The organism is Blautia hansenii DSM 20583 (genome assembly GCF_002222595.2).
In the GTDB taxonomy this organism is placed as follows: domain Bacteria; phylum Bacillota; class Clostridia; order Lachnospirales; family Lachnospiraceae; genus Blautia; species Blautia hansenii.
On record NZ_CP022413.2, the window covers coordinates 2548187 to 2605857 of the forward strand.

General features: G+C 38.1%; 46 protein-coding genes, 1 tRNA gene, 2 pseudogenes and 1 riboswitch (1 of these 50 cut by a window edge). Of the genes and pseudogenes, 14 read left to right on the forward strand and 35 right to left on the reverse strand.

The window, feature by feature from the left end; translation table 11 throughout:
• Nucleotides 1-37 precede the first annotated feature (37 nt).
• On the forward strand, nt 38-538 hold the full coding sequence (locus CGC63_RS12950) for a GNAT family N-acetyltransferase (RefSeq protein WP_040351206.1): 501 nt from the start codon (nt 38-40) through the stop codon (nt 536-538).
• A 210-nt stretch (nt 539-748) separates the two neighbouring features.
• Here CGC63_RS12950 and addA read toward each other — a convergent pair whose 3' ends face one another.
• The 4 genes from addA to CGC63_RS12970 are packed head-to-tail and all read right to left on the reverse strand — an operon-like array spanning nt 749 to nt 9546.
• Nucleotides 749-4420, reverse strand: coding sequence for a helicase-exonuclease AddAB subunit AddA (addA, locus tag CGC63_RS12955; protein WP_003022908.1), 3672 nt, complete (start codon nt 4418-4420; stop codon nt 749-751).
• Between the two features lies 1 nt (nt 4421).
• Nucleotides 4422-7856 (reverse strand): helicase-exonuclease AddAB subunit AddB, encoded by a 3435-nt coding sequence (addB, locus tag CGC63_RS12960; RefSeq protein ID WP_003022911.1) that lies wholly within the window; start codon nt 7854-7856, stop codon nt 4422-4424.
• Nucleotides 7857-7873: 17 nt separating this feature from the next.
• Complete coding sequence (locus tag CGC63_RS12965) at nt 7874-8680, reverse strand: Cof-type HAD-IIB family hydrolase (protein WP_003022915.1); 807 nt, start codon at nt 8678-8680, stop codon at nt 7874-7876.
• Entirely contained in the window at nt 8677-9546 is an 870-nt protein-coding gene (locus CGC63_RS12970; protein ID WP_040351207.1) for a DMT family transporter, read from the reverse strand. Before CGC63_RS12970 ends, CGC63_RS12965 begins: the two co-directional genes overlap by 4 nt.
• Before the next feature lie 137 nt (nt 9547-9683).
• Here CGC63_RS12970 and CGC63_RS12975 point away from each other — a divergent pair, with 137 nt between their 5' ends.
• Nucleotides 9684-10118: a hypothetical protein gene (locus tag CGC63_RS12975; protein WP_040351208.1), complete on the forward strand. Its 435-nt coding sequence runs from the start codon at nt 9684-9686 to the stop codon at nt 10116-10118.
• Nucleotides 10119-10237: 119 nt separating this feature from the next.
• Here the strand turns inward: CGC63_RS12975 and CGC63_RS12980 are convergent, their stop codons facing one another.
• Genes CGC63_RS12980 through CGC63_RS12990 form a run of 3 tightly spaced genes read right to left on the reverse strand, consistent with a single transcriptional unit; the run spans nt 10238 to nt 13843 of the window.
• Entirely contained in the window at nt 10238-12151 is a 1914-nt protein-coding gene (locus tag CGC63_RS12980; RefSeq protein WP_003022922.1) for an NAD(+) synthase, read from the reverse strand.
• A gap of 26 nt (nt 12152-12177) precedes the next feature.
• Nucleotides 12178-13059, reverse strand: a complete 882-nt coding sequence (gene hslO / locus CGC63_RS12985) for an Hsp33 family molecular chaperone HslO (RefSeq protein ID WP_003022924.1) — start codon at nt 13057-13059, stop codon at nt 12178-12180.
• Nucleotides 13060-13063: 4 nt separating this feature from the next.
• The gene (locus CGC63_RS12990) at nt 13064-13843 is read right to left on the reverse strand and encodes a class I SAM-dependent DNA methyltransferase (protein WP_003022926.1); all 780 of its coding nucleotides are present in this window, start codon (nt 13841-13843) and stop codon (nt 13064-13066) included.
• Nucleotides 13844-14042: 199 nt separating this feature from the next.
• Between CGC63_RS12990 and CGC63_RS12995 the strand changes: the two genes are divergently transcribed.
• Both CGC63_RS12995 and CGC63_RS13000 read left to right on the forward strand, forming a co-directional pair.
• Nucleotides 14043-14933, forward strand: coding sequence for an Rpn family recombination-promoting nuclease/putative transposase (locus tag CGC63_RS12995; protein ID WP_003022928.1), 891 nt, complete (start codon nt 14043-14045; stop codon nt 14931-14933).
• Between the two features lie 200 nt (nt 14934-15133).
• A complete protein-coding gene (locus CGC63_RS13000) occupies nt 15134-15412 on the forward strand; it encodes a type II toxin-antitoxin system HicB family antitoxin (protein ID WP_003022932.1) in 279 nt (92 codons plus the stop codon).
• Nucleotides 15413-15476: 64 nt separating this feature from the next.
• Here CGC63_RS13000 and CGC63_RS13005 read toward each other — a convergent pair whose 3' ends face one another.
• The 8 genes and pseudogenes from CGC63_RS13005 to clpB all read right to left on the reverse strand — a co-directional run bounded on the left by CGC63_RS13005 (nt 15477) and on the right by clpB (nt 24006).
• Complete coding sequence (locus CGC63_RS13005) at nt 15477-17438, reverse strand: FtsX-like permease family protein (protein ID WP_242970494.1); 1962 nt, start codon at nt 17436-17438, stop codon at nt 15477-15479.
• 43 nt (nt 17439-17481) lie between these two features.
• Nucleotides 17482-18249, reverse strand: coding sequence for an ABC transporter ATP-binding protein (locus tag CGC63_RS13010; RefSeq protein WP_003022935.1), 768 nt, complete (start codon nt 18247-18249; stop codon nt 17482-17484).
• A gap of 95 nt (nt 18250-18344) precedes the next feature.
• On the reverse strand, nt 18345-19358 hold the full coding sequence (locus CGC63_RS13015; protein WP_003022937.1) for a sensor histidine kinase: 1014 nt from the start codon (nt 19356-19358) through the stop codon (nt 18345-18347).
• Nucleotides 19355-20023 (reverse strand): response regulator transcription factor, encoded by a 669-nt coding sequence (locus tag CGC63_RS13020; protein ID WP_003022938.1) that lies wholly within the window; start codon nt 20021-20023, stop codon nt 19355-19357. Before CGC63_RS13020 ends, CGC63_RS13015 begins: the two co-directional genes overlap by 4 nt.
• A gap of 8 nt (nt 20024-20031) precedes the next feature.
• A pseudogene (locus CGC63_RS13025) lies at nt 20032-20580 on the reverse strand (magnesium transporter); the annotation flags it as partial.
• A 36-nt stretch (nt 20581-20616) separates the two neighbouring features.
• Nucleotides 20617-20835 (reverse strand): annotated as a pseudogene (locus CGC63_RS16115) (magnesium transporter MgtE N-terminal domain-containing protein); the annotation flags it as partial.
• A gap of 182 nt (nt 20836-21017) precedes the next feature.
• Nucleotides 21018-21183, reverse strand: a riboswitch (M-box (ykoK) riboswitch).
• A gap of 45 nt (nt 21184-21228) precedes the next feature.
• A complete protein-coding gene (locus tag CGC63_RS13030; protein WP_003022945.1) occupies nt 21229-21402 on the reverse strand; it encodes a DUF4250 domain-containing protein in 174 nt (57 codons plus the stop codon).
• 12 nt (nt 21403-21414) lie between these two features.
• Entirely contained in the window at nt 21415-24006 is a 2592-nt protein-coding gene (gene clpB, locus CGC63_RS13035) for an ATP-dependent chaperone ClpB (protein ID WP_040351209.1), read from the reverse strand.
• A gap of 195 nt (nt 24007-24201) precedes the next feature.
• On the opposite strand from clpB, the gene CGC63_RS13040 reads away from it, so the two are divergent.
• Nucleotides 24202-25386 (forward strand): MFS transporter, encoded by a 1185-nt coding sequence (locus CGC63_RS13040; RefSeq protein WP_040351210.1) that lies wholly within the window; start codon nt 24202-24204, stop codon nt 25384-25386.
• Nucleotides 25387-25486: 100 nt separating this feature from the next.
• Here the strand turns inward: CGC63_RS13040 and CGC63_RS13045 are convergent, their stop codons facing one another.
• From CGC63_RS13045 to CGC63_RS15720, 8 genes are all read right to left on the reverse strand, one after another.
• Nucleotides 25487-26335: a NifB/NifX family molybdenum-iron cluster-binding protein gene (locus CGC63_RS13045; protein WP_003022952.1), complete on the reverse strand. Its 849-nt coding sequence runs from the start codon at nt 26333-26335 to the stop codon at nt 25487-25489.
• Between the two features lie 51 nt (nt 26336-26386).
• Complete coding sequence (locus CGC63_RS13050) at nt 26387-27478, reverse strand: MFS transporter (protein ID WP_003022954.1); 1092 nt, start codon at nt 27476-27478, stop codon at nt 26387-26389.
• Between the two features lie 344 nt (nt 27479-27822).
• Nucleotides 27823-28809: a PDDEXK nuclease domain-containing protein gene (locus CGC63_RS13055; protein WP_022239493.1), complete on the reverse strand. Its 987-nt coding sequence runs from the start codon at nt 28807-28809 to the stop codon at nt 27823-27825.
• 301 nt (nt 28810-29110) lie between these two features.
• Nucleotides 29111-29767 (reverse strand): HNH endonuclease family protein, encoded by a 657-nt coding sequence (locus CGC63_RS15555; protein ID WP_003022959.1) that lies wholly within the window; start codon nt 29765-29767, stop codon nt 29111-29113.
• 5 nt (nt 29768-29772) lie between these two features.
• On the reverse strand, nt 29773-31020 hold the full coding sequence (locus CGC63_RS13065; RefSeq protein WP_003022962.1) for an AAA family ATPase: 1248 nt from the start codon (nt 31018-31020) through the stop codon (nt 29773-29775).
• 292 nt (nt 31021-31312) lie between these two features.
• The gene (locus CGC63_RS13070; RefSeq protein ID WP_003022964.1) at nt 31313-32845 is read right to left on the reverse strand and encodes an SIR2 family protein; all 1533 of its coding nucleotides are present in this window, start codon (nt 32843-32845) and stop codon (nt 31313-31315) included.
• A gap of 134 nt (nt 32846-32979) precedes the next feature.
• Nucleotides 32980-34326, reverse strand: a complete 1347-nt coding sequence (locus CGC63_RS13075) for a hypothetical protein (RefSeq protein ID WP_003022966.1) — start codon at nt 34324-34326, stop codon at nt 32980-32982.
• Nucleotides 34327-34340: 14 nt separating this feature from the next.
• Entirely contained in the window at nt 34341-34742 is a 402-nt protein-coding gene (locus tag CGC63_RS15720) for a hypothetical protein (RefSeq protein WP_003022969.1), read from the reverse strand.
• A gap of 417 nt (nt 34743-35159) precedes the next feature.
• Between CGC63_RS15720 and CGC63_RS16085 the strand changes: the two genes are divergently transcribed.
• From CGC63_RS16085 to CGC63_RS13100, 3 genes are all read left to right on the forward strand, one after another.
• Nucleotides 35160-35711 carry a DUF6431 domain-containing protein gene (locus tag CGC63_RS16085; RefSeq protein ID WP_154965470.1) on the forward strand — a complete coding sequence of 184 codons (552 nt, stop codon included), beginning with the start codon at nt 35160-35162 and terminating at the stop codon, nt 35709-35711.
• A 304-nt stretch (nt 35712-36015) separates the two neighbouring features.
• Nucleotides 36016-36909 (forward strand): DDE-type integrase/transposase/recombinase, encoded by an 894-nt coding sequence (locus tag CGC63_RS13095; RefSeq protein WP_242648468.1) that lies wholly within the window; start codon nt 36016-36018, stop codon nt 36907-36909.
• Nucleotides 36902-37708 carry an ExeA family protein gene (locus CGC63_RS13100; protein ID WP_003022977.1) on the forward strand — a complete coding sequence of 269 codons (807 nt, stop codon included), beginning with the start codon at nt 36902-36904 and terminating at the stop codon, nt 37706-37708. Before CGC63_RS13095 ends, CGC63_RS13100 begins: the two co-directional genes overlap by 8 nt.
• A gap of 426 nt (nt 37709-38134) precedes the next feature.
• Here CGC63_RS13100 and CGC63_RS13105 read toward each other — a convergent pair whose 3' ends face one another.
• The 6 genes from CGC63_RS13105 to CGC63_RS13130 all read right to left on the reverse strand — a co-directional run bounded on the left by CGC63_RS13105 (nt 38135) and on the right by CGC63_RS13130 (nt 42681).
• Complete coding sequence (locus CGC63_RS13105; protein WP_003022982.1) at nt 38135-39565, reverse strand: MobA/MobL family protein; 1431 nt, start codon at nt 39563-39565, stop codon at nt 38135-38137.
• Nucleotides 39566-39750: 185 nt separating this feature from the next.
• Nucleotides 39751-40011: a hypothetical protein gene (locus CGC63_RS13110; RefSeq protein WP_003022985.1), complete on the reverse strand. Its 261-nt coding sequence runs from the start codon at nt 40009-40011 to the stop codon at nt 39751-39753.
• Nucleotides 40012-40171: 160 nt separating this feature from the next.
• A complete protein-coding gene (locus CGC63_RS13115; protein ID WP_040351242.1) occupies nt 40172-41476 on the reverse strand; it encodes a DNA primase family protein in 1305 nt (434 codons plus the stop codon).
• Nucleotides 41477-41504: 28 nt separating this feature from the next.
• Nucleotides 41505-42119 (reverse strand): CHC2 zinc finger domain-containing protein, encoded by a 615-nt coding sequence (locus CGC63_RS13120; RefSeq protein WP_040351213.1) that lies wholly within the window; start codon nt 42117-42119, stop codon nt 41505-41507.
• 99 nt (nt 42120-42218) lie between these two features.
• The gene (locus CGC63_RS13125) at nt 42219-42479 is read right to left on the reverse strand and encodes a hypothetical protein (protein WP_040351214.1); all 261 of its coding nucleotides are present in this window, start codon (nt 42477-42479) and stop codon (nt 42219-42221) included.
• Nucleotides 42472-42681: a helix-turn-helix transcriptional regulator gene (locus tag CGC63_RS13130; protein WP_052530461.1), complete on the reverse strand. Its 210-nt coding sequence runs from the start codon at nt 42679-42681 to the stop codon at nt 42472-42474. The genes CGC63_RS13125 and CGC63_RS13130 overlap by 8 nt, the downstream gene beginning before the upstream one ends.
• A 144-nt stretch (nt 42682-42825) precedes the next feature.
• Here CGC63_RS13130 and CGC63_RS13135 point away from each other — a divergent pair, with 144 nt between their 5' ends.
• Together CGC63_RS13135 and CGC63_RS13140 are read left to right on the forward strand one after the other, a co-directional pair.
• Entirely contained in the window at nt 42826-43437 is a 612-nt protein-coding gene (locus tag CGC63_RS13135; RefSeq protein WP_003022996.1) for a helix-turn-helix domain-containing protein, read from the forward strand.
• 22 nt (nt 43438-43459) lie between these two features.
• Nucleotides 43460-44557: a tyrosine-type recombinase/integrase gene (locus tag CGC63_RS13140; protein ID WP_003022998.1), complete on the forward strand. Its 1098-nt coding sequence runs from the start codon at nt 43460-43462 to the stop codon at nt 44555-44557.
• A gap of 182 nt (nt 44558-44739) precedes the next feature.
• On the opposite strand, the gene rpsI is transcribed toward CGC63_RS13140, so the two are convergent.
• From rpsI to CGC63_RS13155, 3 genes are all read right to left on the reverse strand, one after another.
• A complete protein-coding gene (gene rpsI, locus CGC63_RS13145; protein WP_003023000.1) occupies nt 44740-45132 on the reverse strand; it encodes a 30S ribosomal protein S9 in 393 nt (130 codons plus the stop codon).
• 16 nt (nt 45133-45148) lie between these two features.
• Nucleotides 45149-45577 (reverse strand): 50S ribosomal protein L13, encoded by a 429-nt coding sequence (gene rplM / locus CGC63_RS13150; RefSeq protein ID WP_003023002.1) that lies wholly within the window; start codon nt 45575-45577, stop codon nt 45149-45151.
• Between the two features lie 125 nt (nt 45578-45702).
• Complete coding sequence (locus CGC63_RS13155; RefSeq protein WP_040351215.1) at nt 45703-46677, reverse strand: GTP pyrophosphokinase; 975 nt, start codon at nt 46675-46677, stop codon at nt 45703-45705.
• A 208-nt stretch (nt 46678-46885) separates the two neighbouring features.
• Between CGC63_RS13155 and trxA the strand changes: the two genes are divergently transcribed.
• Complete coding sequence (trxA, locus tag CGC63_RS13160; protein WP_003023006.1) at nt 46886-47200, forward strand: thioredoxin; 315 nt, start codon at nt 46886-46888, stop codon at nt 47198-47200.
• 22 nt (nt 47201-47222) lie between these two features.
• Complete coding sequence (gene trxB, locus CGC63_RS13165) at nt 47223-48143, forward strand: thioredoxin-disulfide reductase (protein ID WP_040351216.1); 921 nt, start codon at nt 47223-47225, stop codon at nt 48141-48143.
• A 90-nt stretch (nt 48144-48233) separates the two neighbouring features.
• Here trxB and CGC63_RS13170 read toward each other — a convergent pair whose 3' ends face one another.
• From CGC63_RS13170 to CGC63_RS13180, 3 genes are all read right to left on the reverse strand, one after another.
• Entirely contained in the window at nt 48234-53594 is a 5361-nt protein-coding gene (locus CGC63_RS13170) for a discoidin domain-containing protein (protein ID WP_040351217.1), read from the reverse strand.
• A 400-nt stretch (nt 53595-53994) separates the two neighbouring features.
• Nucleotides 53995-54067: transfer RNA gene (locus CGC63_RS13175), tRNA-Phe, on the reverse strand.
• Nucleotides 54068-54246: 179 nt separating this feature from the next.
• On the reverse strand, nt 54247-55806 hold the full coding sequence (locus CGC63_RS13180) for a M14 family zinc carboxypeptidase (RefSeq protein ID WP_003023013.1): 1560 nt from the start codon (nt 55804-55806) through the stop codon (nt 54247-54249).
• A 162-nt stretch (nt 55807-55968) separates the two neighbouring features.
• On the opposite strand from CGC63_RS13180, the gene CGC63_RS13185 reads away from it, so the two are divergent.
• Nucleotides 55969-57306 (forward strand): MurT ligase domain-containing protein, encoded by a 1338-nt coding sequence (locus CGC63_RS13185; RefSeq protein ID WP_003023014.1) that lies wholly within the window; start codon nt 55969-55971, stop codon nt 57304-57306.
• Nucleotides 57306-57671: the 5' portion of a type 1 glutamine amidotransferase gene (locus CGC63_RS13190; RefSeq protein WP_172620996.1), read on the forward strand. The gene runs 357 nt beyond the window's last position; the window shows 366 of its 723 coding nt (coding positions 1-366); the start codon lies at nt 57306-57308; its stop codon lies off the right edge, out of view. Before CGC63_RS13185 ends, CGC63_RS13190 begins: the two co-directional genes overlap by 1 nt.

The window sequence follows — 57671 nt, forward strand, 5'->3', positions numbered from 1 at the left end:
AATAACATTTCTGTATAACACATTATGGAGAAAGATTATGAACGAAACCCATTTATCTCAAAGCTATCGCGTTAGAAAATTAAATTTAGAAGACATTGATAAGATTTTTCATTTATGTTCTTCTAATTCTATTTTTTATCAATACCATCCTGTAAAACTTACAAAAGAAAGTATATTAGGGGATTTTTATGCCTTACCTCCAAATAAAGAATATAAGGATAAATTTTTTGTTGGATATTATGATGACGACATATTAGTAGCTGTCATGGATTTGATATTAAATTATCCAAAAGAAAATATAGCTTTTATTGGTTTCTTTATGTTAGATTATGCCTATCAAGGTCAAGGCATTGCTTCTGAAATTATTCGAGACTGTCTCCAATATCTCAAAGTTTCCGGTTATTATAAAGTCCGTCTTGCCATTGATAAGGGAAACCTCCAAAGCCAAACATTTTGGAAAAGAAATCATTTTTCCGAAACAGGGGAAGAATTTTTAAGTGACATGTATACTTATCTTCCAATGGAACAAATTTTATGATAAGTAGATGAAGAAAGCACTTGAAATGGTTATTCCTCAACTCTAAAGTTTACGAATTTTTTCAAGAACCATACGTATTTCTTCTGAAACAACATATCCTTGAAAAGCCTGTAAGTATATGCTATACTGACGACAGGCAAAATGATAAAAGGTCCATTGGACTACACACAAAACCCCCATGAGCGGCATCTCATGGGGGTTTTTATTCTATTAAAGCGTCTTAAGCTCAGCCGAATGTACCAACACTGCTTTTCCAATTCCCGTTGAATAAATATAAATTTCTTTTACCTCTCTATCGGTAATCATTTCCAGTGCCTTTTTATAATACCGCATCTGCACCTTATATTTTTCTATCAGCTCTTTTTCCTGTCCTTTTTGAACTTTATCTGTCTTATAATCTACCAAAACCAGCCCATCTTCTTCCTCAAAATAAGCGTCTATAATCCCTTGTACCAGAATTTCTTCTTCCGTTTCATACTCTTTTTTCATCTGATTTGCAGGCATGGCAATCACAAATGGCTGTTCCCGATATAACTGCCCTCTTTGCGCTGCTGCTTTCATTCTAACCGCAAGAGGATTTTTTGCGAAACGATAAAAATCAGATATCCATATAGATTTCTTTTCTTCTGTGGTCAGCATATTTTCCAACTGTTCTTCTATCTGCTCTTTGGTATCTATTTTTTCATAATCCAGATTTTCCCATACTCTGTGGTACAGTGTTCCCTTTGCAGCACCTTTTAATTCTTCCTTTGTCTCCTGCATAAATAACGGCACGATTTCCTCTGTTTCCTCTTTTTCCAGAAGTATTTCACTTTCTTCTGTATCTGCACTTTGCATTCGCTTTATCTCCGATACCGTTAGCTTTGCCGGAATAGCACCTTCTGCCTGATAAGGATATTCATAGGAAAAGCTGTCTCTGAAAAGCTTGCGCCATTTTTCATCATAGACCTCACTGCTGTCCCATAAAAGCAATTCTCCCTTTTTCAGCATTTCTTCTGTGCGAAGCTGTGCTTCATCTAATACCAGCTCCAGTGGCTGCACTTGTCTCACGGTAAAATCAGGTTCTCTGTCATACATTTCATTGAGCGAATATACTGAAAAATCATACATTTCATAAAGAGGCTTCATTGCCCTGTGTCTTGCTAATGCCGCAAGCACCCAGTCCAGATAACTTTTTCCTTTTACTCTTAGTCCGTAAGGCAGCCTTTCTTCCTCTTGTTTTTTCAGCATTTCAAAGCTCTTTAGCGTATCCTCCAGTTTCGATGTCACACCGGTGAGAATAAGTTTTTCTTTGGCTCTTGTCAATGCCACATAGAGAATACGCAGCTCTTCTCCCAGACTCTCAAGCAAAATTTCTCTTTGCACTGCTTTTTGCAGAATTGTCCTTGTGCGAATACGAAGCTGGGTATCTACATAAGGCGAACCAATACCCAAGTCAGGATGAAGGACAATGCTCTCCCTTGCGTCCTGCATATTGATTTGTTTTCCCATTCCGCAGACAAACACAATAGGAAATTCCAGCCCTTTGCTTCCGTGAATACTCATAATACGCACGGTATCTTCATTTTCTGAAAGCGTGTTCGCTTCCCCGAAGTCCACCTGATATTTTTTCAGATTTTCGATATAGCGGATAAAGTTAAATAATCCTCGATAACTGGTGCTTTCATAATCTCTTGCCTTTTCTGCCAGCATCAGCAGATTAGCTTTTCTTTGTTCCCCCGATACAAAGGATTGCTGATATACCAAGAAATCCGTGGCATCATAAAAATCCCATATCAATTCGTGCATAGGTGTATAAGGAACTTTTCTGCGAAGGTCTCTGTAAACAGCAAAAAATCTGCGTATTTTTTCTCCTAAAGGTGAAGAAAGCTTTTCTCCCAAAAGCAGCGCTTCGTAAAAACCGTTTTTTTCATTCTCCATTCCCAAAACCTTAATTTCTGCCAGTTCCTGAAAACTAAATCCATCAGGCAATCCATGAAGAGCCGCCGCAAGAGGAATATCCTGCATGGGATTATCCAGAATTTTAAGATAATCCAGAACAGTGGTTACCTCCTGAGCAGAAAAATATCCCGTTTTTGTGGTAACACTGGCAGGAATTCCACAGGAATTTAAAATTTTTTTAAAGGTTTCTGCCCAGCCGGACATGGTACGAAGCAAAATGGTAAAATCTGAATATTTTGCCGGTCTGTATTCCTCTGTCTTCTTATCTAAAACCAGATATTTCCCTGCTAATTCTCCAATACGAAGAGCAACCATTCTTGCCTCTAATTCTCTTGTATTCTCCTCCTCGTCTTCTAAAAGAAGGACTTCTGTTGCAGGCTCACTTTCTTCTTCCTGTTTAGGAGGAAACGTTCTTCCCGGATATAAAGCTGCTGTGCTGTCATACTCTACACCGCCTAAATCTTCTCCCATAATCTGATAAAACAGGTAGTTTACACCTTCTAAAACCTCTGCCCTGCTCCTGAAGTTCTTATGCAAATCAATACGAAGACAATTCTCCCCTGCTTCCTGTGGGTAGGTTTTAAATTTCTCCATAAACAAATCCGGTCTGGCAAGACGAAAGCGGTAAATACTCTGCTTCACATCTCCCACCATGAAAATATTATAAATTCCGTCTTCTATTTTTGAAACAGATGTTAAAAGCTTTTCCTGCACAAGATTACTGTCCTGATACTCGTCAATCATAATTTCTGCAAATTTCTTTGACAATTCTCTGGCTGCGTCTGTGCGCTCATCTTTTTCTTTTGTATGATGAATGAGAATTTCTAAAGCATAATGCTCCAAATCTCCAAAATCCAGAATATTCTTTTCTTTTTTCTTTTCCCTATACAGTTTCATAAACGCCAAAGTCAAATCCACTAAAACACCTACAGGCTCTCCTGCTCTTTGAAGGTTTTCCAGCATCTCCTCTGCCGTTTCCTGAAAATACCGTTCTTTTAAAGCTTTTATCTGCTCTTTTGCTTCATTTCGCAAGTTCTTTGCAAGTTCTTGCCGACTTTCTGATACCAGCTCTTTTTCTGCTTTTTTTCCTGCTGGAAGACGCTTAAATTCCAGTTTGTCCAGCATTTCCTTCCATTCAAAAAAGTTTTCTGTCCGCTCTAACTTTTCCAACTCTGAAACTTCATCTTCTAAAAGTCCGATATAAAAAACAGGTCCATCCGGCTCTTTTGAAATTTCCAATGCTTGCTTTAACAGCATGGAAGCCTCTTTTATTTCCTGTTTCACTTCATTTTTTATAAGCTTCATCCATTCTGCATTTTCCAGCTCCTCCAAGGTTTTCACCTCATAAGCCTTACGGCAGTTCAAAAGCCATTCCTCCGGATAAGGGTAACTCATGGAAAAACTGTATAATTTTATAATCATTTCCGGAATTTTCTTATCTGTCTTTCCCCCTGCAAATCCATCTGAAAAAGCAAGAAAAGAAGGAGCTTCTTCTGTGTATGCTTCCTCTAAAACAGCATCTGCCACATCTGCCTGCAACAGGCGCATCTCCCCTTCATCTCCCATGCGAAAAGAAGGGTCTAAATCAATAAGATGAAAATAGTTTTTTACAATATAAGAGCAAAAACTGTCAATGGTGGTAATCAGCGCATGATGTACCAAAGTGCTCTGTCTCTGGAGATGTTCGTCTTCGGGATTTGCTTCCAGCTTTTTCTCGATAGCCTGTCGGATACGCTCTTTCATCTCCCCTGCGGCTGCTCTTGTAAAGGTTACAATCAAAAGCTCATCAATATCCACAGGATTGTTTTTATCTGTTATTCTTTGGATAATTCGTTCTACCAAAACAGCCGTTTTACCACTTCCTGCAGCCGCACTTACCAGTATATTACAGTTTCTGGTATCAATAACCTTCTGCTGTTCCTCTGTCCATGAAACACCCATCTTACTTTTCCCCCCTTTCCATTTCTTCTTCCATCAGACACCACAGATTACTTGATTTATCTTTTTCCAATTTGCGATATTCATATCCCGGAAGCTTTTCATCAAAACCACATATTTCTTTATAAGGGCAATATTCACAGGCATTTTCTTTTTTCCATTCAAAAGGATTTACGCTGGTATTTCCCTTTAAAATCTCTCTGCCGATTTTTTTTGCTTTATCCTGTACATAATCCATCATAATAGCAAATTCTTCCTGATTTGCCACCTTGGAATTACCGGAAAAAGTCCCCTTTGCCGTATATTTTACAGGCACTGCAAAAGACTCCACACTCTTTCCTGCTGACAGATTTCTGTCCAGCTTTTGCAAAATTTCCGGCTCAGAGCTGCAAATCCCGTCCATTTTTAATTTCTTTAAGATTTCCTCCTGTGGATTTTCAGGATTTTTCACATCTTCTTTATTTAAAATCGGGTCTTTTGTATTATAATAAAACACCCCTGCCGGCTGTACAAACTTGTCCGGAAAACGCTTCTTTTCCAACTCAAGAGCTGCATTTAAGTAGAGCGCTAACTGAATTTGAAGCCCGTAATAAAGCTTTATCAAATCAAGCTGGGTTGTTCCTGATTTATAATCAATAACCTTTACATAGAGATGATTTTCTTTATCCTGACACACATCAATTCTGTCAATTCGTCCTTTTAAATGTAGTTTTTGTCCGGACTCTAAATCAAAATTCAGACTGTCTATGTTATCTTTTTCTCCAAAAGCCCACTCCGTAAGGGCTGGATAAAATTCTCCCTGTTTTAACTGCTTCTGTAATGCCCAGACACTTCTCTTTACCATACGTTTCACACGGTTAATGGTATAAGCATTTCTGGCGCTGCTTAACAAAATGGTTTCCCCTGACTTTTCCACAACCTCCGTTACACAGTCTTCTGCCAGAGTATCTCTCTCTTCATCCTCCAAATCCACCCAGCTTTTCCCTTGTTCCCGCACTTTTCGTGCAAACAAATCAAGGCTGTTATGCAAAAGTGTCCCCATATCAGCCATGCTGAACTCATAGCGGACACGTTCCCGCAGCATCAAGCCATAGCTTAAAAAGTGGGAACAGGCGCATTTTGCAAACTGCTCCAGCCTGCTGGCGCTGTTGGAAAGCTCTGTTCCGTAAAGAGCTTCTGCCACGCCTTTACTGATACTCTCCTGTGGATTTACATAATATGCAGCATCAATCAGCCTGTTGACAAGCTCTCCATATTCCTTTTGAGAAGTGAACCAGCTCATCAGTTCTTCAAATACAGGAGATGTCCTGTCCTGTTTTCGCATTTCTTCTGACAGTCTGTCCAAGGCTCCGTACTTGCTTTCTGCAAACAATGGAACATCCCACTCTCTCACGGCATCGGGAAAGAGTTTTTGTATCTGCGCAACTAAAAAGGAAGGAGACATTGCCTCTCCGCTGCTGCTTAATCGGCTGTAAGAAAGATAAATTCTTTCACTGGGTTTTGTAAGATTTAAGTAGAGATAAAACTTCTGCGTATAGAGATTTTCCTTTGCCGTTGGCGCTAAAGACAAGCCTCTTTCTTTCAAAGAGCCCTTCAGCTCCTCTCTGTTTAAATCTGATAACAGCTTTCCTGCCTGTTGTTCTTTTGGGATTTTTCCTTCATTTACCCCTACAAAAAACACGATTTTAATGTCTTTTAATCGTGTTCTCTCCATGTCTCCTACCAAAACCTGGTCAGAGGTCGGAGGAATAATTCCTACCTTTGCTTCTGAAAGTCCTGCTTCCAAAATCTCTTTAAATTCCCGAATACGAACCTTTTTATCTCCTAATATTTCCACCAGCTTATCCAGCAAATTCATGACAATTTCATAAATCTGACTGTACTCTTTTACCAGAGAAAGATTGCCCTCTGCTTCAAAATTCCTTGTAAATTCTTTTAATTTTTCCTGAATTTTATTTGCCGTTATATACTGATACAGCGCCTCCGTATAGGTTCTCACTGAAGCATCCGGTGTCTTCATTTTCTTATAAAAAGGCTCCCATTTTTCCACAAGGCTTGCTCTTATCTTATCAATTTGTACACATTCTTCCGGATTTTCTCCCCGATAGCTTCTTACCCATTCCTGCTGCCAACGGGAAAAACCTCGAATTCCCATGGCAATTACATAATTTTCCAAGCGGTCTGCTTCCTCTGTGGAAATGTCATTTAATCCACATCGCAGCATACGAAATATACTTTCATAGCTGAAATTTTCTACAATCATATCTACGGCTGCCCGCAGATATTCCACAAAAGGGTTGAGAAATACCGAATGTTTTTCATCAATAAAACAGGGAATTTCATACCGTGCAAAAGCTCTTGCGGCTGCCGGCGCATAGACCTGCATATCACCTGTAATCACTGCAAAATCTCTGTATCGATATCCCTTGGTTCTCACCAGACGGCGGATTTCTCCTGCTGTCATTTCCATTTCACTTGCCGGATTTTGAGCTTCATAAATTTGAACTGCATCCTGTTGTTTTGGATATTTTTTCCTTCTGTACCGGAAAACATTCTTTTCCAGAAAAGCCATAGGCGGATTGTCTTTAAATCTGCCCTGATACTCCCCTCTTCCTTCCGGTATCCAATATTCCTTCCAGCTTATTTTCTTGTCTTTTGCAATCCTCAAAAGACTTGCCACCGTCTGTCTACTAAGATAAAACAATTCATGAGGACTTCCCATTTTATAAGGGTCTTCCCCTGCCGCAACAGTAACTGTCACATAAACTTCTTCGCAAATTTCCAAAAGCGTTTCCAAAAGCTGAAGCTGAATAGGGGTAAAGCCTGTATAGCCATCCAAAACAAGCACACTGTCTTTTAATTTTTTCGACTGGGGCGCTACTCTGCCCATGGCATCCAGCACCTCTTCCTGCGTAATAAAACTGCCCTCCAGATAGTCAAAAAATCCCTGATATAAGGTTTTTATATCCTGCAATTTATAATACAGCTCCGGTGAAGACGATAAATCTTCCAGTACATCCTCTAAATCTTCTGTGGAAATTTCGTACTGGCGCAGCTCGGATACCATAGATTTCATCTGGGAAACATAGCCCTGCTTATCCATTTTCGCACCCAGTATTTTCAACTCTTTTTTCTTCTCCTGCGCAACTCTTCGAAGAACCATGCTCTTTCCGGTTTCCTCTAAAAGTGTTCTCTGGCTCTCTCCCATTTCTGTAAGCACACGAAAAGCCAGACGCTCAAAGCTCAACACATCAATATTGCAAATTCCCTTTCTGGGGTGCATGGTAACCAGCTCTTTTTGCGTCTGCATGGTAAACTGCTCCGGTACTAAAATCAAATACTGCTTTTTCGGATTTTCTATGGACTGCTGTATAATCTTGTTGTAAAGGTAATAGGATTTTCCTGCACCTGCTCCGCCGAAAATAAATTGTAATGCCATAAAACCTCCTGCTGTTTTTAAAAGAACTTTTCAATAACCTCCGCAATTCCATCATGGTCATTGTCACAGACTGTAACATAATCTGCTACTGCTTTTACCTGCTCCTGTGCATTTGCCATTGCCACACCAAGACCTGCATACTGTATCATAGAAATATCATTAAATCCGTCACCACAGCAAATCATTTCTTCTCTTTTAATCCCCAATATTTCCAAAAGATGCTTCAAACAGTAGGCTTTATCTACATTTTTCGGTGTAGCTTCTAAAAAGTATGGCTCTGAACGAAAAATCTGTGCCTCATGGAAATATTTCTGTGCAAACACAGGCTCTAATGCCTCCAAGTCTTCCGGTTCTCCTGTCATAAGGCATTTATTTACCGGAAAATCCACATAAGTATGAAAATCTTCATGATATGCAATAGGCATTGATGCAATCTTTGCCTCAAGAAGCGTATATTTATCCGGCTTTGTTCCTGCAATCACTTCTTTTTCATCATAAGTCACAATACCAATGCCATTTTCTACTGCATCCCTCCATAATCTGGCAGGAAGGTGCAATGGGAGTGTCTTCGAGTAAATACATTCCCCTGTTTGAAAATTTACAATTCTGGCTCCGTTAAAGGGCATAATATAGCTTCCGAATTTATCAAGCTCTAATGCTTTTGCAACAGAATAAATTCCCTGCGGCGCTCTTCCTGACGCAATCGCCACCGGAATTCCCCTTTTCTGTAAATCTAAAATTGCATTTTTTGTTTTCTCCGTAACCTCCTTCTTGGAATTGGTTACTGTTCCGTCAATATCCAATACTAATAATTTATATTTCATCTTGCACCTCTCTTTTTATTGTAGAAAAACATAAGAACCGCCATCAAACAAATGATGACATATCCCACCCAACTGTAAAAATCAGGAATTTGCTGAAACATCACAAATCCTAAAACCATAGAAAAGATAACTTTTGTATAATCATAAATGGATATTTCACTTGCAGGCGCATAGCAATAAGCTGCTGTAATGGCAAACTGTCCTCCTGCCGCACAAAGTCCTGCCAGCAACAAAACAAGAACCTGCCACAAGGTCATGGCATGATAATCAAAAATCAGCCATGGTAAAGTTATCACACAGGAAAAAGTGGAAAAGAAAAATACGATAAAAGGCCCTTTTATGCCAACAGTTCCCAATTTCCGAACCATAGTATATGCTGCACCTGCTCCCAATCCTCCTAAAAGTCCGATTAAAGACGGTATTAAATCTAAATTGGAAACCGTAGGCTTTACAACGAACAGACTTCCACCAAAAGCTCCCATAACCAGAAGTATCTGTGCTGCGGTGACTTTTTCCTTTAAAAATAAAAAGCTGAAAATCACCACAAAAAAAGGAGACATTTTATTCAGCATAGAAGCATCTGCCAAAGCCAGATGGTCGATGGCATAGAAATTACATAAAATCCCCAGTGTTCCAAACAGAGAACGCAAAATCAGATACTTCCCGCTTCCTTTCTTCCACTGAAAGCTGTCCTTTTCCTTTAACACTAATATACAGCCAAAAACAGCTGCTACAATATTTCTGAAAAAACTTTTCTGTATAGACGGTAAATCCCCTGACATACGGACAAACATATCCATAAGGGAAAAGCAAAATGCAGATAAGATAATATAGAAAATTCCTTTATATTGTTTTTTTATGTTCATGATACGTCTTCTTTCTCCTTTCGCTGTCCATTTTATCATGAATTCCATTTAAATTCCAACGAAAGCTGTTGAATTTATCAGGTATATTTTTCTTGCTTCTGTAATATGCTATAAAAAGGAATATGGGAGGTGCAGCCATGAGTTCAAAAACTAAAATTGTCGTCTTACATACAAAGGAAGTTATTTATACCGGAATTTTTGTAGTTTTGGCCGTTGTACTGGCCGTTTTGCTTTTTTTAATGTTTGGAAAAAATAAAAATGCAGATCCTGCCAGTGCAGATGCCATATATCATGCAGGTGTTTATACCAGCCCGATTACGCTAAATGACAATACCTTTGACGTAGAGGTAAAAGTAGATGAAAATCACATCAATTCTATTTCCCTTGTCAATCTCAGTGAAACCACCACTGCCATGTATCCTCTGGTAGAGCCTGCCCTTGATGCACTCTCCGACCAGATTTATACATCACAGTCCACAGAAAATATCACTTATTCTGAGGAAAATAAGTACACTTCTATGCTGCTTTTAGAGGCTATTGACAATGCCTTAGACAAAGCCAGAAAAGAATAAAAAGAGCCGTTACATTAAGAATGAGGCTGTCACTTTAAATATATATCCGGAATAGTTATACATTTTAAAGTAACAGCCTCATTTTCACTATCTGCCTGATGTGATATGCTCTTGCATTTTTAATTTAATTTTTCTATTTCATCCATCCAAATTCTTACATTTGCATCGCTTGGCATACGCAAATCTCCTCTCGGCGAAACAGATACACTTCCTACCTTTGGCCCATCCGGCAGACAGGAACGCTTAAATTGCTGTGAGAAAAATCTCCAATAGCACTTTCTCATCCATTTTAAAATTTCTTCTTCTGTATAAATTCCCTCAAAGGTTTTCTTGGCAATACGGTAAATCTTAGAAGGTGAAAAATGAAAACGCAGCATATAATAAAGGAAAAAGTCGTGGAGCTCATAAGGTCCTACTAAATCTTCTGTTTTCTGTGCAATCTCCCCTTCCTTTGGAGGCAATAATTCCGGACTTACCGGCGTATCTAAAACATCTCTTAAAATTTCTGCAAGCTTTTCTTCTTGACAGGTATCCGCATAATGGCGTACCAAATGGCGAACCATGGTTTTCGGCACACCGCCGTTTACACCGTACATAGACATGTGGTCTCCGTTATACGTAGCCCATCCAAGAGCCAGCTCTGAGAAATCTCCCGTTCCGATTACCATACCGCCCTGCTGATTTGCAATATCCATAATCACCTGTGTCCGCTCTCTTGCCTGTGCATTTTCAAAGGTAACATCATGCACATTATAGTCATGACCGATATCCTCAAAATGCTGCAAAACAGCTTTTTTAATATCCACTTCCAAAAGCTCTGCCCCAAGACGTTTGGTAAGCTCACAGGCATTTGTATATGTTCTGTCCGTCGTTCCAAAACATGGCATAGTCACCGCGGTAATATTTTTTCTGTCCAGTCCCATAAAGTCCATGGCTCTTGCTGTAACCAGAAGTGCAAGAGTGGAGTCCAAACCGCCTGAAATACCAAGAACAGCAGATTTACATTTTGTATGCTCCATTCTTTTTTTCAGTCCCATTGCCTGTATTGTAAGAATTTCCTCACATCTTTTTGCTCTTTCTGTATCGCAGTCCGGCACAAAAGGATTTTTTTCAAAATTGTTGTAAAGCTCTGTTTCTTCCATTGGTAAATGGAAAGAAATATGAAGGTGCTTCTCTCCTTTTTCCTCCAGCCATGTGGAAATTCTTCTTCTCTCTCCACGAAGCTTCTGAATATCCAATACGCCATAAACCGTTTCATTTTTAAATAACTGTGCTTCTGCAAGAAGACTGCCGTTTTCACAGATTAAATTCTGTCCTCCGAAAACCAAATCCTGCGTAGACTCACCGTTTCCGGCAGTGGCATACACATATCCGCATAAAAGTCTTGCGGACTGCCCTTTTATCAGGTCTCTGCGATATTCTGATTTTCCTGCAATTTCATCACTGGCTGATAAATTTACGATTACATTGGCTCCTGCCATGGCATGAAACAGTCCCGGTGATGCAGGTGTCCAGACATCCTCACAGATTTCTGCCGCAACACAAAGCTGAGGCATTTCCTCACATTCAAACAACACCTTACTTCCAAAGGAAACCATTTTATCGCCTAATTTTATCTCGCCTTCTATGTCTCTGCCGGAAGTAAAATATCTTGCCTCGTAAAATTCCCCATAATTGGGAATACTGTGTTTTGGAATAATTCCAAGAATTTCTCCTCTGTTAATTGCTGCCGCCGTATTATAAAGCTTCCCGCTATACTCCAAAGGAAGCCCTACAAAAATCAATCCTTCGGTGCCCTTTAATTCCTCTGCCAAAACCAAAAGCTGCTGTTTTGCTGACTGCAATAAAGTTTCATTAAAAAATAAATCATGGCAGGTATAGCCCGTAATACACAGCTCAGGAAAAACCAGAATTCTGGCTCCTGCTGCACTCATTTCCTTTGCCTTTTTTATAATTTCCTGTGTGTTATGGATGCAATCTGCCACTTCAATTTGCGGTGTTGCTGCTGCTACTTTTATGAAACCATCCTTCATTACTTACCACACCTTTCCTGCTTCTTTTATTTTCTGCACGCTTTTAAAATATTCTTTAATTCTTCTACTGTAAAAATATAATTCTTATTACAGAAATGGCAATTCATTTCAATTTCTTTTCCTTCGTCAATCAATTCCTGAATTTCTTTTCTTCCGATACTGATTAAGGCTTTTTCCACTCGCTCTTTTGTGCAGTTACAATGGAACTGTGTCGGAACTTTTTCGTTAATTTCCAAATCAAATCCTGCAAGAAGTGTTTCCAGAAGACTTTCCGGTGTATGACCTTTTTCCAACAACTCTGTTACAGAAGTTACATTTTTTAAATTTTCTTCTAATTTTTCAATTACTGCTTCTTCTGTAAACGGCATAAGCTGAATAATAAAGCCCCCTGCCTGCTTCACTGTATTGTCCTTTTCCATAAGAACACCCAGTCCTACAGAAGACGGAACCTGTTCACTGGTGGCAAAATAGTACGTTAAATCCTCTGCAATTTCACTGGTCTGTAAAACAGTTTGCCCTACATACGGCTCTTTTAATCCCATATCCTTAATAACATTCATAAAACCTACGCCTACTGCGCCTGCAACATCTAATTTACCTTTTTCATTGGCATGGATAACCACATTTGGATTACCTACATAACCCTTTACATTTCCTTTTGAGTCTGCCGTCACCGTCATTCCGTTTAAAGGACCTCCTGCTTTTACCTGCAAGGTTAAAAGGTCTTTCTCACCTTTCATCATAATTCCCATCATAGAACCTGCTGTTAAAAGACGTCCCAGTGCAGCCGTTGCCACAGGGCTGGTATTGTGCGCTGCTCTGGCAAATTCTACCATTTCTCTTGTTGTAGCGGCAAACGCTCGAATTTGGCTGTTCGCTGCGGTAGCTCTTACAATATAATCTTTCATATTTCTATTTCTCCTGTTTTCTTCTTTTCCCTTTTTCTCTTGCTATAATATATACTCTCTCACTGACTGCTCTTGGAGGTCGATGAGTCAAGGCATCATATACAGCTACAAACTCCATACCTGCCTTTGCCAGAAGATTTTTTACTTCTTCTATATCATAAGCTCTCTGATAATGAATTTCCTCATACTTTCTGTATATATTTTTTCCTGCTTCTTCTTCCGGAATAAACAGCGTCAAATCATATTCATTTATCTGTTCTTCACAATCATAATAATTATCCCAGATAAAGCTGGCAGTGTCCCTGTTTTCTGCAATGGTACACTCTCCTAAAATTTCTTCATATTTGTATTTGGTATTCATATCAAAGATAAATACTCCGCCGGGATCAAGATAATTATTGACCAGTTGAAATACTTTAAGCAAATCATCCGGTTCAATAATATAATTCATACTGTCACATATAGAAACAACAGCACGCACTGTTCCGTACAATTCAAAGGAACGCATATCCTGTAAAAGGTACAAAATATCTTCTTTTATTTTTCCTTCTTTTTCAAGAGCAATTTCCAGCATATCGGGAGAATTATCAATTCCTATCATATCATAGCCTGCTCTTGATAAAAGTCTTGTGGCTTTCCCTGTACCACATCCTAATTCTAAGACTAATCCATCCTGTACACCATATTCCTGTAACAGACCGATTAAATATCTACACCATTCTCTGTATGGAATGTTATCCATGAACATATCATACACGCTGGCAAAACTTTCATAAGAACTCATTTTTGTTCTCCTTTACTTTCCTAATCTCTTTATACTATCATGAACTGAAACACCTTGCAACTGTTGAAGCACTATGTGTATCATGTTATCACGGATTTTATACATTGGCTTAACAAGTTTCCTTCTAAGCGGTTGTAAGTCTTTTTTCCATCTGCTATACTTTACTTTATAGAATTCCTCTGTAAAGTGGAGGAAAAATATGAATACACCATTAAAAGATCTTACAATCAAAAATAATTTTATGTTTGCAGCAGTAATGTCAGACGAAGAAAACTGCAAAGGTTTTCTGGAACGTGCTCTCCCTATTAAAATCGAACACGTAGAAATCAGTACAGAAAAAAATATCATTTATCATCCTGAATATAAAGGTGTACGACTGGATGTGTATGCGAAAGATGAAAAGAATACCCGTTATAATATAGAAATGCAGGTATTAAAACAACCTGATTTAGGACGCAGAAGCCGTTATTACCAAAGTCAGATGGATATGGAGCTTTTGGCAAAGGGGTGTGAATATATAGAACTTCCCGACAGCTACGTGATTTTTCTCTGTGATTTTGATCCTTTTGGTGAAGGGAAATATCGGTATACTTTTCGAAAGAGCTGTGAGGAAACGCAAAAAGCTTCACTAAAAGATGGACAATGTATTATGTTTTTAAACACTCGTGGAGAAAATGCAGAAGATGTACCGAAAGAGCTGGTTTCTTTTCTGAAGTTCGTACATGCAGACTTAAAAGAGAGTCAGGAGGACTTTGAGGATGATTATGTAAGACAAGTACAAAAATCAGTTACCCATATTAAAGGAAACAGGAAAATGGAGGAAAAATTTATGCTTTTGGAAGAATTGCTGAAAGATGAACGTAAAGAAGGCATAAAAGAAGGTATCCAAAAAGGTCGACAAAAGGGACTTCAAGAAGGACAGGTAAAAATGGCTACGGAAATGCTTCAGATGACCTTACGCAAATTTGGACAATTACCAAACAGCCTTTTAAAAACTTTACAAGAACAGGAAGATATCGAAATACTAAAAAAATGGATGCAGACAGCATTAACTGTCCAGTCACTGGATGAATTTATTTCTAAAATGTAATACTTAAATAATCTCTAATACCAAAACAATTCAAAATACCCGCAAACATTGATTATTTGCAAAGTTTGCGGGCAACTCTAAACTTTTCAATGCCGTTTCAGGCAAAATTTCAAAAAATACAGAGGAATTCTATTGTTGTATCCTTTTCTTTTTTGTTATATACTTTTCTTATCTTGTTTTAAATTAGAAGGGAGATTATTATGAAATTTATATATCCTGCTGTTTTCAGCAAAACAGATGATGGAAGTTATCAGGGATATTTTCCTGATTTAGAATGTTGCTATGCAAAAGGAGATACCTTAGAAGATGCGGTTGATGATGCCAATGAAGCTGCTTACAACTGGATTAGCCTTGAGCTTTCTGAGGAAGATTGCTCCTTACCTTCCGTTTCCGATATCAGTGATATGAACTTAAAAGAAGGTGATATTGTAAGAAATATTTCCGTAAATATTCGCTTTTATGAAGGATGGGACGAATAAAATTTAAAAAAATAATCTACATTGTTAAAGGAGACTGTTTCACACCACAGTCTCCTTTTTCTTATCATATCTTTTCACCCCTTATTATTCTCAAAGAACACAACTGAGCAATCAGAAAATATCCTCCGTAGAAAAGCAACACTAAAATTACTGCTGCAGTAAGCCCCGGTAAAATACTCTGTTCTCCGTAGATAGAAAGCAACTGATTACATACTTGAATACCAAAACCAGAATGAATACCTGCCACTAAAACAGGCAAACCAAAAAACATACTGTTTTGTTTCCATACAACGCCTCTGATTTTTCTTTCTTCACATCCCAGTTTTCTCAAAATTTCGTATTTATCTTTGCTGTCTGCCGCATCAGAAAGCACTTTTAAGGATAAAATCGCCGCTCCTGACAACAAAAAGCTAATCCCCAGATACATCCCTAAGAAAATATACATGGCACTTGTACCAATACTGTCATCAATAATATTAGAACGTGTGGCAGTAACAACCGGATAAGTAACTTCCCATGAATTTTTCATATTGTTGGAAATCTGCTCATCCACCATAGTTCTGAATTTTTTACTGTCATTTTTATAATTAGCAGCAATATAATTGCAGTATTTTTTACATTGCGATAAATCTGCTTCATCGGGAAGAAGTACAATCCCCATATTGTATTTGTCATAATTCATCATGACAAATCCGTCCTGACAAACCATTTCTTTTGCACGGTATGTCTTTCCCTGAAAACTAATCTCCTGATTTTCTTTCAATCCGCTGTTAAACAATTTCACAGAACCCTCTTGATTTGCCACAATCAAATATTCGTCTTCCTTCAGGCTATATGTCTTTTTGTTGTACATCTTGGCAAATTTATTATAATCGCCTACTTTCATGACTTCCACCGGAGCATTGGCAAATTCTTCTCCATAAAACTCCGCATTCTCCAGCAAATAATCTCCTAAAACCGCTGCATTTGTAATTTCCTCACTTTGGAGAGAATATGCTTCCGTAATATCACAAAAAGCATCCATAGATATTTTCTTTTCTTCAAATACATCCTCAATGGTCTTGTGATCTTCTATCACAACTTTTTCCATAGAAATGTCCATAGGCGCCATCTCATCTACTAATTTATCCTTGTAAGCCTTTCTGGTAAACACAGACGTAATAATACAAAGACTCATGAAAAGCAAGAGACAGATAATCGTTGCAGATGCTACCATAGAATTTAATTTATTAGAAATCTCTCCTACGGCAAAAGAATTTAATCCTTTATAGTATACCTTTGACACTTTCCCTGCCATTGCTGCAAAAAATCCGGAAACAGACCAAAACACCAGAAAGGTTCCAATAATTCCCAGAATAATCTGCGTAAACACATCTACTTCCGTAGTAAGAGCTTGTGCATTGCCTGTTACATTATAATAAGCATATCCTAAAATCACCCATGCCAAAACGAAAACCAAAACACTGAGAATTGGGTTTTTTAAGAAATTTTTCTCTTTTTTCTTTTCAGCAGTCAGAAAACGAATAAGTCTGGCACGACTGATTTCCCATGTATTCAAAATCATCACTACAATATAAATCACGAAAAAGTACAGCACAGATTTCACAATCGCTTTTCCCGACACTGTAAATACGAATTTCGATAAATCTGCCTCAAAAATTTTCGATACAAAAAGAGACATAAACTGAGAAAATCCAATTCCCACTAAAAGCCCCACACCCAGTGAAATAATTCCCATAAAAACCGTTTCTATCCACAACATTCCTGAAATCTGTGTTTTTTTCATTCCTAGTGTCAGGTAAACAGCAAATTCTTTTTTTCTTTTTTTCAGCATAAATCGGCTGGCATATACAATCAAATATCCTAAAATAAAAGATACAAAGATACTGACAGCCTCTAAGGCGCTGTTCATCATGTCAATAATTTCCGCCTTTGCCTTTGTCACTTCCATCATAGCTGTTTGGGTTTCAATAGCATTAAAGATATAAAAAACTGCCACACCTAAAATCAACGTAAAAAAATACACCGAATAATCCCGAATACTCTTCTTAAAATTCTTTCTGGAAAGATTAAACAACATGATTTAAGTCACCTCCCAGAAGTGAAATCACATGAATAATTTCATTAAAAAATTCTTTCCTGTCGTTGTTTCCTTTTCTCAGCTCATGAAACAGCTTACCATCTTTCATAAACAGAACACGTTTTGCATAACTTGCTGAAAAAGCATCATGGGTTACCATTAAAATCGTAGCCTGCAGCGCCTCGTTCATATATTGAAGACTGCTAAGAAACATACCTGCACTTTGAGAATCCAATGCCCCTGTGGGTTCATCGGCTAAAATCAAAGAAGGCTCTGTTACCATTGCTCTTGCACAGGCAATTCTTTGACGTTGACCACCTGACATTTCATAAGGATATTTTTTTAAGGTTTCTTCTACATTGAGTTTTTCACTGATCTCTCTGACTTTTTTCTTGATTTCATCTGGTTTTTTCCCTTGTATCTGAAGAGCAAGCGCAATATTATCAAAGGCATTTAAAGTATCTAAAAGATTAAAATCCTGAAAAATAAATCCCAACTGCTCTCTTCGAAACTTCATTAATGCATTGCCTTTTAGTTTTGTAATATCCTGTCCTTTCAGCAAAACATGACCGCTTGTTACCTTATCAATAGTAGAAATACAGTTTAAAAGTGTTGTTTTTCCAGAGCCGCTGGCCCCCATAATTGCTGTAAATTCTCCTTTATTTACCTGAAAGCTAATATCATTTACTGCCTTCGTAAGGCTTGTTTTATTACCATAAAATTTCACCAGATTTTGAACTTCTAATAATGTTTCCATGTCATACCTCCAATTTATTTTTCAAGTATCATTATAGTTTTTTTATCTTATACAAACCATTTTTTTGTATAAAATAACCTTACATTACTGTAAGGTTATTTCAAAACATCCAGATACTCATTTTCGTAAAATTCTATGGTAATTTCTGTGTACTCCCCTTCTTTTGACTGCACAGCCAATCTATGTCCCAGACGTTTACAAAGCGTATTGCATAAATACAATCCCATTCCCGTAGAAGCCTGATGTGTTCTGCCGTTCTTACCGGTAAACGACTTTTCAAAAACTCTTGGCAAATCTTCTGTCGCAATTCCAATCCCGTTGTCCCAAATATGGAGAAAACTATGCTTTCCATCTTGATGACTCCATATCCGAATTATACTGTCTTCTTTCTTATACTTCACTGCATTACTGATAATCTGCCCCAAAATAAATCGCATCCATTTCTCATCTGTATAAACGGAAATATCCTGTGTTTCCTGCACAATTTTTATCTTATTTAAAATCAGACTATCTCTGTTTTCAGAAATACACTGATTAGTAAGTTTTTTTAAAGAATGGGGAGCAATCCTATAATCCTTTTCCGGAACTTCACTTCTAAGATAATAGAGCACCTGTTCAACATAGCCTTCAATCCGCCCTACCTGCTCCTTTAAAGTTCTGGCTGATGTACCTTTATACTCATGGAGAATAAGACGAATACTGGCAATAGGAAGTTTTACCTCATGTACCCATGTTTCTATATAGCGTTTAAATTCATTGTTTTTTCGTATTTGAACAAAAATTTCGTCATTCATGGATTTCTGCATTTCTGATACCACGTCATACAAAATCTGCCCTTCCAGAAATTCCGGTTTTTCCAACATTTCCATTAGCAAATACTTTTCTTCTAGCTGTTGAAGCTTCTGCTCCAGTTCTCTATAAAATCCCTTTTTCCTGTTATAACCATAAATTCCTGCTGCAAGAAATCCCAAAAACAAAACTGTAAGAACAAAAATTTGTAACGTCATACTTAAATTAAAAAGCAGAAAAATACCCTCTGTAATTCCCATACATATCAGAAAAATCAGAATACAAACCCCATGGTCTTTTAGATATTCTTTTATACTCATACTAAGATATATCCCTGCCTTCTTCTTGTCTCAATTACATCTGTAAGCTCTACTTCCTCCAACTTTTTTCTCAGTCGGTTGATATTTACCGTCAGCGTATTATCATCTACAAAGTCATTGCAGTCCCATAAATAATCCATAAGCTCGTCTCTTGATACAATTTTGCCCCTGTTTTTTAACAGATAATGAAAAATAGAAATCTCATTTTTAGACAGTACGATTTCCCTGTCCTGATAGCGCAAGGTGCTCTTTAAAGGATTTAAAAACACGCCTCTGTATTCTAACTCTTCCTGCTTTTCCTGTGGTTTTAATCTACGAAAAAGTGCTTCTATTTTCAGCAACAAAAGCGCCGGATTATAGGGCTTTGTAATATAATCATCTGCCCCATAGCTCATAGCCAGAATTTCATCCGTTTCCCCTGTTTTACTGGTAAGCATAATCACCGGAACATCCGAAATCCTCCTCAGATTTCTTAAAATTTCCTGCCCGTTTGTGCCGGGCAAAATAATGTCCAAGAGAACTAAATCTGCTTTTTCCTCTGCAATCTGCTGTTCCGTCTTCTCAAATCTTACAATCTGACATACCTCATATCCGTTTTCTCTAAGCAGAGCTGTAAGTGCCTCACGCAAAACTTTATCATCTTCTATTACTATAATTTTCTTCATAATCTACCTCAAACTACACCCAATAATTTTGTTGCTATGGTAAAGTATATCATAATAGAGCCGGCATCTACAATGGTAGTAATTAAAGGTGCTGCCATAATTGCGGGGTCTAAATGAAGCTTTCCCGCAAACAAAGGAAGAACACATCCAATAAGCTTTGCCATGAAAATCGTAGCTGTCAGAGAAATTGCGATTAAGACAGCCAACATTCCATTATGATAACGCAATAGAATATATATGCCATTAACGGCAGCCAATCCCAAGCTTACCAGCAGTGCAACTCTTACTTCTTTAAACATTACCTTGAAAATATCACGAAAACCAATTTCATCAAGAGCAATTCCCCGAATAATCAAAGTAGAACTCTGAGAACCACAATTTCCTCCTGTATCCGTAAGCATGGGAATAAAGGAAACTAAAAGGGGCACTGCTGCAAAAGCTGACTCATAATGAGCAATAATCGTCTGAGTAATGGTTGCGGAAAGCATCAAAAACAGCAGCCAGCCAATACGGTTCTTTGCATGAATAAGTACAGACGTATCAAAATACTGTTTTTCTTGCACTTCCCTTGTATTCTGCCCATCTTTCTCCGTAAATGTCTTCGCCAAACAGCTTTGCATATCGTCATCTAACTGAGCAAATACCTTTTCTTTCTTAGGTGTTTCAATAAGGCCAAAAGCTTCTCTTCTCTCTTTCTCCTTCAATTCTCCAAGAAGTTCGGCAATGGTTGCAGTATCCATATCTTCCAGAATACTTTTCACTGCTTTGAACTCTTTCATCTCTAACAAGTCCGTAAAAATTTGTCTGTTCATTGCAATACCTTCTTTCTGTATTTATTTTTTTCGCTATTTTATTGATACAATAACCGGCATCTGCTTCCATTGCTCTCACCTCTCTTTCTATTGATTACAAAGCATTTTTTCTTACATAGGACGCAATTCCCTATGTAAGAAAAAAACCTTCCGGTAAAATTCCGGAAGGTCTCGCTTCTATTTCTGAGTGCCACGTACAAGCTTTAGTATCACAGGGCATATAAATTGCATTAGGTTATGCCTTCCACGACATAGCCTGCTAACCAGCGCATTGTGTCTCCACAAATCTGCGGCAGCAATCTTAGGTCTCCCAAATCCCTGTGGTAACCTCACCTACCGATTTTTCTCATCATACTTCTTCTTATACTGCTTTGTCAACCCCAAATAAAGCTTTTAAACAAATTGATTTCTGTCTAAATCGTAAACATAGTCAATGCCTGACAGCTTCATCTGAATTTCTTCTGCATTCAAGCCTTTGTCTTCACATAAACCTTCAAAGGAAGAATAAAAATCTCGAAGCTGTGTGTTTATATAGCTTAAAAGCATTACAGGATCTTTCGGTATCATTGCATTTCTCCTTTACTCCATATACTTCTCATGGGCAACTAATTCATCGTTTTCCACATCAATGACAATCCTGCTGCCTGCGCTGATATTTCCTGCAAGAATTAACTTTGCAGTCAAAGTCTCCACATATTTTTGTACATATCTCTTTAAAGGACGAGCGCCATAGACAGGATCATATCCGCCCTCAATAATATAATCTTTTGCAGCTTTTGTCAATTCTATGGATAACTCTTGGTCTTTTAATCGCTTATTTAAGTCTGCCAAAAGGAGCTCTACAATACCTCCGATATTGTCTTTTGTCAGTGGTTTAAACATAATCATTTCATCCAGACGGTTCAAAAATTCCGGTCTGAAATGCGCTCTTAAATCACGCTCCACCGCCTCTCTGGCTTCCTGTTTTATCTCACCGTTTTCCTCAATTCCTTCCAAAAGATACGGGGAACCAATATTGGAGGTCATAATTAAAATTGTGTTTTTAAAGTCTACGGTTCTGCCTTGGGAGTCAGTAATACGTCCATCATCCAGCACTTGCAAAAGCACATTAAATACATCAGGATGTGCCTTCTCAATTTCATCAAAAAGGACTACGGAATATGGTTTTCTTCGTACTGCTTCTGTAAGCTGTCCGCCTTCTTCATATCCTACATATCCCGGAGGCGCTCCGATGAGTCTGGATACCGAATATTTCTCCATGTATTCACTCATATCAATACGAACCATATTCTGCTCATCATCGAAAAGTGTAGCCGCCAGAGTCTTGGCAAGCTCTGTCTTACCTACGCCGGTAGGGCCTAAAAACAGGAAAGAACCAATAGGTTTTGTAGGATCTTTAATACCTGCTTTGGAACGGATAATGGCATCGGTAACCTTTGTTACACCTTCGTCCTGACCAATGACACGTTTATGAAGCTCTTCCTCCAGATGCAGGATTTTTGTTCTTTCTCCCTCTGTCAGCTTTGCTACCGGAATACCCGTCCAACGGGAAATAATTCTGGCGATTTCTTCATCTGTAACGCTTTCATGAACCAGAGATAAATCCTGATTTTTCACCTTTTCTTCCTCTGCCTGCAACTGTTTCTGAAGCTTCGGAAGTTCTCCGTACTGAAGCTTTGCAGCTTCGTCTAAATCATAATTTCTCTGTGCTTTTTGAATTCTGTTATTCATATCTTCAATCTGCTCACGAAGCTTCTGAAGGCGTTCTACGGTAGATTTTTCATTATCCCACTGGGCCTTCTGCGCATTAAAACTGTCTCTTAGCTCAGCCATTTCCTTCTGCAAAGCTACTAATCTGTCCTGACTTAATCTGTCATTTTCTTTCTTTAACGCAGCTTCTTCAATCTCCATCTGCATGATTTTTCTTCGCATTTCATCCAATTCCGTAGGCATGGAGTCCAGCTCTGTTTTAATCAATGCACAGGCTTCATCAACTAAGTCAATGGCCTTATCCGGAAGAAAACGGTCGCTGATATATCTGTCAGAAAGTGTAGCTGCCGCAACCAAAGCGCTGTCTGTAATCTTTACTCCATGGAAGACCTCATAGCGTTCTTTCAAGCCTCGCAGAATAGAAATCGTATCTTCCACAGTCGGTTCGTCTACGGTTACAGGCTGAAATCTTCTTTCCAATGCAGCATCTTTTTCAATATACTGACGATACTCATCAAGAGTAGTTGCACCGATACAATGCAGCTCACCTCTTGCCAGCATTGGCTTTAACATATTACCGGCATCCATGGCTCCGTCTGTTTTTCCTGCACCCACAATCAAATGAAGCTCATCAATAAAGAGAATAATCTGCCCTTCACTTTTTCGTACTTCTTCCAAAACAGCCTTTAATCTTTCCTCAAATTCACCACGATATTTTGCACCTGCGACCAGCGCACCCATATCCAACGCAAATATTTTTTTATCTTTCAATCCTTCCGGTACATCACCTTGGACAATACGCTGTGCCAGTCCTTCTACCGCTGCTGTTTTACCGACACCCGGTTCACCGATTAACACAGGATTGTTCTTGGTTTTTCTGGAAAGAATACGGATAACATTACGAATTTCCGCGTCTCTTCCGATTACAGGGTCCAGTTTCTGCTCTCTTGCCTTTTCTACTAAATCCTGTCCGTATTTATTCAAGGTGTCATAGGTTACTTCCGGATTATCCGTTGTCACTCTCTGATTTCCTCTTACTGTGCTGAGAGCCTGTAAAAAACGTTCTCTGGTAATCCCGTACTCATTCCAAATTTTCTTCATAGAAGGGCTTGGATTATTCAGCAATGCCAAAAATAAATGCTCTACGGAAACATATTCGTCTCCCATGGTTTTTGCCTCATCCTCAGCAGTTACTAATGCCTTATTTAAGTATTGTCCGATATAAGGCTGCCCTCCTGATACCTTTGTTCTTGCATTCAAAGCCTGCTCTACTCGATTAAGAAAATGTTCTTTTTGAATTTCCATTTTCTCAATCAGCTTTAAAATCAGACTGTCCTCCTGCTTTAATAAATTGTATAACAAATGCTCCTGTTCGACTTCCTGATTGCCAAATTCATAAGCAGTTTTTTCTAAATCCTGAACAGCCTGAAGTGATTTCTGCGTAAATTTACTGATATTCATAAAAAATCCCTCCATTTGTACTATTTTCTTTTGTTCTAGTGCTACTATAACACTAATTATTAGCCAAGTCAACAGACGAGTGCCAATGTAATTATAAAAAATTTATGAACAAAATGGTATACACCCCTTTACAAACTCCTGTTCCTGCTTTAGACTATATGGGATTTTGTATTTTAAAGAAAGGAATTTTAACCATTGTTTAGTAGTAAAACTCAAAACAAACAGCTTTTGTGCAGCTATGGCGTTTTTATTATCAACGGCATGCTTGCATTATCTATCGGCTCTCTCCTGCCTTATATCAGAGATGCCAGAGGACTGGAATACGCCTTTTGCGGTATGATTGTCAGTCTTCACTCTGTGGGAAATCTGATTTCCAGCTTTGCCTCCGGTACATTACCGGCTTTTCTGGGAAGGAAAAAAAGTATTCTGCTTTTTAATGCTTTCTTTGCTCTTTCCTTTTTCATTATTATCTTTTCTGATAATAATTACATGCTGGCGCTCTCCTTTTTCTTAACAGGTATGGCACGAGGAGCTACCAGCAATTTTTGTAACCAATCCATCAACGAATTAGCTCCGGGAAAAGCTTCTCTTTTAAATGGGCTTCATGCAATGTTTGCTATTGGTGCATTTACTTTTCCGCTGCTTCTCATTGCTCTTACAAAAAATAATCCTGACAACTGGATTTATGCCTGCTATTTTATGTTAATTATGGGGATTTTAAGCTGGATTATGTACTTTATTATCCCCAATTCTGAAGGTTTCACAACAGGAACAAAGAAACAAACTGCTTCCGGCTTTGCATTTTTTAAGGAACCTCTGTTTTATCTCTGTACTTTGACAATGTTTTTTTACTTATGTGCAGAACAGGGTGTTATCGGCTGGATGATTACCTATTTTAAAGACACCGGATTGCTTCCGCAGTCACTTTCACAGGCTACCGCCAGTGTTTTATGGATTATGATTTTAGCAGGAAGACTTTTAACTGCATGGCTTTCTACAAAAGTGCAGAAAGAATGGCTGCTTCTTTGTATGGGATTTGGTCTGGTAGCATTCTTCCTTTTATTATTGTTCAGCTCTACGACACCGTTTATTCTCATAGGTATTATGGGCTTTGGTTTCAGCATGGCAGGACTTTATCCTACAACTGTTTCCTTTGCAGGAAGTATTATTCAGAAGTATACCCTTGCATGGAGCTTTATCTTAACCATCGCAAGCTTAGGGGCAATTATCATGCCTTCCATTATCGGTAAAATCGCAGAAACAGCAGGAATTTACTACGGTATGCAATCGATTATCGCCGTTGTAATCATAGATTTTATTTGTGTCGTTCTGCTGGTAAGCTATATTCGGAAATTAAGAAAGAAAAACATTCCGGTATAAACATTAGGTAAAATTAAAAAGGAGTTGTCGTGTTAAATCATATCCTGAATATTTATATATTTCTGGATAATGTTTAAATGACAACTCCATTTTTTATATCTTATTTTACTTCAACCAGTTCAATATGGAAATTCAATTCCTTTCCTGCCATTTCATGATTTGCATCAAAAGTAATGGTAGTCTCTGTTTTTTCTACAACACTCACCGGAAATGGCTGTCCTAACTGATTTGTCAGGTAAACTCTCTGACCTGCTTCCAAATCTTCAGAGCCCGGAAGCTGTGCAATCTCAAGAGTAAAAACAGCATCCGAATCCGGCATACCATAAGCTTCTTCAGGCATTAAATGAACATCAACACTCTGTCCCACTTCCATATCTGCGACAGCTGCGTCAAATCCTTTAATCATCTGACCTACTCCGCAAATAAATTCCAATGGTTCCCCACGGTCATAAGAGGAGTCAAACTGTGTTCCATCATTAAATGTTCCTCTGTAATGTGTACGGCAAGTCTTACCCACATTGCGTCCTGTCAAATGCACATGTCCTCCACAAGAACCACCGCAGCTTCCACCACAGGAATGTCCGTCTTCATGACTGCCGCAGCTATGCCCTTCCTCATGATGATGGTCACAGTTTACACCGGCAGATACTAATTCACCTTCTAAGTAAGCTTCTACAGCCTGATCTACATCTCCCTGCACACCTGAACACACTTCAATTCCTGCTTCTGCCAGCGCTGTCTGAGCACCGCCGCCAATACCGCCGCAAATCAACAAATCTACGGACTGATTGCCCAGAAGCTCTGCCAAAGCACCATGTCCTGCGCCATTAGAGCTGATTACTTCACTTGAAATCACTTGATTGTTCTCTACTTCATATACTTTAAAAAATTCTGTCTTTCCAAAATGCTGAAATATGTTTCCGTTATCATAAGTTACTGCAATTTTCATCTTTGCTGTTCTCCTTTTTCTTCATGTATATGTATCTATCCTACCATAAAATCATGCCATAATCCACCCCATCCATGTAGATAAAACAATCATAACAATAGAAAAAATAAACGAATTTACCGAAATTAAGGTTGCACGCTGCTCAGAAGAAATCATTTCGTTGATAAGCACGTCTGTCCTGACTTCCAGAAAATCATCAGCAAATGCTCCTACAAAACCTCCGCAAGTCATGAAAGCAGGACTTTTTGTAAATGCCAAGAGAAAAGAAACTATCACAATCAAACTACTGATGAGCACAACCTTTTTATAAGAAACTGATGGAAAAAGTGATATTGCTCTTGAACCTAAAGCAGCTCCCAGCCCCATGGCAAAAAGGACCGGTCCCAGCATCACCTGATTTAATCCTGCAAGGGGCAGCTTTGCCTGTAAAAAGAACAATACCAACGTGGAAACAGCTCCTATAATTGCATTGATTACCATAATCCTTCTCATCTTTTTATTAAGAAGTAGAAAATGCCAGCTTTCTCTGACTGTATTCACCACTCTGTCAGATACCTTTTTTTCATCTGTTTTCGTTCCTATCTCGACCTCTTTTAAACTGCATGCAATAAATAATGCTATCAAAGTAAAAAGAATATCCGCCGTATAAGCTTTTCGAAAGCCGAGAAATAATGCAAGCCCTGCACAGAGTGTGGACGTAGAATTGGCAATTCTGTAAAGCATCATATCTGTTGCTGCAAACGTATTATACTCGTTTTCTTTTCCTACCAGTTTTAAACTGTCATAAGCCAATGCCTCTCTCGTACCGGAAGCCAAATTATAGCTTAAAGCGCTAAATCCTATGGCAAATGCCGTTGCCCAAAATCCCTCTGACCAAACCATCATGACACCGGATAATAAAGAAGCAAGCTGACTCATAACCATGGTCTTTTTTCGACCGAAAACATCTGCCGCAACGCCTGACGGAATTTCAAATATACAGCTTACAATATGAAAAATACTTTCCAACATCCCAATTTCTAAAAGGGAAAATCCTCTCATCGCCAACAATGCAACCCATGATGCTCCTGCAATTTGAAAATACCCCACAGAAGTTAGTAAATATAACTTACCTATCTGCTGTCTTATATTAAATTTACGCATAAAAAAATCTCCTTTTCAAATAAATTACTTGATTAGGAGATAGTGGCTTTTTATAGTTGTCGCAATCATAAAAAACGATTTTGCCTAAAAAAGAGCGCACTATCCCTGTAAACAGCAATATAGGCACCTTTCATGAGGTGAATAGTCATTGTTTTCCAGCTCATAGCTTGCTCCTTTCTGCAAAATCTGCTTTAAAAATTCTTTCTTATGTTACAGTATAGCAGATAATAAAAAATTTTTCCAGATTTTTTTAATTTTCATGATATTTATATTTTTTCATGTAATAGAAAAACTCCCCAAAACCGAAGTTCTGAGGAGTTGTAAAATACTGTTTGAAATTTTACTTATTCCTCTAACAAAGGCATATTGATTAATTCCTGTAACTTTTTCTGCAATACTGTTTTGTCCGGTAATTGCAGCTTATATTCAGCAACCAGCATTGGAGACATGGTTCTACTCATAGCATACTCTACAACTTCGTCATCCTTGGACGCACACAAAATCATTCCAACACTGGGGTTTTCATTGTCTTTTTTCTTTTGACGATCTAATGCTTCCAAATAGAAATCCATTTTAGAAACATATTCGGGTTTAAATTTTCCAATCTTCAACTCGAAAGCCACCAAACATTGCAAACCTCTATGGAAAAATAATAAATCAATTCGAAAATCTTCTCCACCTACTTGTACTCGATATTCCTCATCAATAAATGTAAAGTCCTTACCCACTTCCAAAATAAATTCTTTCATATTTTGAATAAGACCTTTTCTTAAATCCGACTCTTTGAAATTCTTTGGCAAATCAAGAAACTCAATAATGTACGAGTCCAAAAATGGATTTTCTTTTAATCCTTTTATTGGTTCCGGCAAAAGTTTTTCTTTAGAGAGCATATAGCGCTCATAATAACCACTATTAATCTGACGTTCTAGTTCCCTTTTTGAATAGTTCTCTTTAATACATAACCTCATATAAAATTCTCGCTCTACGTCCGATTTGCATCCTGACATAATCAATAGATGGTTTGACCAACTTAATTGTGTCAACAGTGGTGACACAATTGCGTTATCCCTATAAAGTTCATAAAACTGTTTCATCCTATAAAGACCTCGCCGATTAAACCCTCTAATTCCCGGAAACATTTCTTGTATTTCTTTAGAAATCATATCTATATATTTATCTCCAAAAGTGGCTTTCATAGACTCAATACTTAAATATTCTCCTACTAACCAATACATACGAATAAGTTCTTCATTCACTTTTCTCAAAGCATTATTTCTTGATGTTTCTATGATTTCTATTAACTTTCCTGACAGAAGTATATCATGTGCCATCTCACCCTCTCCTTTCATAAATTTGTGTCACCAGCGGGGACACAAATTCATATATCTCATTAATAGATTATACCATTATCTTCGTCTAAAATACATGCAAAAAACCTCCCAAGACCGAAATCCTGAGAGGTTCGTAAATACTGTTTGAAATTGTCTGTCCCAAAGGGAAGATTATCTCTTGCTGAACTGAAATTAACGTTTGGGTAACTGGGAACACTTGATTTTACTGGATTCTTGGAATGTGGTGTTGCAAACACGTTGCAAACACAGGACTTCTTGTTACTCCTCACCACACCTCAAATTACATTAAGAATTCCTCTAAATCCGGATAATCTAAAATATGCTTTCTCACATAATTTCTTTTAAATGCCGCAAATATACTATTTCTACTCAATGTAGATCTTAAACTTCTTTTATAACGCAATAATTCTGGATTTTTCTTATATTTTTCCAATGTTTTATATAAAATATTCATCTCATCTGCCAAGCGATCGATCCTGTGTTGACAAGCTGCTTCCCGAATCCCTGTATTGCGTTTTTCAAAACATTCCTGTATAAGGTCTGCAGTCATAAATGCACGCTCTTCATCCACAATATTATGTACATTTACATGTCCCTCTTCATAGAACTGTTCTAACATCTTTTCTGGATCTTCTTTACAACAATCTATGATTTTATCGTCATATTTTGATTCTTTTTTAATATTGTTACAATGAGGACACACATAAAATAAATTATTCCAATCAAAAATTCTCTCTGGTATCGTCCGTCCATGATGAGGCTTTAAATGTTCTACTTCCGGATCAGATAATCCTCCCAATTCACAAATATAGCACTTATCATGTGAATCTTCCTTTAACCTCTGTATGACATCTGGCTTATTATAAACCCCTTTCGCCTTTTGTTCTTCAACAGCCAGTGATAGAGGCGGAACAGGATTTCTGTCTATCTTAATCACTATCCTTACCCCCTATTTGAAAATTCTAATTTCAATCGGCTATATTCTGATGTCAATTCTTTTGCAAGATAATCTGGAATTTCATCTAAATAAAATTCCAGTTTATCTATTTCTTCATATTCTTCATCTGATAACTTTTCCTTAGAAACTAAATCTTTATATCTTTCAAATTTTCCTCTTAACTCTGCTGATAATGTATCAGCCTTAAAATATCCTTCTACAATTCCCTCATAGGGTAATTTTTCCAAACCATTTTCTACAAGAGTTCTGTTCTGTAAATCATAAATAACCGCATTATCTAAGGAACTTAAAATAAATGGAGAGTGTGTTGTAATAATAAATTGAATATTAGGAAAAAGAGTTGTTAGAATAGGAAGTATCATTTTCTGTAATTCTAAATGCAAATGGGTTTCAATTTCATCTACTAAAACGACACCTTCCATATTAAATTCTGTTCGCAGTCCTGACTTTGCCTCCATTCTTATAATCAGATCGTTAATAATCTCAAATATTGCTGCATAACCACTGGACATTGTATTAAAATCAAAGGGTTCTCTATCTGTCTCACAAATAGAAAACTGAAACGTTTCATCATTGAAATTCAACTGGAGATTTTTATCTTCAAAAATTTTCTTTAAAATATCCTCGAATGCATGAAACCATTTATTTATCTTTTCGTATTTTTCCTTATCTTTTGTAAAAGCTTGGGTAGCTTTCAAATCTACAAGATATTTTGTGAATTTTATACCTGGATTTTCGGAAATACTATATTTGTCCTGAAATTCTATTTTTTCAATATTTTTGTATTCTTCCACTTGAAATTCTCTTTCAGCTTTATAATATGCAAAAATAAAATCCCCCCTTTGATATTTTTCACGCAATACCATATAGGAAGTAAAGTTTGAAACAACTCCTTCCAACCAATTTTTCATTTTATCTTCTATCCACTCTAGCATTCTTTTTTCTTCTTGTATGGATTTTGTTCTTTTTTCCAAATCAGATATTTTCTCTGCCTCTTCAATCCTATCTATGTAGAATCTCTGTTTTTCCGTCAGTTCATCATAACTATCAAATTGATCTGAAAGAATATAATTAAAATGCTGTACTATCTCTTCCAACACACTTGTTTTTCCACTCCCATTTTTCCCCGTTAAAATCAAATGTTTTCTTTTATTTTTATCTAAAGGAATTGAAATATTCTCTAAATGACGAACTTTTTTTATTTCTATATCCGTCAAAAAAGTTTGTTCCATAATTCTCCCTCCAATATTTTATATTACAGTTATCTTATCACATTTGCTTTTAAAAATACATAAAAAAATCCCCAAAACCAGAGTCCTTAGGAGTTGAAATATCTTTTTTTGAAATTGTACGTTCTGAAACGTATGATTAACGTTTGCGTAACTTGGAATGCTTGTACTGGATTCTTGGAATATGGTGTTGCAAACACGTTACAAACACAGAACTTCGCATTACTCCTCACCACACCTTACAACATATTTTTTGATTTATACAAGCTATGCATGCCATTCTTTATTCAATTTGCTATTCTCTCTCACCTTTAATCTTTTTTAGCAATAATGGTATTTCGTTATAATCATCTATCCAGATAATATTTACACCAATTTCATTAAAAAATGATTCTTGCAACGATTCATTGATTCGCTCAAAATTTCTAATTGACTCATCATCATTTGCTTCCACTAAATGAAATCTCTTCATTATCGCATAATGTCTACACACGGAATCTTCCCCCTCCATTTTTTTGGCAGCTACTTCTAATAATCTTCGCATATTTGGATCTGTCATAGACAATCCTATAAATACACATGTATTATTCATCATGTAATTTAATTGTGATAGATTTGCCCAATTATATGGTTCAAGCATTAATTTGTGATATCCTTCCTCTGAAAAAACCAATAAAGATTTTGTTAAATTATTGTATAAATCTTTATTCTGTGGTAAAAAACCATGAACATGATAAATACCCAACTCATCTGCCTCCGGAAACATGCTTTCTCCATAAATCGAATGATAATTCACTCGTAACCTTTTTAAGTTTTTTTCAATCAAATCATCAAAATTATAATTAACTACTGCTATTATTCCCAATTTACCTCTATTAGGTATACATAGCTGTCCAATTTCTTCTAACAGTTCAGAAGTTTCCAATGCATCTTTATATAAAATCTCCCTAATAATTTCTTCAAAATCATTTTCAAATCCTGTTCTCAAAAATCGTGTTTGTAATAATGGAGAATTACCGTTTTGATTCTGTATTGCATCCAAAATCTTATTTTTCTCATCCTCACTCATTTGAATACAATTTACCTGTAATTGTTTATTAATTAACGTCACGAATAATTCTGATATCAATTGATCCCAAGTGGCTATTTTAGCATCTCTCGATGCACCAGCTCCCAGAAACAGTACCACTTTGTCATTAGTATATGCATCATGCAACTGTTCTACATATTTCATTCTTTTTTCGAGATATGTATCATTTTTTCTTTTAATCCCTCTATAGATTGCATCTTGCAATAACGTTCTATTTAAATTATTATATGTTTCAATAAACAATGGTTCATTTTGCCTAAATATCTTCACCAAATCATCGATATCCCAAATATGAATATTCAAATCGTTTGCTTTAATTTTCAATAATTTAGCCTTCAAATTTTCCGATATCTCATTTACAAAAATCAACAACAGATTATCGATTTTTTCTGACTGCATAGAAATTCTTCCTATCATGTCATAAAGTCGATTTATCATTATGCGATTACTTCTAAAAATTTTTATCTCTACAATTGTTTTGCCTTCTATATCATTAATTCCATCTGGAAGAAACATATCGCACATCATTTGAGAAACTGCAACATTACTTTGGCTACTTTTACCTTGCCGCCTTATACAATCATTCAACATAGTGACTGTAAGTCGCTCAATAGTCAAAGCAATATGTCGAATATTACTTTTTTCCGAATTAATTGTATCTAATAATACATTTTTAATATCCATCTCTTCGCCTCTCCTATATCTGTTTATTTCATTATCCACACGAATAAAGTTCATACGTTTCTCCAGAATTTCTTAATTTCTCTAAACATTTCTTCTTTTAAACATCCAATCTTTTTTTGAATTACAAATAATACTGTTTCCAATCAATTACAAATTGTCTCTTGTTACACTAATAGTTGATACAAAAATCAATAATTCCAATCATCTTTTCCATACCATCTCAAATATGCAATGCCCTCTTCATACCAACCAATTACCCAACACACATTCTCCAAATCATTCCATACCAAGCAATTCTCTTCAGAAATATTATCATACTGCTGTACTTCTGCTACTTCTCCAAAATATTCATTTAAAGACTTGGTGAACTCATCATATTCTTCAGTAGACATAGACTCATTTGATTGCCAATCCATCATAGCTATCCTATCACCAGAATCAGCCGTATATCCATGAGAAACAGTACCTTTTTTTCCCATAATTTTCACTTTATCAATATTATTGAGAAAACTTTCTGTAACTGTTGCAGTATCATTATCTGTTGAAATTCCAACCATTGCAACATACGGTTCTAAACTTCCCCTCGTTTGTTGAATCAAATCAGATTTTATTGTTTCTGACTTAGCCATTTTTTCTGTTGTCACTTCCGTATCAGGCTTTCTTAAAACTATTGTAATACACACTATTAGCACAATGGCTACAATTCCACAAATACCGCTAATTATGATTTTTGTTTTTTCTGTTGCATGTTGTTTTTGTTCCTTTTCTAATGACTGTTCCACCATCACTTTAAAGTCATTTTGTGCACTTTCTAATTTCTTTTCATTATCTATTTCGCACAATTTTTCTAACTCATGTTTTCTTAATTCTTCTTGCTTTTCCTCTTCTTCTTTTTGCTTTTTTTCTTTTATCTGTTGAAACTTTTCATATTGCTGCTTAATAATTTCTTTACTAAACGTGCTCCTAACATTTTCTTTTTGACGTTTACAATTTCTACAGTATTTTTCAGCCGCTTTATTAACTTGTCCGCATGTACATTGCCAAGAATCTTGATTTTCAACAAAATAAAATACGGGTTTTATAGGATTGTTATCAATCCACTCCATAAATTCATCAGACCCTTCGATTTCTCTTTGTTGTTGAACCGTTACAACATTATCGGGATTTGTACTCCACACTGTTCCATCTTGAAATACAACTTTTTCTATTCCAATTATCGCTTTTCTAGCATTTATTGGCAACTCTATAGAAATTTTATTTCCGAACAAGACATTCGGCTCAAAAATAACATCTTGATAAACATATTCAAAAATATCTCCTTCATTGTATTTTACTGGTTCACCAAAAACATCTGTTAATTTTCCTTTAATAGCTACGGCCATCACGATTCTATCACTTACATTTACAAATACATTTCTCAATAATATTTTCTCATCAACTGTATCCTTAATAATCGCTGTTTCTTGAAGCACTACCGGTGCATCCAATTCTATTAAATCTAAGCTTTTTTTATATAATGTATCAAAATATTTCATCCTTCTCCCTCACATCACCATTTATATCCACAATTATTACATTTAAAAGTATTTCTAATATTGCTACTAAATATCCCAAACATAGCACCACCTACAGCCTTTGATGTCAAAGAAATTTTCGATACATTCCTAGAACCACAAGTTGGACATACCGGACCAATCTGCGAAGAGGCAGTGCTTGTTTGAACACTCGAATTCGAATCAGTTGATTTAGTCACGTTTACTTTTCTTTCACAATTTTTATGCTCTGTTTGATTCTTTTCTTGCATTCCATCAATACTATTACTAATATTTCCGCAAAAACATTCAACTCCTGTTTTTACTTCTCCTAATTCAAATCGTTTAAATTTAAGAATTCTATCGCAATTCATACATTTTGCATAAATGATGTTATCCCTCTCAAATAAAAATTTCATTCCTTTTCTCCTCAAATTTTCTTAACATTCCATTTTATTTAATGTCATGCGTCGAATTATAGTTCCTACCTACGGCAGCTTTACCGCAGATTAAATTCGGCAGCTCCTATATGTTGTCTATCCTAATGTGCTGTGAATCTCGGCACGTTTTTTTCTGTCCTATTGACCATTTCCTCTGATTCCCTTATAGTCAGTTTTGTAACTGAAAATAAAAAGAGAAAGAACAGCCCCGACCAAAGTTCGTTCTTTCTCTCACACACCAAGCGCTGTAAGCAGGTTCTTCGCAGGATCTATGTCCTAATTATTATGACCTGACACATAAACAGCCGCTAAGCAACTACTATGATAAGAAAAAACTTACTGTTATGCAAGCTAATTCGTATAAAAACTTCATCAAAATCTCTTTTTGACTCCTACATGGAACAGTTTCAGCCTGAATTGGAAACATGTCCCGTCTGTGGGAGTACCAGTAACTGTCACATCCACGATTATTATGCCAGATCCATCATTTACTTTCGTTCCGGCAGGAAGCTGAAGCAGGATCTCTGCATCATGCGTGTATTCTGTGACAGCTGTAAGCACGCACATGCCATCCTTCCGGATATCATTATCCCTTATTCCAGCTACAGCCTGTTCTTCATCCTCTTTATCCTGGGTGATGCCGGGCTTCATACGGTTGAACAGCTCTGTGAGCACTTTGATGTCTCAGAAAAGCAGTTCCATAAATGGCTAACACTCTGGAAGTCACACATGGAGCAGTGGCTTGGCATGCTGGATGCTTCTGAAACTGACAATGCCACTTTCTACAGGCAGCTTTTCCTACGGGACTCTTTTTCTGCCTTTTCCATGGATTTCATCCGGCTCACTGCCTGCTCATTCCTGCAATCCCACCGGAATCCTGTCTTAACCAGACCCAAAAACGCACGATACCGGCAGACATCTTTTTCTCCCGATATCTTTCTTTTCTGACCACACGACTGGGGTATGGTTCTCCTTTCCCGGCTCCTTTATGATGAAACAAAACGAAAAAGGAGGACGTATCCATGCAAAAAGATACCGAACAAACCAAGCATAATGCCGAAGTGGCACAGTTCCGCTTCGCACTCATCGCTCCTGTGGTCCAGGGGCTTTATCCTGATGCCTCGGCTACCGCTTATTAAAGCGTGTTACCGAAAAACCTCTCACCCTGCCCGACGGTTCTACCGTCACCTACAGCTATAAAACACTGGAGAAATGGAAATCCCAGTACACCATTGGCGGGCTGGATGCCCTCATGCCAAATGTCCGGTCAGATAAAGGTATTTCACGGGCACTGAATGATGAAGCAATCAATGAAATCTACCGTATCAAAAATGATTTCCCACGTATGAATGCCACGCAGATTCATGAATTCCTGATTCGAAGCTCCTTTATTCCGGCTACCATAAGCGTTGATTCCGTCCAGCGTTTTATCCGCCACAATGACCTCAAATCTGCCAGAAACCCTAACCTCAGGGACCGCAAAGCTTATGAGGAAGACGAATTCGGAAAAATCTGGCAGGCCGATACCTGCTATCTTCCTTACATTACAGAAGCTGGGAAGTCCTGCCGCGTATATGTCATCATGATTATTGATGACCATTCCAGACTTCTGGTTGGCGGAGAGCTGTTTTACAGCGACAATGCCTGTAACTTCCAGAAAGTTCTAAAAGACGCCATTGCCACCTATGGAATCCCAGACAAGCTGTACGTGAATAATGGCTGTAGCTACTCGAATGAACAGCTTTCCATGATCTGTGTATCCCTTGGCATCCTTCTGTTACATACCAAGGTCCGTGATGGAGCCAGTAAAGGCAAGGTGGAACGCTATGAAGCTTCCAGGGAACATCCCAGAAAACCTCTTTCACGCGAGTGGCTGGATGACTGTTTTTATAACCGGATTACCCGCAAGGTCCGTAAGGATTCCACCATTGCCATTGACAGCATCTGCTATGATGTTCCCATGCAATTCATTTCTGCAAAGGTGAATGTCCGTTATCTTCCGGATGACATGGACTCTGCCTATATCCTATATGAAAATAAAAAGTTCCCTATTCGCAGAACTGACCGCAATGATAACTGCCATACGAAACGTAGCAATCTTCCGGCCATTGACTACTCAAGAGCAGGGGGTGCAACTAATGTATAACTCCTACTACGGATTATCCTTCAACCCATTCGACAAACAGCAGCTGAAAGAGAAAGACCACTTTGTATCTCATGATTTTACTGAAATGACAAATCGTCTGAATTATCTCAAAGATATCCGCGGCATTGGTGTTTTCACCGCCAGACCCGGCATGGGAAAGTCCTTCTGCCTGCGTTGTTTTGCCTCCGGTTTAAATCCAAGCCTGTTTCACATGGAATACATCTGCCTGTCCACCATCAGCGTTGCTGATTTCTACAAGCAGCTATGCGCCATCCTTGGTGTATCCGACAAAGGCGGAAAGACCGGGATGTTCCGTGCCATTCAGGAACAGATTTATTACCTCTATAAGGAAAAACGACAGCCTCTACTTCTTGCCATCGACGAAGCACAGTACCTGGGCACCGGTATTCTGAATGACATCAAAATGCTCATGAATTACGGTTATGATTCCGTAAACTGCTTTACCCTGATTCTGTGCGGGGAATCCCATTTAAACGATACACTCCCCAAACCGGTACATGAGGCACTTCGCCAGCGCATCACCGTTCATTACAACTATGCCGGCTTATTCGATGACGAAGTTTCAAAATACATCCTGCATAAGCTGCAGCTTGCAGGAGCCGCTTCTTCCATCATTGATCCCTCTGCGCTTGCTGCTGTACACAGCTTTACCCAGGGCAATCCCCGTCTGATCGATAACCTGATGACAGACGCCCTGACTATCGGCTCCCAACAGGACAGGAAAGTAATCGATGCCGAAACCATCCGGGCTGCGGTCGATAACCAAGGGCTTTATTGATGAAGTTTTCAAAGTACATTTACCAAGGCTGTGACTGTTGTCATGGCCTTATTTCAAAAGCAGGAAGCCTGCCTTTCAAACAAAGCTACGACAGTGTGCGGTTGCTCCGCTGACAGTCTGCGGTCACCCACAAGACTGCGCGGTCGGGGAGGCAAAAGCACCGAAAATAAAGTGCTGTTTACGCCTCCGACAACATGCCGTCTGACAATTTAATCTAGCACCAAGCAATCAGTTTTCCAAAATGATTTCTTAACACTCTACTTTCTAAAAATATTATACCCCAGTCTCTTTAGATGTGCAATTAAATTGCTACTCAAGAGACTCGCTTTACACATTTATAAACAATCTATTTGGCAACATTATCCCCTATGTTACTTCTTAATTTTATAATTACTCTTGTTTCTGTATCGATTATTTCCACCTTTCTTATCGTTCTCTATCCATAGTTTTCTTTTTAACTGACCGTTTCGGCTGCTGTCTGCCTTCCTGCTGATAGCGGTGCAGTTTTTCTAGTACACTTGCTTTTTTCGGCTGTTCTAACTGATTTTCTTTCTTCTGCTCCGTCTGATTTTTCCATGCTCGCAGTTCTTCATTGTATTCTATAATCAGTTTTTCTGCCTTGTTATAGACCTTCTGAAAGGATTGCACATTTGGATACCCTTCACGTTTTACGATCTGCTCCATACTCCTGTGCAGACGCTTTTCCAAATCCTCTAACAGTTCAATTCGCCCTTCCAGAGATTTTCGCTCTTTGCCTTTAAAGAACCCTCGTAACTCTGACAGTTGCTTTTTCAAAGAAGAAATATCCTGCTGTGTGCGTTTTATCTCCATGGACTGTCTCTGCAATTCATACATAACCTTCTGCATATCTTTCCACTCCTGCAAATCAATCTTTGGCACAGATTTTGGCGGTAGTTTAAATTTGAAAATTACTTCCTGTAAAAAGTCTTTCGCACCTCGGATAATCTGACGGAACATATCCGGCAGCCAACCATGTGTCCTGATAGATTGCAAGGTTTTGTCTGTGATTTTTTCCTGCTTGATTTTCAAAATATCCTTTTCAGGAACACCCTCGACTAATGCCACATCAACTGTCCGATTCCATTCCTGCCTTGCCGCATTGTCTGCCTTTATCTCCTCTGCCTTCGGATTGTTCTTTCCGATTTTCTTCGTTGCCAGATAAACGCCTCCCTGCTGGAATACAGAAAGTTTTTCTGATTCTTCTTTTACATAGCAGTTAATTGTATCAGTAAACAGTTCTTTTACTTCTTTGGTAAAGGCTTTGTTCTTAAACCATTCCTCTTTTTTTGTGAAGATATGACTTTCATAGACTTCCCCTTTGGGGATAATACTGCACCCTGCCCGAAGATTGCCCTGCTTGTCTAAAACCTCTTTCTTTGTGCGTCTATGCTTTCCCTTCTCATCATAAAACATATTTCGGGTAGCAATCTTTACTTCGGGTTGTTCCAACATTTTCCGTTCACTGAATACTAAATGAATATGATAATTCGTCTTTGTCTTGTTATGATGAAGGGCAGCGATGCACTCCACACCATATCTTTTATGAAAAGTCTCCGTAAAAAGCCTTACCACATCATCTGCCCTGTACTGAACAAAACTTTCTGGAAGTGCTATGATAAACTCACGCCCTTCAATACATTTCCCTGCTGAACCACTCGCCTTAAAATCCAACTGATTTTCTCTTGCAAGATTTTTCCAAAATTCAGGTGTTGCCCCTTCTGTCTGATAGGTCGCATAGAGATATTCCTGTCTTTTCGGATTGGAAATATAATCAATCCTTCCTGCCACATTGGACAGCTTACTTTGTCTAATAAATGAATGTCTGCCTATAAGCATCCTCCTTTCCCAGCTCTCGTTGATTTTATTGTGAGTAGGTGCATAGGCACCTGTTTACGAACTTATCCGCCTGTCGGCAGGTTGCCCCCTGCAAGGGCGAAATACGCAGAGCATAAACGAAGTTTGTGCGATGGGTGTATTTCGCTCTCAAACGCCGAGAGCTTGTTTTGTTTAACACAATCCGATTACTTCTCGGACTTACATTTAGATTTATGGGCGTATCCGCCCTTTTTCTCTGCCCGTATCCGGGCTGTTTTTTCTATGACTGACAGCAGATGATCTACGGTACTTTCTTCCCATCCGGCAAGCCATATCAGAGTTTTTTCCTCCGCTTTTGTCAGCACCACGTCTGCCAGTACCTTGTTCATTTTTTGTATCTGTCTGCCCTCCATCTCATAAAATAAATCATTCACATTTCTGTTTTCTCTTTCCGGCTGCTTTAACATTTCTGACACTCCCTTCAAAAAATAAATTCAAATTTTATCCGTATAAGCGTATAAACGTATCTCCCATACTTTTCAGAAACCTGTAATCCCTTGATTTTCCTGATAATATACGCATATACGCTTCTTTGGAAAATTCTTTTTTATCTGTATCTCATCGGTATCAGCGGTAGCTATCTATGCGTATCTGCGTATGAATTCCTTGAAATCCTCTGGCATTTTTTCCATTATCTGAGGGAATATTTGTAGAATAATGAATGTGATACTTCTTTTCATTTTCTTTTAAGTACCCCGAAAAACTTTTTGCACTCATAGGTTTTTCCGTATTATCTTCACACCAGCGGCAATATGCCTGATATAAATTTTTAGAAGTCGCCGTTGTATTTTCTTCCAACCGGATATACCCTGATGACTGCATAAAAGCGATAATGTTATTCCCGGATTCCATAGCTTCGTGTAGATTTTTCTTTGCACGTTCGCTGATGGTAAAGCGATATTTATTTTTCAGTAATCGTTTCAATCCCTCCAGACACCAAAGGAAAATATCGTCTGCTTCTCTTTGCAGTTTCTCAATCAGATAGGGATCATCTACTCTGTCTGGCGGCACATCTTTGACCGTAAGGATAATCTGTCTGCGATAAAATCCATAGGAACGGTCATGTAAGGCACTCAGACTTCCGTTTCCAAAGCAGAGAAATCTGACATATAAATTTCCCTGTACGCTCTGCTTTGACTTCCTTTCCAAATCCATCTTATCCTCCAGAGTGACTATGGTTTTAATGTAGTTGGTGTCTTTCAATGCTTCCAGTTTCATATCATCATCCACCATCAAAAGTCGGTATTCCAAATTTGCCCTTGCAAAACGGTTATGCTCTACCTTTTGAATATTGCTTACATTCATATTCGTTCCGAGAATTTTTCTCATAACCAAACCAATGCGGGATTTCCCCTCCCCACCTTTTCCTAAGATAATCAATAACTTCTGTGCCTTGTTGGATGGGATTAAACAATATCCCATATATTCCTGCAAGGTAGAAATATCATCTTCCTCCAACAGTTCTGAAAGAAATTTCAGCCACCGTTCCGGCTTTGCTTCTTTCATTTCATAATTTACAGGCAAGCGGTTCAGGCAAAACTCCTTCTTTTCTGTAAAATCTCCATTCAAAAAATAAGTTCCATTATTCACATGGATACGATCCATCTGCACCGGAAGTTCCTCTGAATAGGCTTCCAGTTTTAGAACCTCCAAAAGCTGTTTTACTTTCTTGGAAATTCCTTTCGTAAGAACCGGTTTTACCATTCTATAAATTTCTTTTTCTACTTCGCTGTCTGGCAACATTCCATCATAACTGAAAAAGATACCGTTGATACACTTCAATGGCATTCTTTGCAGGAAATTTTCACAAAATGCTACTTCATCAATCTGCCCATCCTCAAACCATCCCTGAGAGTACGGCTTAGAGTTCATTTCCCTCTGATCCAATGCTTCTTCCAGTCTATTCCTTGTTGTTTCGTCTATATTCTTCCATTCGTTCTTCAATTCTTTTCACATCCTTCCCACTATCCAATAAAAATTCAATTCTGTCCTGTAACTCTCCAAACACCAGTAAATCCAGATAGTAATTTATCTTTTCTGTCTGCTGACAGGCTTCTATAAATTCTGCTTTCCATTCTTCCTCTGGTGTTTTTGGTGCATGGCTCACTTTCCATTCTTTCAGCAGATGAAGATAATCTGATAAAATGCGGATACTTTCCCGTTCCCATTCTTCAAATTTCTTTTCGGTCTGGTACAATGTTCTTTTCGGTTTTTCCTTCTCTTTACCAGTATTTCTTTTCTTTGAACTATCCGTAAAAATCGGTATCCGAAAATCCTCTGCCAGTTTCTTTGCAGCTTCCAATGGTGTAAGATGAAAGAAATCTGCCACAAATGTGATCACATCCCCTTTCGCACCACAGGCAAAACAGCAAAATCCTTTGTCTACTTTCATACTGGGATGCCTATCATCATGAAAGGGGCAACAGACCATCCCGTTTTTATTGACTTTCAACCCATACTGCTCGGCTGCCTGCCTTGCAGTTACGTTTTCTTTTACTACTTGAAAAATATTCAATTCGACTCCTTTAAAATTTTCGTTGTATTCTCTCAGAGCCTTTGATATACTGAATTTGCGAGATAGAGTTATCAAAAGCTCTGAGAAGTTGTCCTTGTGTTACGCAAGGGCTTTTTCTTTTCCCTGCTTTTTTGCCTCTCCATTGAAATATCCAGTTTCCTCCCATACTTTACGATCAGAACAGTAATAACTGAATTCATTGGAATCGCCCATCTTCATTGCCACTCCAAATTTCAAAATTCCCTGCTGTATCCCGATACGAACGTAATGAGCATCTTTTCCGATTGCTTTTGCAATTTCCGTAATAGGCACATTTCTTCCCGTAAATGGCGGCAATTCTACATATAATCTTTTATCCATTTTCCACATCCTCCTTTACAATCTGACTAAGTTCTTGGTCTAAAGCTGTAGCAATTTTATATGCCACCTGCGGTGTACAGCTCTTTCCTGATATAATGCAGGAAATCGTCTGCCTTGACACTCCACTTAACTCAGCCAATTTCTTAATTGTTAATCCTCTTTCTCCCATCAAAATCTGCATTTTAAATACGTTTATCTTCATTTTATTTCTCCTTTCCTTTTTAATATGTACTTTCAATGCGTATTTTCATTATATGCACTTATTCTGCACATGTCAATACTATTTTATATAAATATGCACTTGTAATTCGTATTTTTCTATGATATGATAAGCGTGAGGTGAATAATGATGAGTAATGAGAAGTTACACAACAATCAAATCGGACTTAGAATCCGTACTGCTCGAAAAGAAAAAGGTATCAACCAAACAGAGCTTGCAAATTTGTTGGGGAAATCGCTTCGCACAATCCAAAAATATGAAAGCGGAGAAATCGAAGTTTCCATTGCTATGCTCAATGAAATCGCAAAAGTTTTAGACTGCGAATCCACATATCTTATAGGGTATGATGCCGAGAGAAAACCTTTAGAAAATCTTTCTGATATTATGAATTTCTTATTTCAGTTAGATAAGATAAAGGAACTTGGCTTCAATATCGAAGTCAAACGCCCGCCACATTATGATGGATGGGAATGTGCTATTACTTTTAACGGCAAAGATGTTTCTACGGAGTTAAATCAGGATCTCTGTCTATTCTTGGAAGAATTTGAGGATAAAAGAAATGAAGTCAAGGACTATCAGACAAGTCTTGAATCTTATCAGAAGTGGCAGGATAAAACACTTGCTTATTACGCAAATGCAAAACTGACCGAAAAAGAAACAGAAGAAATCTCAAACGAAGAACGAATACGAAGATTTCAAAAAATCATGAACGAACGGTACGGTAAAAAAGAGTCCTAATTTTAAAGGAGGATTTTTTAATATGAAATTACCGAACGGCTACGGAAGTGTAGTAAAACTATCTGGAAAAAGAAGAAAACCTTGGATGGTTCGTAAAACCACAGGCTATCGCATTGATCCAGTCAAAGAAAAGAAAGTAAATGAATATATCATTATTGGATATGCCGCCACAAAAACAGAGGGATTGCAAATGCTGGCTGATTATAATCGTAATCCTTATGATACGAAGGCAGCCAAAATGACTTTTGATGAAGTGTATGAGGAATGGTCTAAGAAAAAATTTCCTACGGTATCCGAAAGCAATATTAAAGGATACAAGGCATCTTACAAAACATGTGGCATTCTTTACAACCGAGTTTTCAAGGATTTAAAACTGGCAGACTTGCAACAGGTTATTGACACTTGCGGAAAGAATTATCCCACATTGAAGAAAATCAAAATCCTGTTCAACCAGTTATATGAATTTGCATTGAAGAATGACATCTGCAACAAAGATTATTCTACTTTTGTTGAAATCTCCCAGTACAAAGACCGCAATCCAAACAAGCATACACGTACAAAATTCACGAAAGAAGAAGTTGCAAAAGTCTGGACAATGAAAGAGGACAAATACTATCAGATCATCCTCATGCTACTCTATAATGGCACACGTATCTCCGAATTTCTTGATTTAAAGAAAGAAAATGTGCATTTGGAAGAACAGTATTTTGATGTAATTGACAGCAAAACAGAAAACGGAATCCGAAAAGTTCCGATTGCTGATAAGCTTCTGCCTTACTATAAAGACTGGTATAATTCTTGTCCTGATTGCGAATATCTTCTTCATACAGAGGATGGCAAAAGATTTCTTTATCGCAATTACTATGACAGCTATTGGACTCCTCTTGTGGAACAGATTGGAATTGACCGTACACCACATTGTACCCGGCATACCTGTATTTCCATGTTATCGGAAGCTGGTGTTCAGGATACAACAATCAAGAAAATTGTGGGGCACTCCGGTGCTATGACTTTGACAGAAAAAGTTTATACTCACTTAGATATGCAGGTTCTTGTAGACGCAATCAACAAAACCTTAGAAAATGAGGACATCGTAATTGCCGATGCAGAATCTGCATAACAAAAAAGGACACTCTCCAGTGTCTATCACCGAAAAGTGTCCTATATTTTTTAGATATTTTTGTTGCAAACGTGTTGCAAATGCGTTGCGAACTGAGTAAATTCCACCGCTTTTCACCACATCTGACAACTCCACAAACCCTTGTAAAACAAGGATTTGAACGTAAATCCGAGTTCCGAAGATTATCTCTTGCTGAACTGAGGCGCACGACGAGCTGCTTTGAGACCGTATTTTTTTCTTTCTTTCATACGTGGATCACGTGTTAAGAATCCAGCTGCTTTTAATGCAGGTCTGTATTCGCTGTCAGCTTCTAATAATGCTCTGGAGATACCATGACGAATAGCACCAGCCTGTCCTGTAAATCCGCCACCATGAACGTTTACTAAAACGTCAAATTTATCAAGTGTTTCTGTCAGTGTTAATGGCTGACGAACAACAACTTTTAATGTTTCTAATCCAAAATATTCATCAATATCTCTTTTGTTGATTGTGATTTTACCTGTACCTGGTACTAAGTATACACGAGCTACAGATGATTTTCTTCTTCCTGTTCCATAGAATTTTGTACTAGCCACTGTTCATTACCTCCTATTAAAATGTTAATACTTCTGGTTTCTGAGCTGCATGATTGTGCTCTGGTCCAGCGTATACATGTAATTTTTTAATCATGGATCTTCCTAAAGGTCCTTTTGGAAGCATACCTTTAACAGCAAGCTCAATAACTCTTTCAGGTTTTTTGTCCATCATTTCTTTTAATGTTGTTTCTTTCATTCCGCCAACATAATCAGAGTGGTTATAATAGATTTTCTGATCCATTTTTTTACCTGTAACTTTGATTTTTTCAGCGTTTACTACGATTACATAATCACCTGTATCAATATGTGGTGTGAAAACAGGTTTATTTTTTCCTCTTAAAACCTTAGCAATTTCAGATGAAAGACGTCCTAATGTCTGTCCTTCAGCGTCTACAACATACCATTTTCTTTCGATCTTATCTGGATTAGCCATATAAGTATTCATGGTTTTACCTCCTATTATCAACAATATAGAATATTTTATCAAAAATTTCAAATAGCGTACTTGAACCTGCTATACCGGGGCTTTTGGTTAAGCATATTCAAACTACGTCATACTGTTATATTATATTATAAGTAAAACTCTGTGTCAACAGATTTCTCCATATTAATGGAAATTTTTTGCCTTTCCTGCCACTGTTTTGTTCTTTCACGAATAAGCATCGGAGTACGGTCTTCGAGGTCCTTTCGTCCTAAGCAGACTTCATTGCATACAAAAATCAAATTATCCACCGTCAGAGCAATTCCTTCCGACAAATCACTGGCAAAAAAACGAATAGTTTCTTCTCTTTCACTGCGATAGATTTTCTTTACCAGCTCTGTATCCTTTTCCAGAAACTCTTTCAGCGGTACGGATATGGTAGGATTTTCAAACCGCAACCGGAATTTATGGCGAACCATAGCCTCGATTTCCATGTTTTTATAATTTCTGTACGCCAGCCTTTCCAGAAGATTTACCATGCTCCTGTCACAAACCTCTAAAGTTGCGTAAATTCCGTTGAGTTCCCTTGAAAATTCATAGTGCTGTTCCCATGCTTCTTTATGCTTATAACGCACCTCATGATCTACTTCATGCCAACCTTCTGAAAAAGTTGTTCTTATCTGCACCTCAAAAGTTTTGTCAATTCGATAATCTTCCCATAGCTTTTCCGGAAACCGCTCAATAAATTCTTCCGGAATACGACAGACATAATTCATTCGGAGGGGATTAAATTCATTTACCTTTGGTTTGTCTTCATGGGAGTCCTTTTCAATAATGGAATACGTATTTTTCAGCATTTCTTTGCAGATTGCAATATCATCCATATAATATAGTACAATTCGAATTCCCACAATGTCCTGCATCTTTTTATTCTTTTGGAGATATTCTTCCTTTTTCCATTCCAGCTTATGCCAGATTGAACCTGCCTCTTTCACTCTGGCAAAGATATGAAAGTAGATGCCGCTTCGCTCTAATTTATCCTGTATTCTCTTTCCAAGGTCTTTACCTAAACTGTTGATTTCATCACTTTTTAAAAGCTCTGACAGTTCTTCAATTCCTCTCATATACTCTCCTTCTTTTGCCAACCAAATCCCTTAATATTACGTCTTATTATAACAATTTAAAGAGTATTCGTAAACGCTTTTCCCTTACTTTTTAAGATTTTTTCCATTTTTCGTATAAATATGTGACCTTGTCACAGACTATCATCAGCATGATGGTTATAATGCAGATATCAACTAAAAAATAACAAAGCAAAGGAGAAAAACAATTATGGCAATCTTACACATAAATGAAAATAATTTTAACAGTGAGGTATTAGAGTCCTCCAAACCGGTTCTTTTAGACTTTTTCGCAACATGGTGCGGACCTTGCAAAATGCTGGGACAAGTATTAGAGCAGTTAGATGCTGAAACACAGGATTTTAAAGTTGTAAAGATAGATATTGATGAAAACCCGGAATTAACAAGACAGTGGAAGGTTACAACGGTACCGTCTATTTTCTTTATCAAGGACGGACAGGTAAAAGACTCTGCTATCGGCTTTCTTCCTAAACCGGTAATTGAACAGAAAATGAAATCACTTTAATTTGCAGAAAGGTGGCATGGATATGAAAAAAGAATATGATTTTATTATTATCGGGGCAGGTCCCGCCGGTATGACAGCCGCCATCTATGCCTCCAGAGCAGGGCTTAAGACTGCAATGCTTGAAGGCGGCGCTCCCGGTGGAAAATTATTAAAAACAAATGAAATCAGCAACTGGCCCGGTATTCAATCGGAATCCGGTTCTCAGCTCGCCTTTGATATGTTTGAACATTCTACCAGCTTTGGGGCTGTTTATGAATACGGAATGGTCACTGAAGTTATCGATGGCGAAAAAAAACAGGTTATCTGTGCAGACGGTACAGTTTTTGAAGCGCCTGCTGTTCTGGTAGCTACCGGAACAAAAGAACGTCTGATGAACATTCCCGGTGAAGAAAGAAATATCGGCAGAGGCATTTCCTACTGTGCTGTATGTGACGGAGCCTTTTATCGGAATAAAGATATTGCTGTTATCGGCGCAGGCAACTCTGCTTTAGAAGAAGCGGTATACCTTACACAATTTGCCAACAAAGTTTATATTATTATGCGCCGGAATGTATTTCGGGCAGATAAAATTGCCGTAGATGCAGCAACATCTAACCCTAAAATTGAAATTATTCAGCAGGCTGTTCCCATAGAAGTTCTCGATGATACAACACAGGTAACCGGTCTAAAAATATCGGATGTGATTACAAAAGAAGAACGCACCCTCAACATCTCCGGTATTTTCCCTTATATCGGCGCAGAACCTGTAACGGACTTTTTAAAACCTCTCAACGTATTAGATGAACATGGATACATCCTTGTAAATGACACCATGGAAACAAAGGTTCCTCTTTTGTATGGTGCAGGCGATGTAAGACAAAAGCACTTACGGCAGGTTGTAACCGCAGTAAATGACGGTGCGATTGCCGCACAGGATGCTTTCCATAAAATAAAAAATTTATAAACCTCTAAAAGAAGGAGCATACCAAATGAATTTTTCATTCAGTATACTCCTTTTCTGTTATAGCTTAATATCTTTTAAATCTTTCAGGTATTATTTCATCTTTCCGGATGCGTCTACATAATAGCCGTCAATCCATTGGCTGCTTGCCATGCTTCCGTCTGTATTCAAATAATACCAATCGCTACCGACAAGTACCCAACCGGTCTGCATTGCTCCCCACTGGTCCATATAATACCAATGTCCGTTTACTGCTACCCAGCCGATTGCCATGCTTCCGTCTGTATTCAAGTAATACCAATTACTGTCTACAAGTGCCCAACCGGTCTGCATTGCTCCCCACTGGTCCATATAATACCAATGTCCGTTTACTGCTACCCAGCCGATTGCCATGCTTCCGTCTGTATTCAAGTAATACCAATTACTGTCTACAAGCGCCCAGCCGGTCTGCATTGCCCCCCACTGGTCCATGTGGTACCAATGTCCATTTACAGATACCCAGCCAGTGCACATTGCTCCCCACTGGTCCATATAGTACCAATGTCCGTCTACTGCTACCCAGCCGATGCACATTGCTCCCCACTGGTCCATATAATACCAATGGTTATTTACAAATACCCAGCCGGTCTGCATAAGTCCGTTCTCTTCAAAGTAATACCATTTTCCGGAAACTTCTTTCCAGCCAACTACTTTCTGACCGTTTTCATAATATTCCCAACCGTTTTCTGTCTGAACCCAGCCTTCATTTTCAACTTCTATCCGTTCAAAATTAGCTGTAATTGTAGCATCTGTTTCTACTGTATGAATATAAGGATTTTCTTTGCTTACTTCCTGTCCGTCAATCGTCCAATTCACAAAAGCAAAGCCTTCTTTAGGTACAGCAGTCAATGTTGCTTTTGTACCTTTTTCATACTCACCTGTTTCACTGTCAAGTGTCACCGCACCCATGGTTTTATCATTTACATTTGCTGTGATGGTATACTTTTCTGATGGCGCCGGAGCTTCTGTGGCTACTCTTGCACGAAGCTCTGATACTGCCATGTGTTTATCATTTCCTTGGTCTGAAGTTGTATGTGTACCTATAAAACGCACATATTTTGCCTGTACCGGTTCTTCAAATCCTAAAATCATCCAGCCGGTCTGTTTTTTATCTATTTCTCCTGTTGCAGCTGTCTGCCACTTATCTCCATCCAGACTATACTGAATTTCATATTCTGTCACACGTCCGTTTGCTCCATTACTTCTTGGCATATAGCGCAGAGCATCAATCATTGGCGCTTCTTCCTCGTCATTTCCCAACTGTAATGTCACTGTTCTGTGTTCCGGTTTTGAACCTTCTCCTGATACACTCCAATTTGTATGCCAATGTGTTTCTGCTTTTCCGTCAAGAACATATTTAACAGGACCTTCATTAGCAGTTCCCGGTTTGTATTCGCTTCCTGCTGTTGCAGTAATTTTTTCCACCGGATAGTCTCTGCTGTCATCATCCGGAAGAACGGTTTCCTCTTCTCCCATTCTCACTGCAAAGTTCTTTGTTGCTTTATGGTCTTCGGACTCTAAAATCATACGTACTACATTTTCATGTTTTGGCAGGATTGTCAAAGATGCGTTATCTTTTGTTTTTGCAGTTACTGCTGCATCTGTTTCCGGTACGGAATAGCTGTCCAGTGCATAAGCTGCATTTGGAAGAACACGCTCTCCTACTTTGACTTCTTCAAGTTCTGCTGTTTCATTCACTTTAAAAGAGCCTTCTGCCTTTTTCAGTTCCACCTCTGTAATTGCTGTACATGGTTTTCTGTTTCCTGTATCAGTTGCATTGGCATTTACTACTTTTACTTTGACATAAGTAGCTGTAACAGGCGCTATTTCGTAACGATATGCTTTTACTCTATCTTTTTCTTCACCAATGTGTTCTTTAACCTCTACTTTTTCCCATGTTCCGTCTTTTCCTGTTTCAGATACAAAGATTTCTGTTGTTCCTGCATCCGGGAAACGAATGCTATTGTTGTCCTTTGCAAAGTGGATAACAATTTCACCAATTCTTTGCTGTGTATCGAAGGTAAAAGTAAGCTCTGCCTCTTTCGTTCCTTTCTGAGAAGCATCCCAGTTGCTCCATGCACTTTCATTTGGACCGCCATCGTTATTTAAAGACATCTCCGTTTTTCCGTCTTTAATAGCTTCTAATGTATCAGAACCTTGAATGTTCTGTGAAAGTTTTGCAACATTTGTTACACTGCTTCCAATTTTAATATCTTCTTTCTGTACACGAATAGATGCTGTTACCGGAATTGTTTTTCCGAAAATATCAGCAGAACCGTTAACTGTCACAATCTCATCCGGCTTTTGGAAAGTATCCGCATCTTTTTCATCCCATTGTACTGGGAAAGAAGCTGCTAAAACAGTTCCATCAGGCAGTACTGCCGGTCTTACGTCCGGAAGCTGTGGTTTTACACCCTTTTGTGTTGCTCCTGAATAATTCAACAACGCTGCCACATCGTCAATCATATTAATGTTTACAGTGATGTCTCTCTTACCAACGGTTCCTTCTACTGTAAAGCTTCCTGTTTTAGAAATCTGTTCATCACTGATTTCATCCCATTTAACAGCTACATCTTCCTTTGTTCTATCTGAATACTGTGCTTCAATTTTCTTAGGCAACTGTGGTTTTGTACCTGTTTTTACATAATAAGATTTTGAATACTTATAGCTTTCGACATAACGTTCTGACGGTTCTTCTTTTACCGGCGTAGTCGTAATCTTTACTGTGGAAGACTCTAAACCGTCTGCTTTCGCAGTAACCGTAATTTCTCCTGCTTTTTCTGTAGACTGTACAATTGCCAGAACTTTTCCACTGAAAGCCTTTCTGTTATCTGCTTTATAAGAGTCATGATCCGGTGAACTTCCGTTATCTACACCAACCAGTTTTCCTGCTCCCTGTACATCAAAGGTAACACGATTTGCTGCATCTGGCACAATATTTCCATCTTTATCCGTAACATCTACGGTAATATAAGAAAGGTCTTTTCCATCTGCCTGAATGGAGTTTCTATCTGTCTTTGCTGACAGCTTCGCTTCTTCACCTGTTGTTTTTACTACGGAACGACCTTCTGTATCCTTAATTACATTTCCTTTTGCGTCTTTGGCAACTGCTTCTAATGTGCCTGCTTCATAAGGAACCTGCCATTCCATATATAAATCTTTATGTTTTTTCTTACCATTCTCTAATACTTGATAACTATATCCTGCTTTTGTCGTTTCTGTCTTAAAAGTTTTCTTTCCAAGAGATTTCTTCTCTCCCCCATTTGCCGGAGTAAAGAATAATTCTACTTCTTTCGCATCAGAATAAACTACAACAGGAACTGTTCCATCTGAGTTTTTCTTCACAACATCTTCATTCCATGCCGGAAGCACATGAAGTGTATTTACTTCTTCATTCCACTGACTCTGGTAGAAGTAATAGCTGTCTTTCGGAAATCCTGCTGTATCAATAATTCCAAAATAGGAATTTTTCGGTGATGGCCATGTGCCTTTTGCTCCTGGGTCAGTCCCATTCCAAGGAGTCGGCTCACCTATGTAGTCAAATCCTGTCCAGACATATTCTCCTGCTACAAAATCTCTCTGAATAACATCATACCACGCCTGACTTGCCAGTGCTCCCCAGTTTACTCTTGAATTATCATAAGCAGTAAGCTGCTGATCTGAAGTAGCCTCCTGATTACCTGTAACAGAGTAAATTCCACGGCTGTTTACCGATGATGCTGTTTCAGAACCATATAATTTCCAATCCGGATGTTCTTTATGAATTTTATCGTAGCTTGCTCCGTCAGAATAGTTTGTTCCTGATGTGCCACCTGCTTTTGTAAGCTTATCTCCAATAGAAACCTGTTCCCAGTCACCTCTTTTAACTGCATTGCTTCCAATAGTAAGAGTTTTCGTAGCATCTGCTTCTTTTGCCCATTTAATCAGCTTGTCTGCTCTTTCTGCATATCCGCTACCACCTGCTCCCTCTTGAATTTCATTTCCGAGAGACCATTCAATAATGGATGGTGCGTTCTGGTCACGCTTCATAATTGCTTTTAAATCATATTCTGCCCATGTCATATCTGCTTCTTTTCCCAGAATGGCATTATCTTCTTCAATGGCTTTTTCAAACCATACAGAATAATCATTACTGTTCCCGTTCTTTGCACGATGCCAGCCATCAAATACTTCTTCGATTACTAAGATACCTTTTTCGTTACAAACTTCAATTAAATCCTTTGATGCAGGATTATGTGTTACACGAATGGAGTTACATCCCATTTCCTGAAGAATTTCCACCTGACGCTCTATTGCACGGCGATTGGCAACTGCTCCCAATGCCCCTTGGTCATGATGCATACATACACCTTTTAATTTTACATTTTTTCCGTTTAGCTGAAATCCCGTTTCTGTATCAAAATTCAAATAATGGAAACCATATTCTGTATCATAACTGTCTAAAAGCTTGTCTCCTGCTTTTACTTCTGTACGAATAGTATAAAGCGCCGGATTTTCTACGGACCAAAGCTCAGGATTTTTCACCGGTACGGTAGCTGAAATTTCAGTTTTTTTACCTGCTCCAATCTCCTGTGCCTCTGTTGTAAAAGTCCCAATTGCTTTATCTGGTTTTTCACCTTTTTTGAATACTGTGTGTGTTATTGTAATGTTTTTTGCTTCTTTTGAGCCATTGACAACTGTCGTTTTTACATCTGTATTTACAGTTTTCCCTGCCTCTTTTTCCAGATTATTGCTTTCTACTTTAATTCCGTTTAAATCCACATGAACATCATTGGTGGTTGTCAGGTTCACGCTTCTGTAAATACCGCTTCCGGAATACCAGCGACTGGAAGGTGTCTGATGATCTACCTTTACTGCAATGGTATTTTCTTTGTCATAACTGATATAATCTGTAATATCAAAAGAAAACGGTGTATATCCATAAGGATGCGTACCTACTTCTTTTCCATTCACATAAACAGTGGCATTCATATACACACCGTCAAAATCAATGCGAATACGTTTTCCTTTGGCTTCTTCACCTAAAGTAAAATTCTTCCTATACCAGCCTACTCCTCCCGGCAAATAACCGCTTTCCGCTTCCAATGACTGGGAGTATTCCTGCTCAATACTGTAATCATGGGGTAAGGACAGTGTTCTCCATTTTGAATCATCAAACGTCGGAGTCTGTGCATTTGATACATCTCCTAAATTGAATTTCCAATCACTGTCGAAGTTTTGTGTTCTGGCAGAATTGCTGCCGTAATCCTTCACCGCTACCTGCTCCGGTTCTGAACTCATCTGTGTCTGTGAGTCCGCTTTCACTCTGACAGGTTCTTCCTTTGCATATACTGTGGAAGAAAATCCCATTCCCTGTACAGTAAGCACAGCTGCAAGTGTTGCCGCCCCAATGCGTGCTAATCTCTGCTTCCTCATAAATATCTCCTTTCGTGTTTTAACAGTGAGCATCATTATAGCACTTCGCCCAAAAAAATACATATAAAATTTTTGTTTTTATATAGAATTTTTTACTATTTTGCATATATATAAATATTTTCTTTTTATTTTAGTCATTTTATACAACCCTTATTCTGAAACATAAAAAGATTACGCAACAATGCAATTTCCTATGTAATAAAAAAGATTTCGCTGTTGCGCAATCTGCGCGCGCGGTTCACAAAGTAATGATTTCATTTCCGCGAGCTGCGCATCCCTGCGGAGCATTTTTTTCATAGGACGCAATTTCCTATGAAAAAAATACCGCTGCCAAAGCATTCCTGCCTCAACAACGGTATTTTAAGCCCCATTTCTATGTCAAAGATATGTTTGATTAAAGTGCCCAGAGCCGGAATCGAACCAGCGACACGAGGATTTTCAGTCCTCTGCTCTACCAACTGAGCTATCTGGGCATTGTATGTAAGACTTTGTCTTGCAACAACAGTGACATTTTAACATATACTTCTGGAAATATCAATAGTTTTTTCATATTTCTAATTTTCTCAAGAATAGAGCTTTGTATTCTTTGACTTCGTTAATAAAGAGCCTGCTCTTACAGGCTCTTTATTACTATACCAATGTATATAATGTTTTAAGCATTTTTTACCCATCTGCCCGACGCATCTACATAATATCTGTCAATCCATGTATTCGTTGCCATAGCCCCGTCTGCCTGTACATAATAATCTCCTATCCACTGAGAAGCCGCCATACTTCCATCGCTATTCAGATAATACCAATAGGCATCTACAAATACCCAACCAGTCTGCATTGCTCCCCACTGATCCATATAATACCAATAGCCACCTACAGATACCCAACCGGTTCGCATTGCTCCCCATTGATCCATATAGTACCAATGTCCGTCTACAGATACCCAGCCAGTTCGCATTGCTCCCCATTGATCCATATAGTACCAATGTCCGTCTGCAAATACCCAGCCAGTTTCCATTGCTCCCCATTGATCCATGTAGTACCAATGTCCGTCTACAAATACCCAGCCGTTTTCCATAACTCCATATTCGTTAAAGTAATACCAATGACCATCTACGGATACCCAGCCGGTTTCCATAACTCCATATTCGTTAAAGTAATACCATTTTCCGTCAATCGCTTTCCATCCAACTACTTTCTCCCCATTTTCAGCAGAAACCATTTCAAGGAAAGCATTTTTTGCACCTTCTACCAGCTTATCCTGATCTTCTGCTACGTATGTTCCACGTTGATTACGTTCACTGGAGCTAACATAGATATAGGCAGGTTTCATTTCTGATAATGTTTTTTCTTCTTTTGTAGTTCTGTCTACAACTTTTACAGTTTCAGGACTTAAACCATTTTTTTCCATTATTTCAACAAAATCTTCGTAAGGAATATATTCTTTGCGGCTTCCTTCCCATTTTGGATCATTCCACAGACAGATATCGAAGTTTTCTGGATTTTCGTAAGCATCAGGATTACGATCAGGTTTATAACTTACAGATTCGTCATAACCTTCACAAATAACTTCCATGGTGTAAGTATGAATTCCATGTACGCCATAAGCGTAATCTAACAATTCAGAATATGTCTGATAATCATGGTAAGAATTACTTACATAGTAGTTTCTTTCAGTAGTCTGTTCAATTGCTTTTCTCATTTTTTCAGCTGTGTTTGCCATAAACTCAATATCTGCAACTTCTTCAGGATTGGACTGATCTGTATCGCGATATCCCCAAGGATATAATACAGCCTGAATACCGGTATGAACAGTTACTAAAGCGTCTAAAGGTGTTTCTTTAAGGAAATTTTGAATATGCTGTGTTTCAATTTCGGATGCAGCTGAAAGACCGCCGCTTATTCCGGCATGTTCAGGAGCCCACTGGAAATCAAAGTTGCGGTTAATATCGTAGCCACTAGCCCAGGAATCGTCACCGAGCCAACCATTTCCATCTAAATCTTTTGATTCATATCCGATATCACCAGTTCTTGTTTTGCTTTCATCAGTTGTATAAAGATAACCAATCCACTCGTCACCTGTAATGTCTGCATATAAGTCATTACTTGGAATTCCATCGCCGTTTTTATCTAATAACTGGCTGGTTCCGCGAACGAAATACTCAAAGATATCATGGCTATCCGGATTTAGTATAGGAATAATATAAATATATTTCAATATATACTCACGTTCTCAAATATAATAACAGTATATTTTTAAATTCATTTCCCATATATAGCGCCTCCCTAGATTTCTTATTGTGCTCTTTCTTTTCTTTATGTATAATGAATACTGGAAGAAAACAATACACACACTACAAAATAAAGGAATGAATTTATCATGAATATACGAAGACTTTTCGCTGTATGGAGTGCACACTTCATCAAAACAGCCTGCCGTCTCACCGGAAAACAAGGGGCTACGTTGGCAGGAAAAGCCGCTCTCTCCATATATCCACCCATCCTTTCTGAACTGGCAAAGGAAGTAAAAAAAGATATTTTTGTGGTATGCGGCACAAACGGCAAAACAACTACCAATAACTTATTAGCTTCCGTTTTGGAGGCAAATGGGCAAAAAGTAATCTGCAACCGCACCGGCTCTAATATGTTAAATGGTGTCGTCTCTGCTTTTGTACTCAACACAGGGCTTTCAGGACATTTAAAAGCAGATTATGCCTGCATTGAAATTGATGAAGCTTCTACCGTTCGAGTTTTTCCTCATTTTCAGCCGGATTTTATGGTTCTTACCAATCTGTTTCGAGACCAGTTGGATCGCTACGGAGAAATCGACACCACGATGAACCTTTTATCAAAAGCCATGAAAATGGCTCCCAACATGAAGCTTCTTGTAAACGGAGACGACTCTTTATCCACTTTCTTGGCTCTTGATAACGAAAATGAATATGCTGCTTACGGAATTAGCCAACAAGTCCTATCAGATGAAAACAGCAGAGAAATACGAGAGGGCAGATTTTGTAAACGGTGCGGTGAAAAAATGCAGTACCATTTCTACCATTACAGCCAGTTAGGAGATTATTATTGTCCGCACTGCGGATTTAAACGTCCTCATTTAGATTTTGACGGAACAAATGTAAGGCTTGACGACGGTATTACTTTTGACGTAAACGACTTCCATGTAAAAGCAAATTACAGAGGATTTTATAACGTTTATAACATTTTAGCTGTTTACGGCGCTGCCTCCATGGCAAATATTTCTCTTGAACATTTTAATGATGTTTTAGGAAATTTCACTCCTCAGTTCGGAAGAAACGAACTATTTGAAATCCGAGGCACTAAAGTCATGCTGAACCTCGCTAAAAACCCGGCAGGTTTTAATCAGAATATTTCTGCTGTTATGACAGATACCAGCCCAAAAGATATCATTATTTTAATTAATGATAACAGTCAGGATGGTACTGATATTTCTTGGCTCTGGGATGTGGATTTTGATCGTTTAAAAGATACAAACACTGCCTCTATCACTGTCTGCGGTATTCGTTGTCTGGATATGGCGCTTCGACTGAAATATGTGGATATTCCCTCTGATGTTGAACAAGATATTGAAAAAGCTATTGAAAATAAAATTCAAAACGGAACGAAAAATTTGTATGTCCTTGTAAATTATACAGGACTTTATACCACACATAATCTTTTAAAGAAAATGGAGGGCAGGAAATGATGAAATTAACAATTGGACATTTATATCCGGACCTCTTAAATCTGTACGGAGACAGAGGCAATATTCAGTGTATGACAAAACGCAGCTTATGGAGAGGTATTGAAGCAGAAACAATTGAATTTTCCTTAGAAGACCATATTGATTTTTCCAATTTGGACATTGTCCTTTTAGGCGGCGGATCTGATCGAGAGCAAATGCTGGTTTGCAACAAGCTTCGCAGCATTCAGAAAAATTTTAAGAATTATATTGAGGACGGCGGCAGCGTTATTGCCGTATGCGGCGGCTACCAGCTTTTAGGACATTACTACAAAACCTCTGAGGGAACTATGGAGGGACTCTCTTTGGTGGATTTGCATACAGAACAG

Excerpts from the sequence above, each read along its gene's own strand:
- CGC63_RS12950 (WP_040351206.1), top strand. The coding sequence starts at position 38 with ATGAACGAAACCCATTTATCTCAAAGCTATCGCGTTAGAAAATTAAAT.
- addA (WP_003022908.1), bottom strand. The coding sequence starts at position 4,420 with ATGGGTGTTTCATGGACAGAGGAACAGCAGAAGGTTATTGATACCAGA.
- addB (WP_003022911.1), bottom strand. The coding sequence starts at position 7,856 with ATGGCATTACAATTTATTTTCGGCGGAGCAGGTGCAGGAAAATCCTAT.
- CGC63_RS12965 (WP_003022915.1), bottom strand. The coding sequence starts at position 8,680 with ATGAAATATAAATTATTAGTATTGGATATTGACGGAACAGTAACCAAT.
- CGC63_RS12970 (WP_040351207.1), bottom strand. The coding sequence starts at position 9,546 with ATGAACATAAAAAAACAATATAAAGGAATTTTCTATATTATCTTATCT.
- CGC63_RS12975 (WP_040351208.1), top strand. The coding sequence starts at position 9,684 with ATGAGTTCAAAAACTAAAATTGTCGTCTTACATACAAAGGAAGTTATT.
- CGC63_RS12980 (WP_003022922.1), bottom strand. The coding sequence starts at position 12,151 with ATGAAGGATGGTTTCATAAAAGTAGCAGCAGCAACACCGCAAATTGAA.
- hslO (WP_003022924.1), bottom strand. The coding sequence starts at position 13,059 with ATGAAAGATTATATTGTAAGAGCTACCGCAGCGAACAGCCAAATTCGA.
- CGC63_RS12990 (WP_003022926.1), bottom strand. The coding sequence starts at position 13,843 with ATGAGTTCTTATGAAAGTTTTGCCAGCGTGTATGATATGTTCATGGAT.
- CGC63_RS12995 (WP_003022928.1), top strand. The coding sequence starts at position 14,043 with ATGAATACACCATTAAAAGATCTTACAATCAAAAATAATTTTATGTTT.
- CGC63_RS13000 (WP_003022932.1), top strand. The coding sequence starts at position 15,134 with ATGAAATTTATATATCCTGCTGTTTTCAGCAAAACAGATGATGGAAGT.
- CGC63_RS13010 (WP_003022935.1), bottom strand. The coding sequence starts at position 18,249 with ATGGAAACATTATTAGAAGTTCAAAATCTGGTGAAATTTTATGGTAAT.
- CGC63_RS13015 (WP_003022937.1), bottom strand. The coding sequence starts at position 19,358 with ATGAGTATAAAAGAATATCTAAAAGACCATGGGGTTTGTATTCTGATT.
- CGC63_RS13020 (WP_003022938.1), bottom strand. The coding sequence starts at position 20,023 with ATGAAGAAAATTATAGTAATAGAAGATGATAAAGTTTTGCGTGAGGCA.
- CGC63_RS13030 (WP_003022945.1), bottom strand. The coding sequence starts at position 21,402 with ATGATACCGAAAGATCCTGTAATGCTTTTAAGCTATATAAACACACAG.
- clpB (WP_040351209.1), bottom strand. The coding sequence starts at position 24,006 with ATGAATATCAGTAAATTTACGCAGAAATCACTTCAGGCTGTTCAGGAT.
- CGC63_RS13045 (WP_003022952.1), bottom strand. The coding sequence starts at position 26,335 with ATGAAAATTGCAGTAACTTATGATAACGGAAACATATTTCAGCATTTT.
- CGC63_RS13050 (WP_003022954.1), bottom strand. The coding sequence starts at position 27,478 with ATGCGTAAATTTAATATAAGACAGCAGATAGGTAAGTTATATTTACTA.
- CGC63_RS13055 (WP_022239493.1), bottom strand. The coding sequence starts at position 28,809 with ATGGCACATGATATACTTCTGTCAGGAAAGTTAATAGAAATCATAGAA.
- CGC63_RS13065 (WP_003022962.1), bottom strand. The coding sequence starts at position 31,020 with ATGGAACAAACTTTTTTGACGGATATAGAAATAAAAAAAGTTCGTCAT.
- CGC63_RS13070 (WP_003022964.1), bottom strand. The coding sequence starts at position 32,845 with ATGAACTTTATTCGTGTGGATAATGAAATAAACAGATATAGGAGAGGC.
- CGC63_RS13075 (WP_003022966.1), bottom strand. The coding sequence starts at position 34,326 with ATGAAATATTTTGATACATTATATAAAAAAAGCTTAGATTTAATAGAA.
- CGC63_RS15720 (WP_003022969.1), bottom strand. The coding sequence starts at position 34,742 with ATGAAATTTTTATTTGAGAGGGATAACATCATTTATGCAAAATGTATG.
- CGC63_RS16085 (WP_154965470.1), top strand. The coding sequence starts at position 35,160 with ATGGAACAGTTTCAGCCTGAATTGGAAACATGTCCCGTCTGTGGGAGT.
- CGC63_RS13095 (WP_242648468.1), top strand. The coding sequence starts at position 36,016 with ATGCCAAATGTCCGGTCAGATAAAGGTATTTCACGGGCACTGAATGAT.
- CGC63_RS13100 (WP_003022977.1), top strand. The coding sequence starts at position 36,902 with ATGTATAACTCCTACTACGGATTATCCTTCAACCCATTCGACAAACAG.
- CGC63_RS13105 (WP_003022982.1), bottom strand. The coding sequence starts at position 39,565 with ATGCTTATAGGCAGACATTCATTTATTAGACAAAGTAAGCTGTCCAAT.
- CGC63_RS13110 (WP_003022985.1), bottom strand. The coding sequence starts at position 40,011 with ATGTTAAAGCAGCCGGAAAGAGAAAACAGAAATGTGAATGATTTATTT.
- CGC63_RS13115 (WP_040351242.1), bottom strand. The coding sequence starts at position 41,476 with ATGAACTCTAAGCCGTACTCTCAGGGATGGTTTGAGGATGGGCAGATT.
- CGC63_RS13125 (WP_040351214.1), bottom strand. The coding sequence starts at position 42,479 with ATGGATAAAAGATTATATGTAGAATTGCCGCCATTTACGGGAAGAAAT.
- CGC63_RS13130 (WP_052530461.1), bottom strand. The coding sequence starts at position 42,681 with ATGAAGATAAACGTATTTAAAATGCAGATTTTGATGGGAGAAAGAGGA.
- CGC63_RS13135 (WP_003022996.1), top strand. The coding sequence starts at position 42,826 with ATGATGAGTAATGAGAAGTTACACAACAATCAAATCGGACTTAGAATC.
- CGC63_RS13140 (WP_003022998.1), top strand. The coding sequence starts at position 43,460 with ATGAAATTACCGAACGGCTACGGAAGTGTAGTAAAACTATCTGGAAAA.
- rplM (WP_003023002.1), bottom strand. The coding sequence starts at position 45,577 with ATGAATACTTATATGGCTAATCCAGATAAGATCGAAAGAAAATGGTAT.
- CGC63_RS13155 (WP_040351215.1), bottom strand. The coding sequence starts at position 46,677 with ATGAGAGGAATTGAAGAACTGTCAGAGCTTTTAAAAAGTGATGAAATC.
- trxA (WP_003023006.1), top strand. The coding sequence starts at position 46,886 with ATGGCAATCTTACACATAAATGAAAATAATTTTAACAGTGAGGTATTA.
- trxB (WP_040351216.1), top strand. The coding sequence starts at position 47,223 with ATGAAAAAAGAATATGATTTTATTATTATCGGGGCAGGTCCCGCCGGT.
- CGC63_RS13170 (WP_040351217.1), bottom strand. The coding sequence starts at position 53,594 with ATGAGGAAGCAGAGATTAGCACGCATTGGGGCGGCAACACTTGCAGCT.
- CGC63_RS13185 (WP_003023014.1), top strand. The coding sequence starts at position 55,969 with ATGAATATACGAAGACTTTTCGCTGTATGGAGTGCACACTTCATCAAA.